Raw genomic sequence first — 57,047 nt, 5'->3', positions numbered from 1 at the left:
TGGCCGCAGAACAGCCTGTGGGACGTCGCCGCCTCCGCGCCCGACGGCGTGTGGATCTCCGGCGCGCAGGGCGCGTACTGCGTCCAGTGGATGCCGATGACGCCGTGCAACCCGTCGAGCTTCGGCAACCCGGTCGTCCGCCGCTGGACCGGCTCGGGCTGGAAGGAGTACCCGATCGACGGCTGGAGCGGCGACAGGGTCATCTACTCGGTGTCCACCGGCGGCGGCGAGACGTGGATCGCGGGCGGCCCGAACGACCGCCGCTACGCCGCCCGGTTCGACGGGACCGCGTTCCGGCGCGTCGCGCTGCCGACGTCCGTCCCGGCCGCGCTGCTGGAGGCCGGGCCCGCCGGGGTCTTCGAGACCGAGCTGACGTACGCGGCGAACCCGCCCATCCACCGGTGGACGGGCTCGGGCTGGACGGCGCAGCCGCTGCCGTCCGGATTTACCTACGCCGCCGACGTCCAGAGCGTCGTGCCTGGCGAGGCGTGGGCGGTCGGGCTCGGGCAGCGGACCGGCGACCGCGACGTCCCCGGCGTCGCGCGGTTCGACGGGAGCGCGTGGCGGACGGTCGCCCTGCCGGACTCGCTCGTCGGCACGCACGAGGCGTTCGTCAAGGTCGCGCCGGTCGGGCCGGGGGAGATCTGGGTCGCGGGCACGTCCGTGCTCGCGCACCTCAAGGACGGCGTGTGGACGGTCGTGCCGCGCCCGGCCGGGACCAGCGGCCCCTTCACCGACGTGGACGTGGACGCGTCCGGAACGCCGTGGGCGCTCGTCGGCCGCACGGACCCGTGGGACGCGGTCCCGTACCGGTACGCGGGCGGCTCGTGGCAGGCGGTGGGCGTCCCGGCCGCGTCGAAGTTCAGCGTGCAGACGGTCGTCCCCGGGACGACCACCGCGTGGGCGGTCGGCGCGGGCGCGCTCGGCATCGCCGCGTTCACGACGCCCTGACGGCGCTCGCGGCGGAGCGGGCCGCGCCCGTCGCACGACGGGCGCGGCCCGGCGGCTACGCGGTGGGCGCTTCCTGCTCCATCGGGCGCAGTTCGTCGGCGTAGCTCACCGACACGCGCCGCATGACGCCCTCCGGGCTGATCGAGTACTGCCCGAGCCGCCACAGCGGCGGCGAGTACGCGTGGATGGACACGCTCGCGTCCGCCGCGCCGACGAGTCGGTGGATGTGGTCCGGCCCGAACGCGAACGAGACGCCCTCGCCGACCTCCGTCCGCAGGTGGTCGCCGCCGATGCGCGGGTTGTTCTCCTCCAGCACGCCCTGCACGACGCGGACCGCGCCCGAGGACACGTCGTGGTCGTGCCAGCCGGTGTCGTTCTGCGGCGTCCAGCACAGCAGCCACACGTCCACGAACTCGTCGCGGTAAAGCGAGGCGTAGTGCCGCTCGTCGTCGGAGAACGCGACGTGCTGCCGCCACAGGCCGGGCTCGTCGGCGAGGCGGTCCACCAGCTCCCGCAGTTCCCGCGCGTCCAGCGCGCGGGCGGGCAGGTCGTCCAGACACGACCCGCCACCGGTCGTGGGGACGGCGTGGTCGAGCAGGTCACGCGACATGGATGCGCTCCTCTCCGGTGAGCAGTCGATGCGGGTTGGACACGCGGAACGCGTGCCGCGCGGCCTCGCCCAGCGCGAGGTCGCGGGGTCCGGCGTACGGCCGGTCGGTGCCGTGGACGAGCACGTCCACGCCGACCGCGCGGACGGCCGCGTCGGCGGCCTTCGGTCCGTACGACGAGGTCTCCAGGAAGGCGTCGGGGTCGACCGCGCCCCGGCCGCCGCCGCGCGCGGTCAGCCGCTCGCCGTGCAGCGGCGCCAGCCCGGCGAGCATCGCGAAGCAGACGCGCAGCCGGGGGTGGCGTGGGCGGCCGAACGCGCGGAACGCGAACCAGGCCGCGTGCATCTGCTGGACGTAGGGGACGAGCGCGGGCCACCAGCCGGGCACCTCGGCGTCGCCGGGCGCGGCCGGGCCGGGGTGGACGAACAGCGGCAGGCCGCGCTCCTCCAGCAGGTCGAGCAGCGGCGCGCAGCGCGCGAACCCGGCCGGTCCGGCGAGTGCGGCGGCCGGGAGCTGGAGTCCGACGAACCCGTGGTCGAGCGCGGCGGCGGCGTCGTCGGCGGACACGGTGTGGACGTTCGCGGCGGCCCAGGCGCCGAACGGCGCGGGCAGCGCGGCGGCGCCCTCGTGGTAGGCGTCCAGCAGCGGCCGGGCCGCGTCGGGCGGCAGCGCCTCGACGCCGAGCGGGGTGGACAGCGAGACGAGCGCGCGGTCGAGGCCGTCGGCGCGGGCCAGCTCGGCGCGGGCGGCGACGTCGTGGTCCTCGGGGATCACGGTGAAGGGGGGCTCACCGTCGAGATAGAGAGTCCAGTCCTTCAGGTAAGGCGGCGACGTCCGCGCGCGCAGCGCGGCGACGAGCGGGGGACTCCACAGGTGCTGGTGGACGTCGACCCCGAGCCGACCGCCGCCGGACATGACCGCACCCCTCTCCTGAAACGCATCAGTGAACCGGTTCAGTGAACCGCTTAAAAAGCCTACCTGTCAAGTTGGAAATCTTCGAACCGTCCGAGGCGGCCCCTAGGGTTGGCTCCGTGGCGGACAGGCGGAAACGGGCGACCATCCGGGAAGTGGCGCAGGCGACCGGGCTCTCGCCGGCGGCCGTGTCGTACGCGCTGCGCGGCATCCAGACCTCGGAGGAGACGCAGGAACGCGTCCGCGCGGCGGCCGAGGAACTGGGCTACGAGGCGCACCCGATCGCGCGCGCCCTGGCCAGCGGCCGCACCGGCATGGTCGGCCTGCTGTGCGGCTCCCTGGAGGACTACTGGCAGCAGTCGCTCGCGGTCGGCATCGGCCGCGCGCTGCTCGCCCGCGACCGGTACGCGCTGCTCGTCGACGCGGGCGGCGACCCCGAGCGCGAGCGCGCCCTCGCCCGCCGCCTGCGCGACCAGCGGGTGGACGGCATCATCGTGCAGCCCCTCGACCCGGCCGCCGACCTGTGGGCCGACCTGTGCGACGCGCTGCCCGTCGTGTCCATCGGCGACGCGCTGCGCGGCGGGCACGCGCAGGGCGAGGTCGTGTTCGACAACCGGCGCGGCGTCACCCTCGCCCTGGAGCACCTGCTCGACCGCGGGCACCGGCACATCGGCGTCCTCACCCCCACGCGCGCGAGCACGCCCGACCGGCCCGCCGACGTCCACGTCCACGCCGAGGCCGAACGGCTCGGGCTGCGCGTGGACGTCGAGGTCGCGCCGCAGTCGCTCGCCGGGGCCACCGCCGCCGCCCGCGCCCTGCTGGACCGCGCCGACCGGCCCTCGGCGGTGTTCTGCTTCTCCGACGTGATCGCCTACGGCGTGTACGCCGCCACGCGCGACCTCGGCCTCGCCGTCCCGGGCGACGTCGCGGTCTGCGGCTACGACGCGCACCCGATGTCGGCGCTGCTGACGCCGCCGCTCACCACCGTCGACTGGGACATCGACGGCATCGTCCACGCGGCGGTCCGGCTCGTCGTGGACGTGATCGACGGCAAGCCGCGCCGCCGCCGGGTCGTCCGCGAGCCGTCCCTGCGCTCCCGGGCGTCCACCGTCGGCTGACCCGCGCGGTCAGGGCAGCAGCCGGGCCAGCCGGGGGAGCAGGTCGGCGGCGACCGCGATGTCGGCGTCCAGCGGGCGGTCGGCGATCCGGTCGTCCAGCACCGCGTCCGCCAGGTCGTAGGCGGCGCGCAGCGGCCCGCCCGCCGGGGCGCGGCCCTGCATCCGCAGCGCCCGCACGGCCGCGTACAGCTCGCAGCCGAGGCCGATCCGGTACGCCCCGGCCGCGTCCGTCGCCGCCCGCGCGGACTGCGTGGAGAACCCGGCGTGCTCCTCGACCCCGCGCGACAGGACGGCGCTGCCGAGCGCGGCGGGCGTCGCGAGCCGCCGGACGTCCGCGAGCGCCGAGTGCGCGACGTATTCGAGGATCATGATCCCGGAGCTGGCCTCGGTCTCGGCCTGGAACGGGTTCAGCCCGGTGAACGACGGCTCCGACAGCGTCCCGAGCCGCGCCGCGGACAGCGCCATCGTCTGGAACAGCGCCGCGCGGACGGCGTCGAGGGCCAGGCCCACGTACGCGGTGTGGAAGTTGCCGTTGTGCCAGACCGTGCGGCCCGCGACGTCCACCAGCGGGTTCTCGGCCGCCGCGTTGATCTCCCGTTCGACGACCCGCTCGGCGTACTCCAGCGCCTCCAGCGCGGGTCCGTGGACCTGCGGGAACGCCCGGTAGCCGTACGGGTCCTGGATGCGGCCGGGCACGGGGTGGTCGAAGGCGAGCAGCGTCCGCATCGCCGTGGCGGTGGCGCGCTGGCCGGGGTGCGGGCAGGCGTCGTGGACGGCGGGCGCGTACGGCTCCTCGGACCCGTGCGCGGCGAGCAGCGACAGCGCCGTCACCACGGTGGACGCGGACAGGAGCGTTCCAAGATCGGCCACGGCGAGCGCGGCCTCGCCGAGCGTGGCGGCGTTGGAGCTGATGAAGGCCAGGGCGTCGGCCGACCCCAGCCGGAAGCCCGGCCCGGGCGCGGGCCCGGCTTCCGGGCCGCCCAGCCAGGACCGCTCCCCGAGCAGGCACAGCGCCGTGGACGCGAGCGCGGTGAGGTCGCCGGTGCCGATCGCGCCGTAGACGGGGACGGGCGGGACGAGCCCGAGGTTGAGCGCGTCCGCGAGCGCGGGCAGCACGCCCGGATCGACGCCGGAGCCGCCCGCGGCGAGCTGGTTGAGCCGGACGGTCAGCATCGCCCGGCCCGTCTCGGCCGCGACGAGCGGTCCGGCCCCGGCGGCGTGGCTGCGCAGCAGCCGCAGGCCGTGCGCGTCGGCGTCCTCCCACTCGACGTCCACGACGCGGTTGGCCCCGACGCCGGTGGTGCGGCCGTAGACGGGCCGTTCGGCGGCGACGGCCCGCGCGGTGGCGTGGGCCGCGCGGGCGCGGGCCAGGCCCGCCTCCGCTATGGCGATCGTCACGTCCGCGCGGGCGGCGCGGGCGACCAGCGCGCAGGTGAGCGCGGTCCCGTCGATCACGATTCGGCTGTTCTCCACGGGCGCTACGGTACATTCTTGTTAATTCAGGTCGAATCACCCAAGATAGGACAGTCCTGGTTGGGGTGAGGTCTCCGGAAGGTCGGGAATGGCTAGGCTTGGCAGGAGTCCGTGCCCGATCGACCCTGGTCCACCATCTGTCCACGAGCGGAACGAAGGCGTTGCGGCGCCCCATGAGGACGTGACTCGTTTGATCACATTTGCGGGCGTGACCAAGCGCTACCCCGACGGCACGGTCGCCGTCGACCACCTCGACCTGGAGATCCCGGCCGGGGAGATCACCGTGCTGGTCGGCCCCTCGGGCTGCGGCAAGACCACCACGCTGCGCATGATCAACCGGATGGTCGAGGCCACCGAGGGCACCGTCACCGTGGACGGCAGGAACGTCCGCGACGTAGACCCGCCCACGCTCCGGCGCGGCATCGGCTACGTCATCCAGCAGGCGGGCCTCTTCCCGCACCGCACCATCCTCGACAACATCGCGACCGTCCCGCTGCTGCTCGGCCGCGACAAGAAGCGGGCCCGCGCGGACGCCCGCGCGCTGATGGAGCGCGTCGGCCTCGACGCCGCCTTCGCCCGCCGCTACCCGGCGCAGCTCTCCGGCGGCCAGCAGCAGCGCGTCGGCGTCGCCCGCGCGCTCGCCGCGGACCCGCCGATCCTGCTCATGGACGAGCCGTTCAGCGCGGTCGACCCGATCGTCCGCGGCGGCCTCCAGGACGAGTTCCTGCGCCTGCAGAGCGAACTGGAGAAGACGATCGTCTTCGTCACCCACGACATCGACGAGGCCGTCAAGCTCGGCCACCGCATCGCCGTCTTCCAGGTCGGCGGGAAGCTCGCCCAGTACACCTCGCCCGACGAGCTGCTGGACGCGCCCGCGAGCGACTTCGTCCGCGACTTCCTCGGCGGCGAGCGCGGCATCCGGCGGCTGCGGTTCGCGCAGGAGCTGGAGGCCGAGGCCGCCGCCGAGAACGCCCCGGGCGCCGTCCCGGCGAAGGCGGACGAGCGGTGATCCCCGCCGCGATCGGGACGGGCGGCGAGCCGCTGCTGCGGTGGAGCTACGTCCGCGACAACTACGACGGCCCGATCTGGGAGGCGCTGCGCGAGCACCTCGTGCTGTCGTTCACGCCCGTCCTGCTCGGACTGCTCATCGCGCTGCCGCTCGGCCTGGCCTGCGCCCGCTGGACACGGCTGTACCCGCCCGTGCTCGCGGTGACGAGCGTCCTCTACGCGATCCCCGCCATCGGGCTGTTCGTCGTGTTCGTCGCCTTCACCGGGCTGACGTACACGACGGTCGTCGTGCCGCTGGCGCTCTACACGCTGTCCGTGCTCGTCCCGAGCGTGGTCGACGGCCTGCGGTCGGTGCCCGAGCACGTCCGGCAGTCGGCCGTCGCGATGGGCTTCGGCCCGCTGCGCCGCCTCGTGCAGGTCGAGCTGCCCATCGCGCTGCCGGTGGTGATGGGCGGCCTGCGGGTCGCGACCGTCGCCAACATCAGCCTCGTCAGCGTCGGCGCCCTCATCGGCATCGGCGGCCTCGGGCAGCTCATGGTCACCGGCATGAAGTGGCCGGGCGGGGCCTACCCGACGCCGATCGTCGTCGCGATCGTCCTCATCGTCGTGCTCGCGCTCGTCGCCGATCTGGTGCTGATGCTCGTCCAGCGGTTCCTGACCCCCTGGGAACGCTCCGGCCGCGTCTCCCGCCGCGCGGCGCGCGCCGCCCGGACCGAGCGGGCCGCGGAGGTGGCCCGGTGAACGCGATCTGGCACGCGCTCGGCTGGTTCGGCGGCGCGGGACGCTGGTCGGGCGCGGACGGCATCCCGCACCGCATGGTCGAGCACCTCTGGTACTCGCTGCTCGCGTTCGCGATCACCGCGCTGATCGCGCTGCCGATCGGCCTGCTGCTCGGCCACCTGCGGCGCGGCCGGCCCGCGGCCCTGTCCGGCTTCCTGGTGGTGTCGTCGGCGAACGCGGCGCGGGCGCTGCCGACGCTCGGCCTGCTCATCCTCGTCGTCGTCCTCACGACGGCGGGCGACATCGTCCCGATCCTCGTGCCGCTGGTGCTGCTCGCGGTGCCGCCGGTGCTCGTCAACACCTACGCCGGGGTGCGGCAGGTCGACCCGGGCCTGCGCGACGCCGCCGAGGGCATGGGAATGCGCGGCCGCCAGGTGCTGCTGAAGGTAGAGCTGCCCGTCGCGCTGCCGCTCATCCTGCTCGGGCTCCGCACCGCGCTCATCCAGATCATCTCGACCGCCACGATCGCCGCCTACGTCGGGCTCGGCGGCCTCGGCCGCTACATCGTCGACGGCTACTCGCGGCAGGAGTACGACAGCATGGCGGGCGGCGCGATCCTGGTGATCGTGCTGGCCGTGCTCACCCAGGCCGTCTTCGCCGGCCTGCACCGTTTCGCCGTCTCCCCGGGCGTCCGCCGCCGGGCGGCCCCGAACTGACGGCGCGCATGGACCCCGAGGGCGCGCCGCCCAGGCGCGCCCCCCGAGGAAGGAACCCCTATGTCCCGGATCACGCGCGGCGCGGCCGTGCTCGTCGCCGCCGTCCTCGCCCTGACGGCCTGCGGCGGAGGTAACGACGACGACCCGCTGGGCGGCGGCGACAAGGGCGGCGGCAAGATCGTCGTCGGCGGCGCCGACTTCCCCGAGAGCGGCCTGATCGGCGAGATCTACGCCCAGGCGCTGGAGGCCAAGGGCGTGCAGGTCGAGCGCAAGTTCGGCATCGGCTCGCGCGAGGTCTACATGAAGCAGGTCGAGAGCGGCGCCATCCAGGTCTTCCCCGAGTACAACGGGGCGCTGCTGGCCTACCTCGACAAGACCGACGCCGCCACCACCAAGGACCAGGTCGACGCCGCGCTCAAGCAGAAGCTGCCCGGCGACCTGACGATCCTCGACCCGGCGCAGGCCGAGGACAAGGACACCCTCGCGGTGACGTCCGAGACCGCGTCCAAGTACAAGCTGACGTCGATCGCGGACCTCAAGCCCGTCGCGGGCCAGCTCGTGCTCGGCGGCCCGCCGGAGTTCAAGACCCGCAAGCAGGGCGTCATCGGGCTCCAGGACGTGTACGGCCTGAAGTTCAAGGAGTTCAAGTCCCTCGACACGGCCGGGCCGATCACCGTGTCCAACCTGAAGAGCGGCAAGATCCAGGTCGCGAACCTGTTCTCCACGGACGCGGCGATCAAGAAGAACTCCTTCGTGGGCCTCACCGACCCGCAGAACGTCTTCGGCGCGCAGAACGTCGTCCCGCTCGTCAACAAGACCAAGGTGGACGCGACCGCGCAGGCCGCGCTCAACGCGGTGTCGGCGAAGCTGACGACCGACGGCCTCCTCGCGATGAACACCGAGATGGCCGACAAGAAGACCGACCCGGCGACCGTCGCCAAGAACTGGCTGAGCCAGAACGGCCTCGGCTGACCCACCTCCCGCGCCGCGGGTCCCGGAAACCTTCGGGACCCGCGGCGTTTCCGCACCTGCCGTAGCGGGTCAGCGGTCGGTGGGCGGGCGGCCGGTGAGGCGGGTGGTGAGGGACGCGGCGGCGGCGCGGACCGGGGCGGCCAGCGCGGGCCACGCGTCCGGCGGCCGGTCCGCGCGGCGGAACGTCACGGTGATCGCCGCCGCCGGATGGCCGGTGTGGTCGAACGCGCACGCCGCGATGCTCGCGAACCCCTCGGTGACCAGGCCGTCCTCGGCGGACCAGCCGCGCGCGGCGTCCCCGGCCAGCTCGCGGCGCAGCGCGCTCAGCGTCGCCGGGCCGCGCCCGGTCCGGGTGACGAGCGGTCCGGGGAACAGCGCGCGGAGCTGCGCGGGCGGCAGCCGCGCCAGCATCGACCGGCCGCTCGCGGTGAGCTGCGCCGGGATGCGCACGCCCACGTCGGTGACGAGCGTCGCGTGCCGGGGCGGCTGCTCCTTCAGCAGGTAGAGCGTCTCCGCTCCGTGCAGCACGCCGAGTTGTGCGATCTCGCCGACGCGGTCCACCAAGCGGCGCAGCAGCGGCCGGGCCAGTCGCTCCAGCGGACCGTGCCGCAGATACGCGGACCCGACCTCGAACGCCGCGACGCCGAGCCCCCACCGCCGCTCCTCGGGGACGTAGGCGACGAAGCCGTCCTCGGCCATCGCCGCGAGCAGGTGGTACGTGCTGGAGCGCGGCAGCCCCAGCTCGCGGGAGATCGCGGAGGCGGGCAGCGGCCCGGCGGACGCCGCCAGCAGCCGCAGCACCGCGAGCGTCCGCCGCGCCGCCGGCACCTGGTCCATGCCCCGATCGTCTCGTATCCGAGACAGGACCGGTCCGACGGGTCTCGTCCCGGTCCATGTCGGGTCGCTCCAATGGTGGGTATGAGTTGCGGCATGGGGGACACGAGCATCGAGGTCGGACCGGAACCGCCGTCGTTCGCCCAGGTGGTGGCGGTCGCGCGGGACGGCGCGCGGGTGGCGCTCAGCGCCGCGGCGGAGCGCGCGATGGCCGCGTCCCGCGACCGGATCGAGGCGCTCGAAGCGCTGCCGACGCCCGTCTACGGCGTGTCGACCGGGTTCGGCGCGCTCGCGACCCGGCACATCGCGCCGGAGCTGCGGGCGCGGCTCCAGCTCAACATCGTCCGGTCGCACGCCGCCGGGTCCGGCCCGGAGGTCGAGCGCGAGGTCGTCCGGGCGATGATGCTGCTGCGGCTGAAGACCCTCGCGACGGGGCACACCGGGGCGCGGCCCGAGACGGCCCGCGCGCTGGCGGGGCTGCTCAACGCCGGGATCACGCCGGTCGTCCACGAGTACGGCAGCCTCGGCTGCTCCGGCGACCTGGCCCCGCTCGCGCACGTCGCGCTCGCGCTGATCGGGGAGGGCGACGTGCGGGACGTCGCCGGGCGGCTCGTCCCGGCCGCGGACGCGCTCGCCGCCGCCGGGCTCGCGCCGGTCGCGCTCGCCGCCAAGGAGGGCCTGGCCCTGCTCAACGGCACGGACGGCATGCTCGGGATGCTCGTCCTCGCGCTGCACGACCTGCGCGGCCTGCTGACGGCGGCCGACGTCGCCGCCGCGATGAGCGTCGAGGCGCTGCTCGGCACCGACCGCGTCTTCGCCGCCGACCTGCAAGAGCTGCGGCCCCATCCCGGCCAGTCCGTGTCGGCCGCGAACCTGCGGCTGCTGCTCGCCGGGTCGCCGATCGTCGAATCGCACCGCGGCCCGGAGGACACGCGCGTCCAGGACGCGTACTCGCTGCGCTGCACGCCGCAGGTCCACGGCGCGTTCCGCGACACCGTCGCGCACGCCGAACTGGTCGCCGGACGCGAGCTGGCGTCCGCCGTCGACAATCCGGTCGTGCTGGACGACGGCCGAGTGGAGTCCAACGGCAACTTCCACGGCGCGCCGATCGGTTACGCGCTCGACTTCCTGGCGATCCCCATCGCGGACGCCGCGTCGATGGCCGAGCGCCGAACCGACCGGATGCTGGACCGTTCCCGCTCGTTCGGGCTGCCGCCGTTCCTGGCCGACGACCCCGGCGTCGACTCCGGCCACATGATCGCCCAGTACACGCAGGCGTCGATCGTGTCGGAGCTGAAGCGGCTCGCCGTGCCCGCCAGCGTCGACTCCATCCCGTCGTCGGCGATGCAGGAGGACCACGTCTCGATGGGCTGGAACGCCGCCCGCAAGCTGCGCCGCGCCGTGGACGGCTACGCCCAGGTCGTCGCCGTCGAACTGCTCACCGCCGCGCGCGCCCTGGATTTGCGGTCCCCGCTGCGGCCCGGCCCCGCGACCGGCGCGGTCGTCGCCGCGCTGCGCGAGCGCGTCCCGCCGCCCGGCCCCGACCGGTACCTGGCGCCCGAGATCGCCGCCGCCACCGCGCTCGTGCGGGACGGTTCCGTGGTCGCCGCCGCCGAGTCCGCCACCGGCCCGCTCGCCTGAGCCCGCCCGCACCAGCCGAAGGAGCCCCCATGTCCGGACCACGACCCGTCCGCGCGCCGCGCGGCACCACGCTGACCGCCGCGAAGGGCTGGCCGCAGGAGGCCGCCCTGCGGATGCTGATGAACAACCTCGACCCGGAGGTCGCCGAGCATCCCGACGACCTCGTCGTCTACGGCGGCACGGGGCGCGCCGCGCGCACCTGGGACGCGTTCGACGGCCTGGTGCGGTCACTGTCGGGGCTTGAGGGCGACGAGACGCTGCTCGTCCAGTCCGGCAAGCCGGTCGGGATATTCCGGACGCACGAGTGGGCGCCGCGCGTCCTCATCGCCAACTCCAACCTCGTCCCGCAGTGGGCGAACTGGGAGGAGTTCCGCCGCCTGGAGGCCGACGGCCTCACGATGTACGGCCAGATGACCGCCGGTTCGTGGATCTACATCGGGACGCAGGGCATCCTCCAGGGCACCTACGAGACGTTCGCGGCCGTCGCCGCGAAGCGGTTCGGCGGCTCCCTCGCCGGGACGATCACGCTCACCGCCGGGCTCGGCGGGATGGGCGGCGCGCAGCCGCTCGCCGTCACGATGAACGGCGGCGTCGCGATCTGCGTCGAGTGCGACCCGTCGCGCATCGACCGGCGCGTCGCGCACCGCTACTGCGACGTGCGCGCCGACTCGCTCGATGAGGCGCTGCGCCTGGCCGAGGAAGCGCGGGACGAGCGCCGCGCGCTGTCGATCGGGCTGCTCGGCAACGCCGCCGACGTCATCCCCGAGCTGCTGCGCCGGGGCGCGCCGATCGACGTCGTCACCGACCAGACCAGCGCCCACGACCCGCTGGCCTACCTGCCGAGCGGCGTCGCGTTCGAGGACTGGGCCGCCGAGCGCGACCGCGACCCGGCCGGGTTCACCGAGCGGGCCCGCGCGTCGATGGCCGCGCACGTCGCGGCGATGGTCGGGTTCCAGGACGCGGGGGCGGAGGTCTTCGACTACGGCAACTCGATCCGGGGCGAGGCGCGGACCGCCGGGTACGAGCGCGCGTTCGACTTCCCCGGCTTCGTCCCCGCCTACATCCGCCCGCTGTTCTGCGAGGGCAAGGGGCCGTTCCGGTGGGCGGCGCTGTCGGGCGACCCGAAGGACATCGCCCGCACGGACCGCGCGATCCTCGAACTGTTCCCCGACAACGAACCGCTCGCCCGGTGGATTCGCATGGCGGGGGAGCGCGTCCACTTCCAGGGGCTGCCCGCGCGGATCTGCTGGCTCGGCTACGGCGAGCGCGACCGGGCCGGGGCCGTGTTCAACGACCTGGTCGCGCGTGGGGAGATCAGCGCGCCGATCGTCCTCGGCCGCGACCACCTCGACTGCGGATCGGTCGCGTCGCCGTACCGGGAGACCGAGGCGATGGCGGACGGCTCCGACGCCATCGCGGACTGGCCGCTGCTGAACGCGCTGCTCAACACCTCGTCCGGCGCGACGTGGGTGTCGATCCACCACGGCGGCGGCGTCGGCATCGGCCGGTCCATCCACGCCGGGCAGGTCTGCGTCGCGGACGGCACCGACCTGGCCGCCGCCAAACTCGAACGCGTCCTCACCAACGACCCCGGCACCGGCGTCATGCGGCACGCGGACGCCGGGTACGACCGCGCCGCCGAGGTCGCCGCCGAGCGCGGCGTGCGCGTCCCGATGCTGGAGGACTGATGTCCTTCGAGGAGATGTGGGACGAGCTGCTGCCGGTCGGGCGCGACTCGGCGTCGGGCGGGTACCGCCGGTTCGCGTTCACCGCGCCCGAACTGGAGTGCCGCGCCTGGTTCGCCGAACACGCGCACCGGCGCGGGCTCGACGTCGAGCGCGACGCCAACGGGAACCTGTTCGCCTGGTGGCTGCCGCCGGACGGCCGCCGCGACGGAGCCGTCCTGACCGGCAGCCACCTGGACTCGGTGCCGGGCGGCGGCGCGTTCGACGGGCCGCTCGGGATCGTGTCGGCGTTCGCGGCGATCGACGCGCTGCGCGAACGCGGCGCGGTCCCGGCCCGCCCGATCGGCGTCGCCGCGTTCGTCGAAGAGGAAGGCGCGCGGTTCGGCGTCGCCTGCCTCGGCTCGCGACTGCTCGCCGGGGCGATCACGCCCGAACGCGCGCGGGCGCTGCGGGACGGCGACGGACGCACGTTCGCCGCCGTCCTCGCCGAACACGGCCTCGACCCGGACCGCATCGGCCCCGACGACGACCTGCTCGCCCGCGTGTCCTGCCTGGTCGAACTGCATATCGAGCAGGGCCGCGCGCTCACCGCCCCGATCGGCGCGGCGAGCGCGATCATCCCGCACGGCCGCTGGCGGATCGACTTCGCCGGGGAGGGAAACCACGCGGGCACCACCGCGCTCGCGGACCGCCGCGACCCGATGCTGCCGTTCGCGCGGACGGTCCTCGCGGCGCGCTCGGCCGCCGAGCGGCACGGCACGGTCGCCACGGTCGGGAAGGTCGCGGTCGAGCCGGGCGGCGTCAACGCGATCCCGTCCGCCGTCACCGCGTGGCTGGACGGGCGCGGGCCGGTGGACGACGCCGTCCGCCGGACCGTCGCCGACGTCGAGGCCGCCGCCCGCGCCGCCGCGTCCGCGCACGGCGTCACCGTCGAGCTGGCCGAGGAGTCCTACACACCGACCGTGCGGTTCGGGACGGAGCTGCGCGACCGCGTCGTGCGGGTGCTCGGCGGCGTTCCCGTCCTGCCGACCGGCGCGGGCCACGACGCGGGGATTCTCGCCGCGTGCCTGCCTGCCGCGATGCTGTTCGTCCGGAACCCGACCGGCGTCTCCCACGCGCCCGCCGAGCACGCCGACACCGCCGACTGCCTGTCGGGCGTCGCCGCGCTCGCGGACGTCCTGGCCGACCTCGCGGCGGCGTGATGCGCTGGTTCGCGGAATTCGCCTGGGTCGGGGACCGGGTCGCCGCCGACGTCCTGCTGGAGTCGGACGGCGACCGCCTCACCCGCGTCACGCCCGGCGCGCCCCCGCCGCCCGAGGCCCGGCGGCTGCCCGGCCTGACGCTGCCGGGCTTCGCCGACGCCCACTCGCACGCGTTCCACCGCGCGCTGCGCGGCCGGGCCCAAGCCGACCGGGGCACCTTCTGGACGTGGCGGGATCAGATGTACCGCGTCGCGGACCGTCTCGACCCGGACTCCTACCGGGCGCTCGCGACGGCCGTCTTCGCCGAGATGGCCTCGGCCGGGATCACCTGCGTCGGCGAGTTCCACTACCTGCACCACCGGCCCGGCGGCGAGCCCTACGCCGACCCGAACGCGATCGGCGACGCGCTGCTCGCGGCGGCGGCCGAGGCCGGAATCCGCATCACGCTGCTGGACGCCTGCTATCTGGAAGGCGGCCCCGGCGTACCGCTCACCGGAACGCAACTCCGATTCGGCGACGGAAGCGCGGCAGCCTGGCGCGAACGCGTCCGAGCGCTGCTGGACCGCGCCGAATCGCCGCACGCGCGGATCGGCGCGGCCCTGCACTCGGTGCGGGCCGTCCCGCGCGACGCCATCGGCGCCGTCGCCGGCTTCGCGCGCGAGCACGGGATGCCGCTGCACGTCCACCTGTCCGAGCAGCCCGCCGAGAACGACGCCTGCCTGCGCGCGTACGGTGTCACCCCGACGCGGCTCCTGGCCGAGTCCGGCGCGCTCGGTCCGCTGACCACCGCCGTCCACGCCACCCACCTCACGCCCGCCGACATCGACCTGCTCGGCTCCACCGGAACCGGCGTCTGCGTGTGCCCGACCACCGAACGCGACCTCGCCGACGGCCTCGGCCCGGTGGGCGACCTCGCCCGCGCCGGGTCGCCGCTGAGCCTCGGCAGCGACCAGCACGCCGTCATCGACCTGCTGGAAGAGGCCCGCGCGTTGGAACTCGACGAACGCCTGCGCACCCGCGTCCGGGGCCACTTCACCGCCGCCGAACTGCTCGCCGCCGCCACCTGGCGCGGCCACGCCGCGCTCGGCTGGGAATCCGCCGGACGGCTGGAACCGGGAGCCTTGGCCGATCTCGTCACCGTCCGCCTGGACTCGCCCCGCACCGCCGGGGCCGTGCCGGAGCACCTGGCCGAGACCGCCGTTTTCGCCGCGACCGCCGCCGACGTCACGAGCGTCGTCGCGGGCGGGCGCGAGATCGTCCGCGACGGCCGCCACCTGCGCGTCGACGTCCCCGCCGCCTACCGGGAGGCCCTGTGAACCCGCCCGCGAGCACGCTCGTCCACGACATCGGCGAACTCGTCACCGCAGACCCCGGCGCGGGCGGCGGGCCGCTCGGCGTCCTGCGCGACGCGGCCGTCGCGTTCGACGGCGGGCGCGTCGTCTGGATCGGCGCGGACGGCTCCCGCGCCCCCGCCTGCGACACCGCCGTGGACGCCGCCGGACGCTGCCTGCTGCCCGGCTTCGTAGACTCCCACGCCCACCTGGTCTTCGCTGGGGACCGCGCCGAGGAGTTCACCGCGCGGATGACCGGCCGCCCCTACGCCGCGGGCGGCATCCGCACGACCGTCGCCGCGACCCGCGCCGCGACCGACGAGGAACTGCGCGCGAACCTCCGGCGGCTGCTCGCCGAGATGACGCGGCAGGGCACCACCACCGTCGAGTGCAAGTCCGGGTACGGGCTGACGCCCGCGCAGGAGGAACGCGCCGTCCGCATCGCCGCCGAGGAGACCGACGAGGTCACCTTCCTCGGCGCGCACGTCGTCCCGCCCGAGTACGACGGCGACGCCGCCGGATACGTCCGCGCCGTCACCGGCGACATGCTCGCCGCGTGCGCCCCGCACGCCCGCTGGATCGACGTGTTCTGCGAGCGCGGCGCGTTCGACGGTGAGCAAACCCGTGCCGTCCTCGAAGCGGGCGCGGCGGCGGGCCTGACGCCGCGCGTCCACGCGGGGCAGCTCGGCGAAGGCCCCGGCGTGCGGCTCGCCGTCGAACTCGGCGCGGCGTCCGCCGACCACTGCACGTTCCTGTCCGACGCGGACGTGGCCGCGCTCGCGTCGTCCGAGACGGTCGCGACGCTGCTGCCCGCCGTCGAGTTCTCCACCCGCCAGCCCTACCCAGACGCCCGCCGCCTCCTGGACGCGGGCGCGGCCGTCGCACTCGCCACCGACTGCAACCCAGGCTCCGGCTACAGCTCCAGCATGGCGTTCTGCGTCGCGCTCGCCGTCCGTGAGATGCGCATGACGCCCGCCGAGGCCGTGCTGGCCGCGACGGCGGGCGGCGCGCGGGCGCTGCGCCGCGCCGACGTCGGCCGCCTGTCCGTCGGCGCGCGCGCCGACGCGCACCTCATCGACGCGCCGAGCCACGTCCACCTGGCCTACCGCCCCGGCGTGCCCCTCACCGCCGCCGTCTGGAAGGCAGGCGTCCGCCGCGTGTGACGTCAGTGCGGATCGGCGTGCAGGTAGCGGTGGTTCAGCCTGATCAGCGGGGCAACGGACCGCGTGAAGTGGTCCACGGCGAGGACTTCCGCGACGAACAGCGTGTGGTCGGCGGCGGGGACGCGGTCGCGGATCTCGCACTCGAAGGACGTGACCGACGCGTCGGGGATGAGCGCGTCCGACACCGCGCCCCGGTGGTGCAGCTCGGCCGCCAGCAGGATGCGCGCGCCCGGTCGGCCCGGCGCGGCGAACCGGCCCGCCAGCGCGCGCTGCCCCGCGCCGAGCACGGTCGCGGCGAACCGGTCGCGGCGCGAAAGCACCTCCGCCAGGTACGACGTGCTGGTGAGGCTCGCCAGGACCGTGGGCGGGTCCGCCGACACCGACAGGAACGCGGTGACCGTCGTCCCGTGGTCGTCGCGGCCGTCCCGGACGGTCAGCACGACGACGCCCGTGGCGAAGCCCGCCATCGCCTCCGTGAAGTCGTCGCGCGGGGCCGCGTTCAGCGGATCTCCCACGAGCCGGGCAGCGTCAGCGGCCCGGCGGCGGGCAGGCCGAGCCGCGCGGCGAGGCCGCCGAGCGCCCCCCACCCGTCGAACGGGCCGAGCCTGACGGCCGCGGCGGTGCGGTCCTCGCTGGATTCGGGCGGACGCAGCCGGTCCAGCGGCGACGAGTGCGGGAACGTGCGGACGGGCGCGTCGGCGCGCAGCCCGGCCTTCTCGCGGGCGAGGACGAGCGCGCGTTCCAGGCCGCCCAGCTCGTCCACCAAGCCGTTCTCGACGGCGTCCGCGCCCGTCCAGACGCGTCCGCGCGCCAGCTCGTGGACGCGTTCGCGCGACAGCCCGCGCCCCTCGGCGGCCTTGGCGGTGAAGTCGCGGTAGATCGCGTCGAGGGAGGCGTTGACGCGCTCCCACTCCGACTCGCTGAAGTCCTTCGTCGCCGAGAACATCCGCGCGTGCTCCCCGGACGCGACGTGCCCCAGCCCGACCCCGACGCGTTCCAGCAGCCCGGTGACGACGGCCTTCCCGACGACCACGCCGATCGAGCCGGTGATCGTGCCCGGCTGCGCGACGATCGTGTCCGCCGCCATCGCGACGTAGTACCCGCCGGACGCGGCGACGTTCCCCATCGACACCACGACCGGCTTGCCCGCCTCGCGGGCGAGCACGACCTCGCGCCAGATCACGTCGGACGCCACCGCCGACCCGCCGGGGCTGTTGACGCGGAACACGATCGCCTTCACGTGCTCGTCGCGGACCGCCGCGCGGAACGCCGCGCCGATCGTGTCCGAGCCCATCGCGGGGCCCTGCGCGGGCAGCGGCCCGCCGCGCCCGCTGCGGCCGAGGCGGATCGCCCCGATCCCGGTGATGAGCGCGACGGAGTCCGGCTTCCCCGGCTGCGGGAGGCGGCGGGTCAGCGCCTGCGCGCGCCGGTAGCGGGTGACGAACCGCAGCAGCGGCTCGCCGCCGACCTTCGCGCGGACGTGCGCGTACACCTCGTCGCGGTAGCCGAGCCGGTCCACCAGGCCCGCCTCCAGCGCCTCGGCGGCCAGCAGCGGCCCCGAGTCCGTCAGCTCCCGGACGCGCTCGGGCGGCTGCCGCCGCGCCTCGGCGATGCCCGCCGTGACCTGCTCGCCGAGCGACTCGACGAGCCGCCGCGAGGACTCCTCGTGCTCGGGCGTGTAGGCGCGCTCCATGAAGGTGTTCGCCATCGTCTTGTACTCGTACCGCTTGGCGAACTCCGGCTTGACGCCGACCTTCTCCAGCGCGCCCGCGAAGAACGGCTCCTCCAGCGCGACGCCGGTCAGCCCCAGCTCGCCGGACGGCTGCAGCCACACCTGCTCGAACGCGCTCGCCAGGTAGTAGGGGACGGTCCCGTGGCCGCCCTCGCCGAACGTCTCCGCCCACGCGATCGTCAGCTTGCCCGCCGCGCGGAACGCCGTGACGGCGTCGCGCAGCTCCTGCGCGAGCGCGAGCGGCGTGCCCGGCGTGATCCGCGCGACCAGCGCCCGCACGCGCTCGTCGGCGCGGGCGCGCCGCAGGCCGTCCAGCACGTCGCGCAGATGGGTGCGGCGCATGGCCAGCAGCGCGGTGATCGCGTCGGGCGGCGGCGTCTCCACGAGCCCGTCGGACAGGTCCAGTTCGAGGATCAGCGGGGCCGTGCGGCGCTCGCGAGCCTGCCGTACGAGAGTGACGACTGAGCCGGGTTCCACCATGACGCCAGCCTATGCGGTGGCCTCGATCAGCGGGCGAACGCCCGGTTCGGGAGCACGCTCGCGGACGCCTGCGCGGCGGGGCGGCCGTCCGGGCCGGTGATGACGGCGGTGGAGAACATGCGGGTCCGGCCGGGGTGGACGCACGTCCCGACGACCGTGTACGCGACGCCCGCCTGGACGCTGCGCAGGTAGTCCACGTTCAGGTTCAGCGTCAGCATCGGCATGAACACCTCGCCGGTGCTCGCGCCCGCGAGGCAGACCGCGTTGTCGAGGATCATCGCGATGTAGCCGCCGTGGACGGTCCCGCCCGGGTTGCACAGCTTCTCGGCGGGCGTCCAGGAGATCTCGACTCGGCCCGGCTCGGCTGCGACGATGACCTGGCCGATGTGGTCGTTGATGTCGGAGATCTGCGGGAAGCGGCCGTCGCCGATGGCCTGGATCAGCTCCGCCCCCGTCAGCGTGTTCCACAGGTCGGCGGTCTCCTTGGCGATGTCCGCGCTCAACTGGTCCTCCTCGGTCCCGGTCTCCTCCGCCGAATCGTATTCGGGACCGGTCCGGCGACGCGACGTGCGGTCGGTCACCGCCCCAGCGATCCCTCGATCGGGACGAGGCTGGTGTTGGAGTAGTCGAGCCGGTCGCCGCGCCTGGTCAGCGTGAGCGAGCCGCCGGCGCAGGCGAGCTGCGTCGTGTGCCCGCCCGGCGGTGCCTCGATCAGCATGAGCCGGTCGTCGACCGACGTCAGGACGGTCAGCGCGCCGCGGCACTTCCACGCCTTGTAGTACGTCGTCCCGCGGCCCTCGCCGGCGCGCAGGGTCAGGGTCACCTCGCTGGTGGACGCGCCCATGCCGAAGCCCGCCGCGCGCCGGACGGTGCCGGTCCACGTCCCGGCGAACGCCGCCGGGAGCGGGCCGGGGCGCGTCGTGCCGTTCTGGTCGGTCGTGACGGTGGTCGAGCTGGTCTGCGAGTGGAACGTCGTGCTCGACACCGAGGGCGACGGCCGCGCCGGGTCGCGTCCCCGGTCGTGCGGGAGCGCGTCGGCCAGGCCCCACGCCGCCGCGCCGACCGCCGCGCAGGCGACCAGCGTCCGCGCCGGGCGGCGGCGGGCGGGGCGGGGGAGCGCTTCGGTCAGCGTCACGTCCAGCGGTTCGCCCGGCTCCACCAGGCGGGTGATCAGGTCGCGCGCTGTCGGACGCCGTGCCGGGTTCTTGCCCAGACACGTCCGGAGCAGGTCGCGCAGTGTTTCGGGGACGCCGGTGAGGTCGGGTTCGGCGTTGGCGACGCGGTGGAGGACGGCGGGCAGAGTCGGTGCGCGTCCGAACGGCGGCTGGCCCGTCGCCGCGTAGACCATCGTTCCGGCCCAGGCGAAAACGTCGGACGCGGCGGTCGGTGGATCGCCCTTCAACCACTCCGGGGCGAAGTACGCGGGCGTCCCGACGAGCTGCGTGCTGTCCTCGGCGTCCATCGCGCGCGCCACACCGAAGTCCACGACGCGCGGTCCGTCCGGACCGAGCAGGACGTTCGCCGGTTTCAGGTCGCGGTGGACGATCCCGGCCGCGTGGATGGCGGCGAGCGCGCTGGCCGTGTTCACCGCCAGCCGGTGCAGCTCGTCCCCGCGCAGCGGCCCCGTGTCGGCGACGTGCTGCTGGAGCGACGGGCCGTCCACGAACTCCGACACCAGGTACGGCAGCTCGTCCTCGGCCGACGAGTCGAGGACGGCCGCGGTGCAGAACGGCGCGACCCGCCGCGCCGCCGCCATCTCCCGCGCGAAGCGGGCTCGCGCGGCGGCCCCCGCGTTCTTCAGGACCTTGACCGCGACGCGGCGGCCGTCCGGCGCCTCACCGAGGTAGACGACGCCCTGCCCGCCCTCCCCGAGCCGGCCGGTCAACCGGTATCCGCCGATCTCGGCTGGATCGTCCTTCGACAGGGGAAGGGCGGCCATCACGGCTCCTTGGATCGGCGGTGCGGGACCGGTCAGCGGTGCAGCGTCCCGGAGACGGCGAGCAGTTCGTGCGACGAGTACTCCAGCGCGTCGCCGCGCTTGGTCAGCGTGACGGTGCCGCCGGTGCAGAGCCCGCCGTTCCCGGCGGTGTTGACGGGCGTCTCGCGCACGACGAGCGTGTCGCCGTCCGCGCTCACGACCGTCACGTGGTCCTTGCAGCCCCACGCGCCGTACGACGACTCGCCGTCCGAACGGCCCTCGCGCAGGGTCAGGGTCACGTCGGAGGACGAGGCGCCCTGGAGGAAACCCGCCTCCTGCTCGACCTTCCCGGTCCACGTCCCGGCGTACGCGGCGGGCACGACCACGCCGCCCGTGCTCGGCGCGTCGGTCGCCGGGGCCTCCGGCGAGCCGGTGTCGTCGGACGGCTGGATGGGTGTGCCCGTCGAAGTCCGGACGTGCGGCTTCCCGCCGTGGTCGGGAAGGAGGACGAACGCGCCGACCACCAGCGCGGCCACCGCGACGCAGGACGCCGCGAGCACGGCCCACCGCGCGCGGTGCCGACGCGGCGCGGGAACCGAGGGGTCTGTGACGTCCGGAACAGCGATCGGACGGTCCAGCGACGTGTCGCGGCGCGGCGGCGGCGCGCCCGGATCGACGAGACGCACCATGAGGTCGCGGGCGGTCGGCCGTCGCGCGGGGTCCTTGTCCAGGCAGGTCCGGAGCAGGTCGCGCAGTGTTTCGGGGACGCCGGTGAGGTCGGGTTCGGCGTTGGCGACGCGGTGGAGGACGGCGGGCAGCGTCGGGGCGCGTCCGAACGGCGGCTGGCCCGTCGCGGCGTAGACCATCGTTCCGGCCCAGGCGAAGACGTCGGACGCGGCGGTCGGCGCCCCGCCGGACAGCCACTCGGGCGCGAAGTAAGCAGGAGTCCCGACGAGCCGGGTGCTGTCGCCGTCGTCCATCGCGCGCGCGACACCGAAGTCCACGACGCGCGGTCCGTCCGGTCCGAGCAGGACGTTCGCGGGCTTCAGGTCGCGGTGGACGATGCCCGCGCCGTGGATGGCGGCGAGCGCGCTGGCCGTGTTCACCGCCAGCCGGTGCAGGTCGCCGCCGCGCAGCGGCCCGTCCGCGACGACGCGCTGCTCCAGCGACGGCCCGTCCACGAACTCCGACACGACGTAGGGGAGCGGCCCGTCGGCGGACGAGTCCAGGACGGCCGCGGTGCAGAACGGCGCGACCTGCCGCGCCGCCGCCATCTCGTTGGCGAAGCGCCCGCGCGCGGCCGCGTCGGCGTTCTTCAGCACCTTGACCGCGACGCGGCGGCCGTCCGGCGCCTCGCCGAGGTAGACGACGCCCTGCCCGCCCTCCCCGAGCCGACCGCGCAGCCGGTGACCGCCGATCTCGGGCGGATCGCCGGGTCCGAGCGGCGAGACGGCCATCGCGCTCCCTCCTTCGCGCTCGACACCGGGCGTAAGTCCACGCTATCGATGGACATCGACCGGCATCGACGGATATTTCAAGGAAGTTAGAGGGCGATCCGGGGTCATCTGTTCGACTGGAACTGGCCCGATCCACCGGCATGCGGAGGCCCCCGGCCGCGGAGCGCGCCGGGGGCCTCCGGGACGCCGCTCAGGCCGCGGCGGGCGTGCTCTCCGGGACGGCCTCGACGACCGCGCCGCGCCGCACGAGAACCCGGTCCAGCGAGATCGGCCCGGGACCGGTGAAGACCAGCAGGAACAGCGTCCAGCAGAACATCGCGGACGGCTCGCCGCCGTTCTGGATCGGCCACAGCGCGCCGGGCTGGTGGACCTTGAAGTAGGCGTAGGCCATCGACCCGGACCCGATGAGCGCGGCGGCCCGGGTGCCGAGCCCGAGCGCGACGAGCGCGCCGCCGACGAGCTGGATCACCGCCGCGTACCAGCCGGGCCACGTCCAGGCCGCGACGGCGCCGCCGCCGTGCGCGCCGCCGAGGACTCCGAACAGCGAGGCCGCCCCGTGGCAGGCGAACAGCAGGCCGACGACGACGCGGAAGAGGACGAGCACGTACGGCTGGGCGCTGGTGAGGCGTCCGTTCATGGTGGGGGGATCTCCTTCGGTTCGAGAAGGTCGTAACCGAGCGAGGCTCCATATTTAGGTAAGGCTTACCTAAGCAGCAAGGGGTCTGGCGCGTGACCCGAATCTCTCCGGCCCGCTGTTGACGAGTCCCGGCGGGCTAGGGTTCGTGGCATGGCGGACGGTGACGGCGACGGCTGGGCGCGGTGCGGGCTCGGCCACACGCATTGGGGTCGGTACGGCGCGTCGGGGCTGATGGCCTTCCACCGCGGCGACGACGGCGTCGTGCGGGTCCTGCTCCAGCAGCGCGCGTGGTGGGGCCTCGGCGGCGGGACGTGGGGCAGTTTCGGCGGAGCGCTCCACAGCCACGAGGACCCGGTCGAGGGCGCGCTGCGCGAGACCGCCGAGGAATGCACGCTCGACGTCGCGGCGGTGCGCGTCCACGGCGCGTCCGCCGAGGACCACGGCGGCTGGGTCTACACGGCCGTGATCGGCTCCGTCGCCGACCTGCCCGAGGTGCGCGCCGCGTCCCGCGAGACGCGCCGCGCCGAATGGGTTCCGGTCGAGGACGTCGAGAAGCGCCGCCTGTTCGCGCCCTTCGCCCGGACCTGGCCCACGCTGCGCGACGGGCTCGTGCGCGTCGAACTCGTCGTGGACGCCGCGAACGTCGTCGGCGCCCGCGCGGACGGCTGGTGGAAGGACCGCGCCGGGGCCAACGCGCGGCTGCGCGACGACCTCGCCGCCCTCACGTCGGGCGTGCGCGGCCTGCCGGACGGGCTCGTCCCCTACACGACCGTCATGCCGGAGATCGTGCTCGTCGTGGAAGGCGCGGCGAAGGGCATCGCGGGCGAGCCGCACCCGGGCGTCAGCGTGCGGGCCGCGCCGGGCAGCGGCGACGACTGCGTCGTCGACCTGGTCTCCGCGCCCGAGCCCGGCGTCCGGCACGTCGTCGTCACCGCCGACCGCGAGCTGCGGGCCCGCTGCGAGGCGGCCGGCGCGCACGTCGTCGGCCCGCGCTGGCTCCTGGCCCGGCTCCCTAAGCGGACTCGATGACGCGATGCCCGACCGCGGCCAGGACGCCCGCGGCGTCCTCCGCGCGGTGCTCGGGCACCAGCACCAGGTCGGCGTGGTAGGTCGACGCGACGAACACGGAGATCCCCGCGTCGGCCAGCGGCCCGACGAGCGCGGCGAGCATCCCCGGCGTGTCCAGGCCGTGCGGGGAGTCGCCGTAGAACCCCGCCCACCGCTCGCCCGCGGCGAACGGCGCGGCCTCCCGGACGACCGTCAGGCCCTCCGGCGCGCGGACGAGCGCGATCCACTCGTCGTCCTCGGGCAGCGTGGCGTGCGGCAGGTGCTCGACGAGGAACCGGCCGGGGACGCGGCGCAGGCGCTGGATCGTCATGGCCGCGAGCCTACGGGGCGGCGGCCGGTCGGAGGCGACCGCACGGACGAACCCGCCTTCCGCCAGGGGTCGCGCCGACGCGGCGCCCGTGCGGTCACGTTCTGCTGGCCCGGGCGGTGACCTCCACCCCGCCGCCCGGGACTCCACTCCTGCGTCACCGGGACGCCAGAAGGCCCTGACGTCCCGGTGCGGTACGGGCGCACCGGTCCGGTCCGCCCCCGAGCGGGGACCGGGCCGGTCGCTCCGCGCGTCCACGGCTCAGCCGTCCCCGCCGGCGCGCCGCCCGGCGAGCCTGGCCCGCAGGCCGTCGGCGTCGTCGGCGGCGACCGTCGCGGCCCCGCCCGCGTGGAGCTGCGCGTCGGTGAGGTCGCCGCCCCGGGTCGCGTACCAGCGGCCCGCGTCGCTGCGCCACACCAGCCAGCCGGGGAAGTCCCGCTCGATGGCCGCCTTCTGATCCTCGAAGTCGCCCATCCAGGTCGTCCTTTCCCCGAGGAGGCTTTTCTGTATACAAATCTCTAACTGGGTTAAAAGAGGTGTCAAGCTGTCCGTAAGCGGACCGTCCCCCTGGGGATAGCGCCCGCGCGTCCGGTGCCCGCCGCCCGGGACGAAGGAGGTGACGCCGGTGCGCCATCGCCCGGCCTACCAACGCATTGCCGACATCCTGCGCGAGGGCATCCGCGGCGGCGTCCATCCGCCGGGCACGCGGCTGCCGACCCTCGCCCGGCTGAGCGCCGAGCACGGCGTCTCGGAGATCGTCGTGCGGCAGGCGGTCGCGATGCTGCGCGGCGAGGGGCTCGTCGAGACGCGGCGCGGCGGCGGGACGGTCGTGCGCGCGGCCCCGCCGGTCCGCCGCGTCGCGATGGACCGGTACCGCCGCTTCGCCGGACCGGCCGAGGCCCCCGCCCCCGAACCCGCGACGACCTTCACGCACGATCAGCGCATCGGCTGGGACGAGTACCGGCTCGACCGCGAGTTCGACCGCACCCGCGCCGCACCGGACCTCGCCGCGCTGTTCGAGCTTCCGCCCGGGACCGAACTGCTGCGCCGCCGCTTCGTCTTCTACTCGCGCGGCAGGCCGCAGCAGATCTCGGTGAACTACCTGCCGTGGTCGCTCGTCGGCGGCACGCCCGTCGCCGACCCCGACCGGGAGCCGTGGCCGGGCGGGACGCTCGCGCAACTCGGGTTCCTCGGCCGTCCCGCGACGCGCGTCGAGGAGTCGGTGGGTGCGCGGATGCCGACGCCGGAGGAGGCCGAGACGCTCGCGATGGCGGCCGGGACGCCGGTCGTCACGATCACCCGGCGGCTGCTGTCGGACGACGCCGTGCTGGAGGTCTGCCGTGACATCGTCATCCCCGCCGACCGGGTTCTGCTGGACTACGCCATCGACCTGTGACCGGCGCGCCGCCGAACGGCGGTTGAACGCGCCCGGAACGGTGTCGGACGCCGACGCCGGGCGTACTGCGTCCCACGGGACTTCGATCGCTCCGGGACGGTGAAAGTTCGGAGAAAACCGGTAACTGGCCGAGTCCGGTCGTTTACGCCCGTTGCGCCGGACCCGCCGCCTAGTCTTTCGGCGTCGGCCGCCCCCGCCGAGAAGCCGAACGAACACCCGCGGTGACCGCACGCGTCACCGCCGGGCGCGTGTGCGCGGGCGTCCGGCGTGAGGGCTTCTCATCACCGGCGAGCGGAGGACCGGGCGCATGCGCACCGCGCGGGGGGAGATCGGGGCCGCGCTGCGGCAGTGGACACGGCCCCCCGAGTTCCGGATCAGGCGGACGCCGTGGCCGGCCGAGGCGCTCGCCGCGCTGGCCGACCTCGCCCGCGCGGCCGAGGCCGAGCGCGCCGCGACCGCCGGGCGGGCCGACGCGGTCGATCCGCCGCCCGCGGCCGAACCGGCCCAGGGGCTCCCGGCGTCCTCGGCGGCCGACCTGGCGACGAGCCTGTGGCGGCTCCGCACCCGGGTCGCCGCCGATCCCGACGCGCCGCGCGCCGTCGTCCGGCACGCCGACACGGCGTGGGACGCGCTCGCCGACGCCGGGGTCGAGGTCAAGGACCACCTGGGCGACCCGTTCGACCCGGGCCTGTCGCTGACCGTCGTCGCCTTCCAGCCCACGCCGGGCCTGGCGCGCGAGCAGGTCATCGAGACGATCCGGCCGAGCGTGTACCTGCACGGGGAGACCCTGCAGACCGCCGAGGTGATCGTGGGAACCCCGGACGAGTCCGAGGAACAGGAAGCCGCAGCGGAGGAAACGCACAACCGATGACCAGGACGACGATCGACTTCGGTATCGACCTCGGTACGACGAACAGCGCCATCGCCGTGATCCAGGGCGTCGGCGCGGAGATCATCAAGAACAACGACGGGTTCGACACGACGCCGTCGGCGGTCATGATCGACCGCCGCGAGCGGCTGTACGTCGGACGCGCCGCCAAGGAGCGCAACGAACTCGACCCGGAGAACACCTGCGTCGAGTTCAAGCTGCGGATGGGCACGACCGGGCAGCCGAAGGTGTTCGGCGCGAGCAACCGGACGATGGAGCCGGAGGAGCTGTCGGCGGAGGTGCTGAAGTCGCTGCGCCGCGACGTCGCGCAGCGCACCGGCGAGGACATCCGCGCCGCCGTCATCACGGTCCCGGCCGCGTTCGAGCTGAGCGCGTGCGACGCGACGCGCCGCGCCGCCGAGCTGGCCGGGCTGTCGTACGCGCCGCTGCTGCAGGAGCCGACCGCCGCCGCGCTCGCGTACGGCTTCCAGTCCGCCGACGACAACGCGTTCTGGCTGGTGTACGACTTCGGCGGCGGCACGTTCGACGCCGCCGTGATCAACGTGCGCGACGGCGAGTTCACCGTCGTCAACCACCGGGGCGACAACTTCCTCGGCGGCAAGCTCCTGGACTGGGCGATCGTGGAGAAGCTGCTGATCCCCGCCGTGACGCAGGAGCACCGCGTCACCGATCTCAGCCGCGGGAACCCGCGCTGGCTCAAGGAGATCAACAAGCTCAAGCTCGCCGCCGAGGACGCCAAGATCCGGGTGTCCCGCGCCGAGTCCGCCGAAATCCTCGTCGAGCTGCAGGACGACTCCGGTCGTACGTTCGAGTTCGAGTACGACCTGCGGCGCGCCGACATGGAGCGGCTGATCGAGCCGTTCGTCGTCCGCTCGGTGAACCTGTGCCGCAAGGCGCTCACCGAGAGCCGCCTCGGCCCGGGCGACATCGAGAAGGTGCTGCTGGTCGGCGGACCGACGCTCTCGCCGTACCTGCGCGAGCGCCTCGCCGACCCGGTCCACGGCCTCGGCATCCCGCTCGACCACAGCCAGGACCCGATCACGGCCGTCGCGCGCGGCGCGGCGATCTTCGCGGCGGGGCAGCGGCTGGAGGCGGCCCCGGACGCGGTGGCGGCGCCGGTCGCGCCCGGCTCGTACGCGATCGAGCTGGAGTACAAGCCGATGGGCCCCGACACCGAGCCGTTCGTCGGCGGCCGGGTGACGGGCGGCCCGACCGAGGGCTGCGCGGTCGAGTTCGTCAACGCCGAGGCCAAGCCCGCCTGGCGCAGCGGCCGCATCCCGCTGACGGCGGACGGCGCGTTCACCGCGACGCTGTGGGCGGAGCGGGGCCGCGCGAACCGCTTCGCGATCGAGGTCACCGACGCGACCGGCACCGTCCGGCCCGTCACCCCCGACTCGCTGACGTACACCGTCGGCGTCGTGGACACCCAGCCGCCGCTGACCCACTCCATCGGCGTCGGGCTCGCGGGCAACGAGGTCGAGTGGCTGATCCGGCGCGGCACGCCGCTGCCGGCGCGCCGCCGCATCCTGCTGCGCACCACCGTGGGCGTCAGCCGGGGCTCCGCGCAGGGCATGATCCGCATCCCGGTGCTGGAGGGCGAGCACCACCGCGCCGACCGCAACCGGCGCATCGGGCGGCTGGAGGTCGATCCCGAGCAGGTCCGCCGGGACGTGCCCGAGGGCAGCGAGGTCGACCTGACGCTCGTCATCGACGAATCGCGGCTGGTGGTCGCGCGCGCCTACGTCCCGATCCTGGACGAGGAGTTCGAGCACGCCATCAACCTGCAGACCGAGACGGTCCCCAGCCACGAGGAGCTGGCACGCGACGCCGAGCAGGAGAAGCAGCGGCTCGCGCGAGTCCGGCGGCAGGCCGACGAGTACCGCGACGAGCGCGCCCGCGAGGTCCTGGCCCGCATCGACGCGGAGAACATCGTCGCCGACATCGAGGCGATGGTAGAGGCCGCCCGCGTCGACCCCGACGCCGCCACGACGTGCGGGAAGCGGCTGCTCGACCTCAAGGCCGCCATCGACGAGGCCGAGGACGAACTGGAGTGGCCGCGCCTCGTGCAGGAGGTCCGCGAGATCACCGAGGCGGTCCGCCAGGTCGTCCGCAACAGCGGCGGCCCGAACCACGTGCGGATGCTGACGTCCGCGGAGGAGGCGGTGCAGGCCGCGATCACCGCGCACGACGCCGACCTGCTCCGGCAGCGGGCCGAGGAGATGCGTCAGGTCGCGCTGCGCGTCATGGACGAGACCGGCGAGCTGGCGCTGCTGGCGTTCGAGGAACTGCAGGCCCTCACCAGTGAGATGAAGGACCGGCAGGAGGCGGCGCAGCTCGTCGAGACCGGCCGCCGCGCCGTCGCCAACCGCGACATCCCGACGCTGCGGCACGTCAACTCGATGCTGAGCCGCCAGCTCCCGACGCCGCCGCCCGCGCCCGACCCGTTCTCGACCGTGCGGCGGGGACGATGAGCGGGCCGCTCGGGAACCCGCTGCGCGGTCCGGTGCTGGGCGCTGGACCGGTCTGGGACGGACCGCTGGAGCCGGAGCCCGCCCGTCCGGGGCCGGAGTCCGGCGGCGCCGGGTCCGAACTGCGCGTCGCCGTCCAGGAGGTCGCCTTCGCGCAGGCCGTCCGGCTGGCCCGCGGCGGCCGGTACACCGAGGCCCGCGACCTGCTCGACCGCGCGTTCGGCGAGGACGAGCGCACCGCGCCCGTCCTGGACCTGCTCGCGCGCGTCCACGCGCAGTGCGGCGACCTGGACGAGGCCGACCGGCTCTGGTCCGCCGCCGAGCGCCTCGCGCCCGGCGACGACCGGTTCGCCGCCGGGCGGCGGCGCGTCGCGCGGCTGCGGCGCGGGCGCGTCCGCGCGTTCCGGCCCGGCTGGCGCACCGTCGCGGCGGGGACCGTCGTGGTCCTGGCGGTCGGCGTGCTCGTCGGCCGGTGGGCCCTCGACTCGTCGCCCAAGCCGATCATCGACTATTACCCGGTCACCGCGACGCCGCGCGCGCCCCGCGCACCCGGCGCTGACGGCGTCCTGGACCGCATCGACCTGCGCGTCCCCGGCGTCCAGGTCGAACGCGACCCCGGCGAGCTGTCGGTGACGTTCCGGCGCGGCCTGTTCCGCGACGGCGGCGCGCTGACGGAACGGGGCCGCGCCGCGCTGAACGCGCTCGGCGTGCGGCTGCGCCCGTACGGCGACCGGATCACCGTCCTGATCATCGGCCACACCGACGGCGACGGCGGCGGCTACGCGGAGAACGCCGACCTCGGCACGGTCCGCGCGGGCGTGGTCCGGGAGGCGCTGCGCCGCGCGTCGCGGATGCCGACCGAGCGGTTCGCCGTGGCCACGCTCGGCGGGGACCGCCGCCCGCACCGGGGCGGCGCCGGGCAGGAGAGGAACCGGACGGTCACGCTGCGGATCACGCCGCGCGACGCCGAGGCGGGAGGATCGTGAGCACGGACGCCGAAGCGGGCGCGTTCTTCGCCGAAGCGGGCCCCGACCTGTACCGGGAGAACGCGTTCCGCGTGACCGGGCTGGCCGTGGACGCCACCGCCCGCGACATCCGCCGCCACTCCGAGCAGCAGCGCGTCAAGGCCAGGCTCGGCACCGCCGCCGAGTCGGGGTCGCCGCTGCTGCCGCTGCCCGAGCCGCCCGACGCCGCCGCCGTCGAGGAGGCCCTGCAGCGGCTGCGCGACCCGGTCCGCCGCCTGGAGGACGAGTTCTTCTGGTTCTGGCCGATGGACCGCAGCGGGCGCGACGAGGCCCTGGACGCGCTGCGCCGCGGCGACCGCGCCGCCGCCGACGAGGTGTGGCGACGCGCGGACGGCGGCCGCGCCCGCGCCGTCGCCGTCCACAACCGGGCCGTCCTCGCGCACGCCCGCGCGCTCGACGCCCGCGACCTCGGCGACGACCACCAGCGCCTGTGGGCGACGGCGTACGAGCGCTGGCGCCAACTGATGTCGGAGGAGACGTTCTGGCCGCTGCTGGACGGGCGCATCCAGGACCTCGGCGATCCCCGTCTGTCGGCCGTCACGGCGGCCGACCTGCGCCGCGCGCTGCCGCCCGCGCTGCTGTCGATCAACGCGCGCCTCGCGGCGGAGAGCGCCCGCGCGGGCAACCGGCGCGCCGCGTCGGTCTACATCGGGTTCGCCCGGCGCAGCGGCTTCGACACGGCGGCCGTGGACGAGGCCGTGCGCACCGCCGTCGCGCCCGACACCGCCCTGGTCCGCAGCCTCGCCGAAGGCGCGCTCCGCGCCGCCCAGGCCGATCCGGCGCGCGGCTCGGCCGAGGCCGAACGCCTGCTCGACCAGGCCGAACCGGTCCTCGGCGGACTCGCGGAACTGCTGCCGGGCGACCATCCGCTGCTGCAGGGCGCCCGCGACGACGTCGCGGGGAGCGCGATGCGGTGCGTCGTCACCCACGTCAACGAGACCAAGGACTACCCGTCGGGCGTGCGGCTGCTTCGCCGCGCCCTGGGCAGCGCCGCGACCGACACGACGCGGACGCGCATCCAGGAGAACCTGGTCACCGTCGAGAACAACCTGATGTACGCCACCTGCTGGTTCTGCAAGCAGAACCCGTTCGACGCGGAGAGCGTCCACAAGCAGGGAATGCATTCCAACGTCCAGCGGACGCGGATCGCGAACGGCACGCGGACGACGTGGCAGAAGAAGTTCCTGGAGGTGCCGCGCTGCGCGGCGTGCCGCGCGCGGCACCAGACGACGCAGCGGACCTCGCTCGGCCTCGGTTGCGGCGGCGCGGTCGTGCTGTTCGCCCTCGCGGTGCTGCTGATCGCGTCGGGCCTGGGCTGGGGCGGCGTCTTCATGATCGCCGCCGGGGTGCTCGCCGGGGTCCTCGGCCTGCACGTCTCGGGGACCAACGGCATCCAGAAGGACGAGTTCACGACGCTGCGGGAGTTCGAGCCGATCCGCGAGCACCTGAACGCGGGCTGGGGGATGGGCGAGAAACCCCCCGGCGTCTGACGACGCCGGGGCGGTTCGGCCTAGCGCGAGCCGCTGTCTGCGTCGTCGTCCGGCGGCGGGTCGGGCATGTTCCAGCCGGCGGCGAGCGCGGGCAGCGCGACCACGGTGGCGAGCAGCGCCACGAACAGCACCGCGACGGCCGCGGCGGGCACCTCGGGCGTCATGGCGTCGTGCGGCAGTGCGAGCTGCACGATCAGCCCGGTGAGGAGGAGCAGCGTCAGCGTCGCCCGGTGCGCGACCGTGCGGGCGCGCAGCAGCTCCGTGCGCTGCCGTTCGTCGAGGAACTCTTCGGGGACGGCCCCGGCCGCGCCGCGCGTCATCGTGACGATCTGCGAGCCGATCGGAATCCAGGCGGCGGCGCACAGCCCGCAGAGGACGAACGTCGTCACCATCGCGGTCGTGCTCGGCGCGAGGAACCAGCAGACGACCGTCGCCGCCCACGGCAGCGCGAGCGCGGCCGCCGCGCCGCCGACGAGGGCGCGGCGCGCCCGCCGGTCGGCCCAGCGCGGGTGGACCTCGGCCTCGGTGATCGCCCGTGCCCGCGCGGCACGGCGCTCGGCCCTCCGGTCGTCGCTCATGACGGCTCCGTTCATGGTCGCTCCGTTCGCGTTGCGCCGAGCCGGGGGAACGGCTCCAGCGCGAAGATGACCTCGACCGGCACCTCGAAGTAGGCGGCGATGTTCAGCGCGAGGTGGAGGCTCGGGCTGTACTCGCCGCGTTCGAGGTAGCCGACGGTCTGGTAGTGGACGCCGAGCGCCTGCGCGAGGTCCCTCCGCGAGACGCCCCGCTCGGCCCGCAGCACCGCGATGCGGTTGTGGACCCGCTCCTTGTCGTTCTCCTTCGGCACTGGGGTCAGTGCCCTCGGCCTGGAACTCTGGTTCGGTCCATCTCATCCCGTCCGTCGCAAGCTTACGTCGATTGATAGTACTTCTACTACATTCGATCGAACAGTTGCAACGTCGATGACCCGGCTGACGCCCGCCCCGCGCGGCCGGGGCATGCTGACGATCATGAAGGTCTTCGTCTCGGTGGACATGGAGGGCGTCTCCGGCCTCACCGATCCGCAGGAGATGCGGGCGGGCGGCCGGGGCTACGAGCGCGGCTGCGAGCTCATGACCGGCGACGCGAACGCCGCCGTCCGCGCCGCGTTCGACGCGGGCGCGGACGAGGTCGTCGTCGCGGACGCGCACGGCCAGGGCCGCAACCTGCGCGCCGACCTCATCGACGAGCGCTGCGTCCTCGTGCGTGGTCCCTACCGGCCGATGCGGATGGCAGACGGCCTCGACGCGTCGTTCGACGCCGCGCTGTACGTCGGCTATCACGCGCGGGCGGGGGTGGAGGACGGCGTGCTCAATCACACGTGGATGGGCCGCGAGATCATCGACGTCCACCTCAACGGCGAGATCGCGGGGGAGATCCGCCTGATGGCGGGCTACGCGGCGTCCCTCGGCGTTCCCGTCGCGCTTGTGGCAGGCGACGCGGCCGCGTGCGTCGAAGCCCGCGGCGTCCTCGGGGACGTGCCCGTCGTCGCCGTCAAGGAGGGCCGCGATCGGTACGCGGCGCGGGTGATCCCGCCCGCCCGAGCCCAGCGGATGATCTACGACACCGCGCTCGCGGCCCTGCGCGACCCGGGTTCGTGGCGTCGCCACGACGTCGCGGCCCCGTACACGCTGGCGATCACGTGGAACTCCACGGCGACGGCCAAGTCCTGCGCGGTCATTCCCGGCGTCCGCCGCACCGGCCCGCGCGCCACCGAGTTCACGACCCCGGACTACGCCGAGATCGTCGGGCTGCTCGGCGTGTGCGCGACGATCGCCGGTGAAGTCGGCTGCACCGGCATGCACTACGGCTGACGGATCAAACGGGCCAGACTGTGCGGCTCACCGGCGAGCCGGTCCCGAGGCGGCTCATTCCGGTTGCTCGGCCGAGGCGGCGAGCGCGTCGTAGGCGGGCGCTAGCACGTCCGTCAGGGCACGGCGGCGGACCTTCACCGGCGGCGGCGTCGCGACGCGCAGCACGAGGTCCGGCGGGGCCGGGGGAGCGGCCGGGCGGTCCCGGAGCGCCGCGAGCCCGAGCGGGGCCGTCCAGAACGCGCCGGGGTCCAACGGGGCGCCGTCTCCGTCCGCGTCGTCCGCCGGGACGTCCGGCGGCGGCAGCCGGCGCAGGACGGCCAGCAACTCGTCCCGCCCGCGCCCGTTCCACTCCAGGACAAGGAACGGATCGTCGTCGAACGCCGCCCCGAGCGCGTCCAGCGCCGCCGCCGCGTGCTCGCACGGCTCGCCCCAGTCCGCGCAGTCGCAGAAGAACCGCAGATCGTCCGCCGTCATCGGGAACAGCGGACGGCCGGCCTCGGCGAACACCAGCTCGATCTCCGGCGGTACGTCCCCCGCCAGCAGACGCGCGCGCGGCACGGGCCGGGACGCGAGCAGCGCCGTGATCCGCGCCCAGGTGTCGTCATCGACGGCGTCGATCCCGAGGGCTACCTGGTGCTCGTCCTCCGCGCCGCGCACCCGCGCCGTCACCTCGTACGGCGTCACGCGCAGGTCCCGCACGCGGCCCTCGCGCGCGCACGCCGCGCCGCGCTCCAGCCGCCCGGCGTCCGCGAACGCCCCGACGAGCCGGACGAGCCGCCGCGACCACCACCGCTCCCCGACCCCGACCGTCATCAGCCGCTCACCGCCTCGGGCGACAGCCGCAGCACGTCGCGCAGTTCGGCGACGGACAGGTCCGCCAGCCAGTCCTCGCCGCTCCCGACGATGGATTCGGCGAGCGACTTCTTGCGTTCGATCATGTCGTCGATGCGCTCTTCGAGCGTCCCCACGCACACGAACTTGCGCACCTGCACGTTGCGGGTCTGCCCGATGCGGAACGCGCGATCCGTCGCCTGGTCCTCCACGGCCGGGTTCCACCAGCGGTCCACGTGGACGACGTGGTTCGCGGCGGTCAGCGTCAGACCCGTTCCGGCCGCCTTCAGCGACAGCAGGAACACGGCGGGCTCGGTGTCCTCCTGGAACCGCCGGACGAGGTCGTCGCGGTCCTCACGCGACGTCCCGCCGTGCAGCCACAGCACGGGACGCTCCAGCCGCGCCGCCAGATAGGGCCGCAGCATCGACCCGAACTCGGCGTACTGGGTGAAGACCAGCGCCTTCTCGCCCTGTTCCAGGACCTCGGAGCAGATCTCCTCCAGCCGCTCCAGCTTCCCGGACCGGCCGGGCAGCCGCGAGCCGTCCTTGAGCAGGTGGGCCGGGTGGTTGCACACCTGCTTGAGCTTCGCCATCGTCGCCAGGACGAGCCCGCGCCGCCGCTTCTCGTCGCTCTCGGCGATCTGCGCCAGCATGTCGTCCAGCGTGGCCCGGTACAACGACGCCTGCTCGGCCGTGAGGTTGCAGTAGACCTTGATCTCCTGCTTGTCCGGCAGGTCCGAGATGATCGAGGCGTCGGTCTTGAGGCGCCGCAGGATGAACGGCTGCGTGGCGCGCCGCAGCGCGGCCGCCGCCCGCTCGTCGCCGTCGCGCTCGACCGGCACCGCGAACCGCTGCCGGAACACGGCGCGCGGCCCGAGCAGCCCGGGGTTCGCGAACTCCATGATCGACCAGAGTTCGGTCAGGTGGTTCTCGACGGGCGTCCCGGTCAGCGCCAGCCGAGTCCGCGCGGGAATGCCCCGCACAGCCCGCGCCTGCCGCGTCCCGCCGTTCTTCAACGCCTGCGCCTCGTCGCACACGACGCGGTGCCACTCGACGGCGGCGAGCGCGTCGGCGTCGCGGGCCGCCGTGCCGTAGGTCGTGAGGACCAGGTCCGCCGCGCCCGCCGTCTCGACCAGGTCCGCGCCGCGCCGCCGCCCGGTGCCGTGGTGGACGTACACACGGAGCTTCGGCGTGAACTTCGCGGCCTCCCGCTGCCAGTTCCCGACGAGCGACATCGGGCCGACGAGCAGCGTCGGCGGCGGCCGCCGTCCGTCCGCGCGCTCGGCCGCCAGCAGCGCCAGGGTCTGCGCGGTCTTCCCCAGGCCCATCGAGTCGGCGAGGATGCCGCCGATCCCGATGTTCGTCAGGAACGTCAGCCAGGCCAGGCCGCGCTCCTGGAACGGCCGGAGCACGCCGTTGAAGCCCGGCGGCGTCGCCATCGGTTCGAGCCTGCGGTCGGCCGCGCCCGACAGCAGGTCGCCGAACGCGCCGTCCGCGTCGACGTCGGCCAGCGGCAGCGCGTCGTCGCCCGCGTGGACGACCGCGCGCATCGCCTCGGCCGCCGTCATACGCCCGGTGCGCGGGCGGCGCAGGAAGTCCAGCGCCGCTTCGAGCTGTTCCTCGTCGAGTTCGACCCACTGGCCGCGCAACCGGACGAGCGGGGCCTTGAGGCGCGCCAGCTCGGCCAGTTCGTCCTCGTCCACCGTGTCGTCCCCGACGGCGAGGTCCCAGCGGAAGTCGACCATGCCCGCCAGATCGAAGCCGGAGGACGCGGCCGCGCCCGGCTCGTCCTGCTCGGTGCGGGCGGTGAGCTTCAGGCCGAGCCTGGCCCGTCCCGCCCACGTCGGAAGCAGGACGCCGAACCCGGCCGCGCGCAGCACCGGCGCGGTCCGGCGCAGGAACCGGAACGCACCCGCCGTGTCCAGCGGCAGTCCTTCCGGCTCGGGATCGTCCAGGGCCGGGGCCAGCTCGGGGAACAGCCGCAGTGCCCGGCCGAGCCCTGTCGTCAGCGCTTCCGCCGCTCCCGCGACCGACGCGGCCTCACCCGCCCACACCAGCGCGGCGGGCACGTACAGGCTCGGGTCCGCGGCGCTGCGCAGCGCGAACTCCACGCGCCAGGCTTTCGCGGGCTGCTCGCCCTCGGTGTACTCCTCCGCGCCGGGCTCGACCAGCCGGAAGCAGACGCCGAGCGGGCCGGACGGGCGGCGCGCCGCGACCGCCCACGCGTCCAGCTCGGCGGCCAGATCGTCGGCGTCGTCGCCGGGCTCACGGGCGACCGACGAGTCCGGGCCGGTGAGCGCGGCGACCCAGCGTTCGGGGAGCGGCAGCCGGTCGGGGGCGCGGCCGGTCCGCTCCGGGAGCAGCGGATGCGGGACCGTGCCGCGCACCGCCGTGTCGGTCAGCCCGTCCAGCGCCTCGCGCAGCACGTCCGCGGCGGGGCGTCCGCCATCCGCCGCGCGGCACGCGTCCGGCATCGCGCGGACCAGGCCGCGCAGCCGCGCCGCGTCGTCCAGCACGGGCCGCCAGCGGGCCGCGAGGTCGCCGTCCTCGCGGACGAGAGCGGGCAGCACGCGGCCCCGCGCCGCGAGCCACCGCGCCTCCTCGGCGAGGACGCACAGGTACCGCAGGTCCGAGCCCGGCACGACATCGCCCGCGTCCTCGGCGGCCGACAGCAGTGCCATCGCCGCGAACGGGTCGAGGACGAGCGCGGGCACCCGCCACGCGGTGAGTTCCGGCGCGCCGTCGTGCGGGCGCGGGCCCAACTCGGGCGACGGCAGCGGCAGCCCGTCGAGCGTCGGGAGCGCCAGCGCGAGCGTGACGCGCGGCGCACCGCCGACGAGCGGTTCGTAGGACGTCCCCCGGAAGTTCCGCGAGGCGAACGGATGGACGTCGCCGTCCGCCGGATCGGGCGGGCCGGTGCGTTCCGCCCACAGGCACAGCGCGCCGCCGTGCCAGGCGGCGTGGGCGACGAGCATGGCGTTCTTCCCCGGGACGACGGCGTGGGACGGGCGGCTCGAAACGTTAGCAGCGGCTGCGGACGGTTCAGGCGACGTCCAACGCGTACCGGACGCGGTCGAACCGCCCGGGCCGCGAGATCGTCATCGGGATCGTGAACAGCAGGTCGGTCCGTCTTGCGCGACACCGTGCCGCCCTCAGCCGCGACGCTGCAGTAGCGGGAGCAAGGTCGACGGCGGCGGCCCGCTCAGCCGTTCCGGTTCCCCGGCCGCCGCACCGGCCGGCGATGACGGACATGCGGCGATCCTGCCCGGGGTGGCCGGCGGGTCGCTCGTTAGGCTCGGCGCGTAGCCGCCGCATCAAGGGGAGGACGCTCGTGGGCGAGTTCGTGCGTGTCGAGATCGAGGACGGAATCGCGACGATCCGGCTGGACCGGCCGAAGATGAACGCGCTCAACGCGCAGGTCCAGCGCGAGCTGGCCGAGGCCGCGGTGCTGGTCGGCGAGGACGACGCCGTGGCGGCCGTCGTCCTGTACGGCGGCGAGCGGGTGTTCGCGGCGGGCGCGGACATCAAGGAGATGGCCGTGCTCGGCGCCGCCGACATGGCGGGCGCGGCGTCGCGCCGCCTCCAGGACTTCACCAAGGCGCTGGCCGCGATCCCCAAGCCGGTCATCGCGGCGATCACCGGCTACGCGCTCGGCGGCGGGCTGGAGGTCGCGCTGACCGCCGACTTCCGCGTCGCGGGCGAGGGTGCGAAGGTCGGGCAGCCGGAGATCCAGCTCGGGATCATCCCGGGTGCGGGCGGGACGCAGCGCCTCGCGCGGCTCGTCGGCCCGTCCCGCGCCAAGGACCTCGTCTTCTCCGGGCGGCACGTGAAGGCCGCCGAGGCGCTGGCGATCGGGCTGGTGGACCGCGTCGTCCCCGACGACCAGGTCTACGCGGCGGCGCTGGAGTGGGCCCGAACGTTCGTCGGCGGCCCGGCCGCCGCCCTGCGGGCCGCCAAGCAGGCGATCGACGCGGGCCTGGAGACCGACCTGGCGACCGGCCTGGAGATCGAGCGCGTCCAGTTCGCGGCGCTGTTCGCGACCGAGGACCGGACGATCGGCATGACGAGCTTCGTCGAGGAAGGACCGGGCAAGGCGAAGTTCACCGGCCGCTGACGGACGTCCGACCGCCTCACCCGATGTTCGCGCGATCGGCGGCGGGCCGGACCCGGCGGGAGGCGAAAAGAAGCCGGGGCCGTCCGGGATGTACCGCAACATCCCGGACGGCCCCGGCGTCCAGAGCCCTCAACCCTCGCGATGGGTGTTACCCGGACGTCCTCCGACTAAAACCTGAAACCGGGCTAAAACTGGCTGGCGGTCGGTAGCATCAGCCGCCATGCGACAGGCGTACCGAACGGCGCTCGTAACGGGCGCGTCCAGCGGAATCGGCGAGAGCTTCGCGCGTCTCCTGGCCCGGCGCGGCACCGGACTCGTCATCGTCGCGCGCCGCGCGGACCTGCTGGACGGGCTGGCGCGCGACCTGGTCGAGCGGTACCGCGTCGCCGTCGAGGTGCTGGCGGCCGACCTCACCGACCCGGCGCAGCGCGCGACCGTCGAGGACCGGCTGCGCGCCGACCCGGTGGACCTGCTCGTCAACAACGCGGGCTACGGCGCGTTCGGCGCGTTCGCCGACCTCGGTCTCGACGACCAGCTCAAGGAGATCGAACTGAACGTCACCGCCCTGGTCCGCCTCACCCACGCCGCGCTCCCGCCGATGCTGGAACGCGGCAGAGGCGGCGTGCTGAACGTCGCGTCGATGGCCGGCTACACCCCGTCGCCGGGCAGTGCCACCTACGGCGCGACGAAGGCGTACGTCACCGCGTTCTCCGAGAGCCTGCACGCGGAGGTCGCCTCGCGCGGCGTCCACGTCACGGCGCTGTGCCCCGGTTTCACCCGCACCGACGACGACAGCCCGACCAACCTGCTGTGGATGCGCCGCGGGGACGTCGCGCGGGCGGGTCTGGACGCCGTCGAGGCGGGCCGGGCCGTGTGCGTCCCGGGCGCGCAGTACAAGGCGGCGCTGCCCGCGCTCAAGGTCATGCCCCGGCCCCTCCTGCGCGCCGCCGCGAACCGGATGTGGCGGCAGGCCGCCGAGACCCAGACCCCCTGACGGAAACGTCGCGACGCGCACTCGGTGAGGGTCGCGCCCGCGCCGTTTTGCGGACGGGCTACAAGAAAAGCTCGTGCCGATTGTCGCCGGGGAGCTTGACGGGAATCGCCCCACCTCGCGACCATCGAACCTACGCTTCGGTAAGTTGCGTGACCGGTCCCCCGGACCGGCCCGTGCCAGCCGAGCCCCCCGGCGGCCGAGCCCCCGGGCCACGGCGAGCCGTCCGGCCCGCAGTCGTCCACCCAGTGAAGGAACAGCATGTCCGTCACCCCCGAGGAGAAGTTCCAGACCGGCCTGATGCTCGAACTGGAGCAGGTGGCAGAGAAGGAGCTGAACCGGCACCTGTCCACCGCGGACGAGTGGTTCCCCCACCAGTACGTCCCGTGGGCGCAGGGCCGCGACTTCGACGGCCCGCTCGGCGGCGACGGGTGGACCCCGGAGGACTCGACCCTCAGCGAGGTGGCCCGCGAGTCGCTGATCGTCAACCTGCTCACCGAGGACAACCTCCCCGGCTACCACCGCGCCATCGCCAACGTGTTCGGCAACGAGGGCGCGTGGGGCACCTGGGTGAACCGGTGGACGGCCGAGGAGAACCGGCACGGCATCGTCATCCGCGACTACCTGACGGTCACCCGCGCCGTCGACCCGATCGCCCTGGAACGCGCCCGGATGAAGCACATGCAGCTCGGCTACGAGGCCGCGCACGGCACCGCGTTCCTGCACGGCAACGCGTACGTCTCGTTCCAGGAGCTGGCCACGCGCGTCGCGCACCGCAACACGGGCAAGGCGTCCGGCGACCCGGTCTGCGAGCAGATGCTCACGCGCGTCGCCAAGGACGAGAACCTGCACATGATCTTCTACCGGAACCTCATGGGCGCGGCGCTGGAGGTCGCGCCGAACGAGACCATGCGCGCGATCACCGAGGTCGTCAAGGCGTTCCAGATGCCCGGTTACGGCATCGAGGGCTTCCTGCGCAAGTCCGTGATCATCGCGAACGCGGGCATCTACGACCTGCGTCTGCACCACGACGACGTCCTCACCCCCTGCCTGCGCAAGTGGGGCGTGTTCGAGCGGACGTTCACCGGCGACGGCGCCAAGGCCCGCGACGAGCTGGCCGAGTTCATGGAGCAGCTCGACGCCGCCGCGACGAAGTTCGAGACGCGCCGCGAGGAGCGCCGCGCCCGCGTCGCCGCCCGCAAGGGCTGATCCGCCGACACCGCCGCACCGCCGCCCGGCCCGCGCCGGGCGGCGGCTCCCGCGCGTGTCCGGAACGCATCCATCGCATTCGGCGTCGAACAGGACATGGGGAACGCTGAGACGCGTCGCCGCCGCCCTCGGGGGAGGGCGCGCGGCCGGGCGGTCGCCCGGCGCCCGGGGGCGCCGAGTGGAAACCGCCGCGCCGGATGCGCGAGGCTAGGGGTGCGGAACCGATGAAGGGGGCAGTCACGTCCGGCGAGATGATCGGCGAATACCGCGTCCTGCGGACCCTCGGCGAGGGCGGCATGGGCGTGGTCCACCTGGGCGCCGACCCGGTCGGGCGCAACGTCGCGATCAAGGTCCTGCGGCCCGCCGTGGCCGGGGACGCGACGGCGCGGCGGCGCCTGGCCCGCGAGGTGGACTCGATGCGGCGCGTCCACAGCCCGCACGTCGCCGAGATCCTCGACGCCGACGTCACCGCCGAGCGGCCGTACATCGTCACCCAGTACGTGCCGGGCCGCACGCTGGAGGAGATCGTCGAGGACGCCGGGCCGATCGACCCGGCCGGGCTCCAGCGGCTCGCGCTCGGCCTCGCGTCGGCGCTGTCGGCGATCCACGGCGCGGGCATCGTCCACCGCGACATGAAGCCCGGCAACGTCATGCTCGTGGACGGCGAGCCCGTCGTCATCGACTTCGGCATCGCGCAGGGCGCGGACGCGACGCGGCTCACCGCGACCGGCATGGTCATCGGCACGCCCGGCTACCTCGCACCCGAGATCATCGAGGGCGAGGACGCGGGGCCGCCGTCCGACGTCCACGCGTGGGCGGCGACGGTGGCCTACGCCGCGACCGGGCGGCCGCCGTTCGGCTCCGGCACGTTCGAGTCCATCTTCTACAAGATCATGTCCGGGACGCCCGACCTCGCGGGCGTGCCCGACGCCCTGCTGCCCGTCCTGCGCTCCGCGATGGCGCGCCACCCCGCCGAGCGGCCCACCGCCGTCGACCTCGCGCAGATCACGCGGCGCATCCACATCGACTCGACCATCACCGACGGCACCCGTGTGGACGACCACTACCGGGCCGCCTCGCCCGCCGTCCCGGCCGCCGCGCCCGAGACGATCGTGGAGACCGTCCCGGACCGCACCACCAAGGAGCCGCCGCCCCCGCCGCCGACGCTCCAGCCCAAGGACTTCCGCGGCCTGCTGCCGCCCGCCCCGCCGCCGCTGCCGCCCCCCGGCCCGCCGCCTGGCTACGAGCCGGCTCCCGGTTACGGCCCGTACGGGACGAACCCGTACGGCCGTCCGGGGTACGGGCCGTCGGCCCTGCCGCCGCCCGGCCCGCCGCCCGAACCGGAGGACTACGCGCCGCCCCAGCCCGTCCCGTACCAGGGACCGCCGCAGCCGGGCCAGCCCGCGCCGCAGGACCCGCGTCGGGGCGCGCCCGCCGACCCGCAGGGGTCCACGACGCCCGACCGCGCGCAGGACCGCGAGCGGCGCAAACCCTACTTCCTGTACCGCGTGATGAGCGCGCTGGTGCTCGTCGCGCTGCTCGGCTTCGCCCGGATGACGCCGGTCCTGGCCGTGCTCGTGACGATCGTCGGCGTCCTCGTCCTGCGCGCCGCCGACAAGGCCGCCAAGGGCATGGAGGACCGCCGGACCCGGCGCGGCCCCCGGTCGGGGGACGCGGTCGGCGCGGCGTTCCGCTCGCCGCTGCACCTGCCCGGCGCGCTGCTCGCGACGGCCCTGTTCTCGGGCCTCTCGCTGTTCGCCGGATTCGTCCTGCTGATCGTCCTCATGGTCGCGCAGCCGGACATGACGGCCTCGACGGCCGTCGCGTACTCGTCGATGGCCGTGATCGCGCTGCTGTCCCTCGCCCCGGGCAGCGGCGCGCCGCGCCGCCAGCTCGCCCGCGTCTGGGGGGCGCTGCTGCCGCGCTCGGAGATCGCGTTCGGCGGCGTCCTCGCGCTCGGTGTCTTCGCCGTCGTGCTCGTCGTGCTCGCCCAGGGCCGCCCGGCGGACACGACCCCGGTCGACGGGATGAGCAACAGCCTGGAGCACGTGTTCGACCGGGCGAAAGATCTCGTCGGCGGCGGGATTCCATTCGTCTGACCGATCGGTAAGGTTGCGAACCCTATGAGCGGCGAGACACGGGAACGAGTCGGCGGCTACCGGCTCCTGCGGCCCCTTGCGGACGGTCCGGACGGCGGTTACCGCGCGGCCGACGCCGCGGGACGCGACGTCGCGATCCGCTTCCTTCCCGAGGCCGCGCCGCCGCCGGACGTCGAACGGCTCCGGAACGTGCGCAGCCCGTACGCCGCCGACGTCCTCGACGGCGGCGACGACGGTGACGACGGTGACGCCCGCTACCTGGTCTTCCGGTTCGTCCCGGGCCGCACGCTCGCCGCCGAGGTCGCCGGGAGCGGACCGTACCGGGGCGCCGGGCTCCGCGCGCTGGCCCTCGGCATGGCCAAGGCGCTCGCCGCCGTCCACCGCGAAGGGCTGGCGCACGGGTCGCTCGGCCCGGAGGCGGTCGTCGTCGTGGACGACGCCCCCGTCGTGACCGACATCGGGCTCGTGCCGGGCGACCCGGCCGACGACATCGCGGACTGGGCGGCGACGGTCACCGCCGCCGCGACCGGGCCGGATCAGTCGGGGGCCGTGCCGCAGATACTCGTGCCGCTGCTGCGCGCCGCGACCGCGGCCGATCCCGCCGACCGCCCGTCCGCGGCCGACCTCGCCGATCGCGTCGCCGCGCTGGACTTCGGGCCCGCCGAGAAGCGCGTGCCCTTCGCGGCCGATGAGTCCGAGAGGGATCGGGCGGCCGTTCCCGCGCCGCGCGCGGCGGGTCCGGCACGCCGCTTCACGCCGCCGGGCGGCGACGGCCGGTCTCCGCACGAACTGGCCGTCGCGCAGGGCTGGGCGCGGCTCCTCTCGGTGCTCGTCGTGGTGGTCGCCGCCGGGGTGAGCGTGCTCGCGCCCGCGCCGGGACTGGTGCTGACGCTGCTCGCCGCACTGGCGCTGCGTGCGCTGGCCATTCGCCCGCCGGCGTGGGCGGTGCTGTCGTCGCTCGGCCGGACGATCCTGTCGGCGGTGTACGCGGGCGCGGTCGCCGCCGCCGTCACGTACGCGCTGATCGGCCTCGCCGCCGTCGACGTCCTGCTGAACCCGCTGGACGCCGCCGCGTTCGGCGCGGGCGCGGCCGCCATCGCGCTGTGGACGGCGCCGGGCGCCTCTCTGCCGCGCCAGAGCCTGGAGCGGGTGTTCTTCCTCGCGGCGCGGGTTCCGCACCGCATCGCGATAGCGGGGGTCGTGCTCGGCCTCGCCGCGTTCGCGGTGGTCGCGGCGGCGATGTCGCTGACGCCGAGCTTCGCTCCGCTGTACGGGCTGCAGAGTTCTCTCGACGCGTCGCTGACGCGGTTGCAGAGCTCGCTGCAGTGACCTGACCTCGGAGTCACCCCTTCTGGACAGTTCCATGTGAGGTGCGTCACGCTGAGGGCGGCGACCTGGGGCGCGTCGGGACGAGACGGGGCGTGGGCAATGTCTCTCACGCTGGGATTTGCCACCAGGCTACCGATCGGTAACATCGGAGTCGCACGGTCGAAACGGGGGCCCGCGTCCGAAGAGCGTTCGGGTCTTTGGCAGGCTGTGATGCGATACCGCGTCAACTCACGCGTCGACCCACCACGGGCGGCGCACCTCTGTCCGCTCATTAGGGCGGCCAACTGAGTGCAGGGAGGTCGGCCACCGGCCATGAACATCGTCGTCCTGGTGAAGCAGGTTCCCGATACGGAGAGCCCGCGCAAGCTGAAGTCCGATGACAGCACGCTCGACCGCGCTGCCGCGGACGGTGTGATCAACGAGCTCGATGAGTACGCCATCGAGGAGGCGCTGCGCATCAAGGAGGCCCAGGGCGGAGAGGTGACCGTCCTCACCATGGGCCCCGACAAGGCCACCGACTCGATCCGCAAGGCCCTCGCGATGGGCGCGGACAAGGCCGTCCACCTGGTGGACGACGCGCTCGCGGGTTCGGACGCGCTCCAGACCTCCTACGCCATCACCCAGGTCCTCGGCCGCACCGGCTTCGACCTGGTGATCCTCGGCTCGGAGTCCACCGACGCGCGCACCGGCGTGCTCGCCGCGATGCTCGCCGAGCGCCTGGGCGTGCCGCAGCTCTCGCTGGCCAACAAGGTCGAGATCGACGGTTCCGCCATCAAGGTGCAGCGGATCACCGACTACGGATTCGACCGCGTCGAGGCGTCCCTGCCCGCCGTGGTGAGCGTCGTCGAGAAGATCAACGAGCCGCGCTACCCCTCCTTCAAGGGGATCATGGCGGCCAAGAAGAAGCCCGTGGAGACGCTCGGCGCCGCTGACGCCGGCCTCGACGCCGGCCAGATCGGCCTGGCCAACGCGGCCACCGCGGTGGTCGACTTCGCCGAGGCCCCGCCGCGCGCGCAGGGCCAGATCGTCACCGACGAGGGCGACGGCGGCGCGAAGATCGCCGAGTTCCTCGCCTCGAAGAAGTTCGTCTGAGCGGGGAAGGGGATTCAACGAACATGGCAGAGATTCTCGTCCTCGTCGATCACGTCGACGGCGACGTCAAGAAGGTCACGCTCGAACTGCTCACGCTGGCCAACCGGCTCGGCGAGGCGTCGGCCGTATGGGTCGGCGGCGGTTACGACGGGGCCAAGGACAAGCTCGCCGAGTACGGCGCGCAGAAGGTCTACGTCGGCAGCGACGAGGAGCTGACCTCCTACGTCGTCGCGCCGAAGGCCGCGCTGCTCGCCCAGCTCGTGCAGGACAAGGCCCCGGCCGCGGTGCTCGTCGGCGCCACCGCCGAGGGCAAGGAGATCGCCGGGCGGCTCGCCGTCAAGATCGGCTCCGGTGTGCTGACCGACGTGGTGGACGTCGCCGACGGCTTCGTCGCCGAGCACTCGATCTTCGGCGGCGGCGTCATCGCCCACGCCAAGGTCAACACCGGCACCCCGGTCATCGCGGTGCGCCCGAACTCCGTCCCCGCCGAGGCCGCCCCCGCGTCCCCGGCCGAGGAGCAGGTCTCGGTGGCCCTGTCGGACGCCGACAAGGCCGCCAAGATCGTGGAGAAGGTCGTCGAGGAGAAGGGCGAGCGCCCGGACCTCACCGAGGCCGCGATCGTCGTCTCCGGCGGCCGCGGTGTCGGCAAGGACGGCTTCTCGATCATCGAGGGCCTGGCCGACTCGCTCGGCGCGGCCGTCGGCGCGTCCCGCGCCGCGACGGACGCGGGCTGGTACCCGCACCAGTTCCAGGTCGGTCAGACCGGCAAGACGGTGTCGCCGCAGCTCTACGTCGCGGTCGGCATCTCCGGCGCCATCCAGCACCGGGCCGGCATGCAGACCTCGAAGACGATCATCGCGATCAACAAGGACCCCGAGGCCCCCATCTTCGAGCTGGTGGACTTCGGCGTCGTGGGCGACCTGTTCCAGGTGGCCCCGCAGCTCACCGAGGAGATCATCAAGCGCAAGTGACGCGCTTCGGCCTCCCGGACCGCGCCCCGGCGACGACTCGTTCGTCGCCGGGGCGCGGTTTTTTGGGCGGTTGATCCGCACTTCGGGCGCTCTGGCTCGTAGTTATCCACAGCCTCGATCCGCGTGTGCGATCACCGATCGCCGTCGGCTGTCATGGGTTCCGGCCATCTTCGGCGACAAGAGGAGGAGAACCCATGCTTGGGGACAGCGTCGAGATCCTGATGGATCAGGGCGGCGGAGTGGAACGGCACGTCGTTGCCGCGACCTGCGTCGGCAGGAGCGTCGAGATCGACATCTCGGATGGGATGGTGAAGGTCCGCGAGATCGCCCGCGGCGGCCGCGTCATGACGGAGGAGTGGTTCCCCGTCACGCGGGTCGTCCACATCGTGAAGCGCAACGGCAACCGCCGCCCCACCGCCGCGCCGACCCCCGCCCAACCGGCGGACACGGCGACGACCTCACAGCCGGACGCAGAGTCTGCCCCGCCGGCCCCGAACCAGCCGACCACCACAGAGCCGCAGGACCGGACCCCGCCCGCCGCGTCACCCGACGCGACACCGCTGCACGGCCTCCCCGACAGCACGCCGCCTGACGCAGGACCGACCCCTTCGCCTCCGCGCCCCGACGAGACCGTAAGCAAGCTCAAGCACGCGAAACAAGGCAAGTCCAAGCGCCCGAAGCGCAGCGGCAAACGCAGAGCCTCATGACCACGCGAAGACGGTATGCGCCACCGATGTCCCGCCGACCCGGGTGCGCCTCACATGCACCCGGGCGGGCTTGCCGCATGAGAAGCGATTGGCGGTCGGTCCGGCGGGGGTGACCGCTGGACCGACCGCTTTCGCTTAGGCTTCGGCGCCGCTGACGGGGTTCAGGTCGCGGATGGCGTGTTCGGGAGTTGCCGTGCGGCCGCGTGAGCGGCTGAAGAGGCAGAAGCCGACCGTTACCGCGCTGACGATTGCGAGGAACAGCCAGGCGGCGGTGTAGCCGGGGCCGTCGGTGATCAGACCGAACGCCCAGGGGAGGACGAAGCCGCCGATCGCCGAGATCGTCAGCATGAGGCCGATGGCCGTGCCGATGTTCTCCGGTGCGATGCTGCGCATGTTGCCCGGCACCGTCTGCCAGACGGCGAACACGAAGTTGAACATGAAGCCGATGCCGAGTGCGGGGAGCCAGAACGTGTGTTCGCCGGCCAGCGGGACGCATGCGAGCGAGACGGCCTCCAGGATCGCGCCGACCGCGAACAGCGTGCGCGGGCTGACGTAGCGGTCCGCCAGCCATCCGGCGGCGATGCTGCCGGGGACGCCCGCGATGCCGATCAGGAACGCCGCCGCGCCGACCTGGCCGCCGGGCAGGCCCCGGTCCTCGCCGTATCCGGAGATGAGCTGGGAGGCGCCGAGGTACGCGCCGTACGCGCCGAAGAAGGCGAGCCCATACAGCCAGATGTCCTTGTTGAAGAACGTCTGCTTCAGGCCCTCGCGGGTGATCTCGACGCCCGCGAGGGATCCCACGCCGCGCGGCACGCGGAAGAACAACAGGCTCACGGCCGCGACCGCGAGGCAGACGAGGCCGCCGATGACGATCGAGGTCCGCCACGACGTGGCCGCGGTGATGTCGCCGAACGTGTAGAGGCCGAGGGCGGTGCCGACGCTGAACGCCGCCGAGGAGATCCCGAGGGCGAGTGCGTGCTGGTGCTCGCGGAACCAGATGCTGACGGCCGCGACGCCGACCGCCGCGAAGACCGACGCGCCCACGCCCGCGAGAGCGCGCCACAGGACGAGCTGCGCGAACGACGTCGAGGTCGCCGACAGCAGCGCCCCGGCGGCCTCGACGGCGAGGCCGAGCGCGAGCGTCCGGCGCAGCCCCCACTTGGTGGCGAGCAGACCGCCGGGGATGTGCAGGACGCCGTAGGCCGCGACGAAGATCGAGATGAGGAACGCGACGTCCGGGATGGCCTTGTGGTACTCCGCGCCGATGTCGTCGAAGCCGGTGGAGATGTCGAACCAGTTGATCGTCATGACGATGAAACCGGCCGAGACGATGGCGAGCATGAGCCACTTGGTCGCCGGTGGGTCGGCGGTGGGCGTGCTGGGGCGTTCGTTGCGCATGGGGAACTCCTTGCGGGGATGGAGGAGAGGGGCGAGCGGGTCGGACGCGGCCGGGAACGGCGGCGTCCGACCTGCCCGATGTCGGCGAAACCCAGGTACGTGTCGGCGCGGTCCCGGTCGGGTACCGCCCTCTGCTCACTGGTGGGTGGCGTCCGCCATGCGGTGTCGGGGGTGGGGGCCGGACGCGGTCGGCGGCGTCCGGCGCGTTCGGGTCAGGCGAGGTAGTCGCGGATCTCGGCCGCGACCTTCTCGGGCGAGTCGAGCGTCGGGAAGTGGGTGGGGCCGCCGAGCGTGCGGTAGTCGAACCACGGGTGGTCGGCGCGGAAGTCGATCTGCGCCTGCTCGTAGGCGGGATCGGTCGGCTGGGAGAACAGGTGCTTGACGGGGCGCGGCTCGGTGAGCCCGGCCATCCGCTGCAGCGGCGAGCCGAACTCCGCGTAGGCGGCGGCGATGACCCGGCACGACCGCGCCCACATCTCGAAGTCGAAGCCGGACATCTCCTCGTCGAGGTGGCGCTTCACCCGCTCGTGGTCCTGTCCGTTCAGCCAGACGTCGTAGAGGCCCTGGCGGCCCTCGATCCACGTCGCGGGGTCCTGGATGGCGGCGAGTCCGGCGGCGAAGTCGGGCGCGGGCGGCGTCATCAGCCAGTCCACGACGATCAGCCGGGGGGCGCGGGCGGTGCCGACCCGCTCCGCGATCTCCAGGTTGGCCCAGCCGCCGTGCGAATGGGAGACCGGCAGGAAACGGTCCACGCCCAGCTCGTCCAGGACGGCGATCACGTCGGACGCCTGCTCGCGGTAGCCGAAGTCCGCGACGGGGGAGCGGTCCTCGCCGTGGCCGCGCCAGTCGATGCAAAGCACGCGCAGGTCGTCGCTCAGATGCGGCACGAGCTGGTCGAACAGGCGGTGGTCGTGGCACCAGCCGCTCATCAGGACGACGACCGGCGCGTCGCGCGGTCCCTCGTCCTGGTAGGAGATCGGGTTCCCGCCGATGCGCAGCGTCTTCAGTTCGGTGGACGTCATGGGTTTCCTCTCAGCGGATCGTGGGGGCGGACCCGTCGAACCGGTCCGCGCCCGTCGGGATCGTGCGGGCGGCGCGCATCCGCGACGCGCCGAGGCTCGCCAGGAACCTGCTCCCGCGCAGCAGCGAGCTGCGCGCGGAGTCGGGGAGGTAGTTGAGCTGGCCGAGCCGGTACGACCAGCGCTGCGTGTGCTCGACGGTGGGCCGCTCGGCGTACTCCCAGTCGCGCAGGCGCTGCTCGACCGACGCGTCCGACGAGCAGAGCGCGTCCGCCAGGCCGAGGGCGCTCATCATCGCGCAGCCGCCGCCCTGGCCGAGGTAGGGCGGCTGCGGGTGCGCGGCGTCGCCGAGGAAGGCGAGGCGGCCCATCGACCAACGGGTCAGCGTGTGGAACTGGAAGGTGTCCCAGCGCGCGGGGGCGTCGGCGCACGCGCTGAGCAGCGTCGACAGGTGCGGGAACGACCTGATCCACGACGCGACGTCCACGGGGATGCGGCTCGCGGCGCGGTCGTCCTCGTCGGCGACGAGCGCGACGTACAGGCTCGTCTCGCTGCTCGGCGTGTAGAGGACGCGGCGGCGGCCGCTGAAGTACTCGATGTACTTGCCCTGGTCCTCGGCCGGGACGAAGTCGGGCGAGCGGGGGACGGTGAGCCGCGTCGCACCCTGCCGCATCACCGAGCGGTGGGCGATGACGTCGTAGTGGCGGCGGATGCGGGAGTTCACGCCGTCCGCGGCGAGGACGACGTCGGCGCGCAGCGTGTCGCCGGAGCGCAGCAGGACCCGGCCGTCCGGGGTCGCCTCGACCGCCTCGGAGCCGGTGACGATCTCGACCCCGGCCTTCTCCGCCCCGCCGACGAGTGTGGCGATCAGGTGGTCCCGCATGATCGTCAGGACGCGGGCCTGGCCGGGCCCGTTGATCGGGATCTCCTCGACGGTCCGGTCGCGGTGGTCGCGCGTCTCCAGCACCGGCCCGACGTGCGCGCCGATCGCGGCCTGCCCGTAGAGGCCGAGCGCCTCCAGCGTCGCGAGGCCGTTGCCCCACACGTAGATGCCCGCGCCGATCGCGCGGATCTCGGTGTCGCGCTCGTGCAGGCGGACCGACCAGCCGCGCTGGGCCAGGGCGGTGGCGGCGGTGAGCCCCGCGAGGCCCGCTCCGATCACTTCCGCGGTTCTGCTCGGGGCCACGGCTGCTCCTTCCGCTGGCGACACGTAGTAGGGACCGTGCGAAGACGGTGGTGTACGTCACCCATCTTGTGACCTGCGGTCATACCTGGCTAATACTCATTTCGCCATCTGTGATACCAGGATCGGCATAGCACTGAGGCGGCCCGGATCTCGAATGAACCGCCTACGCGCGCCGCCGGGCGGCTACGAGACGACGAAATGGGGTGTGGTCGGGCCTCAGTACAGGAACAGTCGAAGGCAAGCGCCAGCTTCCCGTCTGGGAAGGCGACTGTGGACGGCGGTACGGGATTCCGGCGGCGGCTTAGGGCCGGGGCGAGGCCGTCGTCGCGGCGGCCTGGACGACCGCCGGATTCAGCAGGCCCGACAACTCCGAGTAGGGGATCTCCACATCGGCCTGCCCGCAGGCGGTGATGCCACCGAGCGCGACGAGGTCCAGCAGGACGTACAGGCGGTCGCGTTCCAACGCCAGTGCGACGGCACCGTCGGCGCCCTCCATCTGGGCCTTCGAGATGGTGGGCGGTTGGTCTTTCAGGCACGAGAAGTTCGATGACACGTCGGCGCGGGCGCGTTCCACGAACTGCCGCAGGCCGGACGCGGTGAGCCCGGTGGGCAGGAAGACATCGGTGACCGGGACCGGCCGGCCGGTCCGCAGATCCACCGTGACGGTCCGCGCGCGGGTCCACGTCGGGTGCGTGAGCCGCTCGCCCTGCTGGGTGATCTCGTAGCGGACCGACAGGTAGCGCGGTCCTTTCAGCAGGTAGGACGGCTTCACCAGCATGGTGGTCGGGCTCGGCCCGAAGGTTTCGAGGCCCTTGCGGTACTCGGCGGCGCGCGTGTCGACGGGACCGCGCAGCGCGGCGTTGACCTTCTGGGCGAGGCCCGGCGCACCGCCCGTGACGCGGGGGAGCGTCCCGCTGATCGTCAGAGGGTTCCCCGGTTCCTCCAGCGCGGCCGTCGTGTAGGCGAGCGCCGGCGGCCGCTTCGCGCCCTGGTGCGTCGCGACGTACGCGCCGCCGCCCGCCGCCGCGACGGCGACGACGGCCCCGGCTGCGATGGCCGCGCCCTTCGCGCCGCCGAGCCCGGCCAGCATCGCGCCCTTGCCCGCCGCCGCGCCGCCGGACACCGCGCCGCCCGCCCCGGTCCCGCCTGCCGCGCCGGACGCGGCCGCGCCTCCGGCCGCGGTGCCGCCCGCCGCGCCTCCTGCGGCCGCACCGCCGCCCGAGCCGAGGCCGAGTGCCGCGAGCGGGAACAGCGTCGCCAGTGCCGCCGCAGCGCCCGCCAGCGCCCGGACGCCGCGCTGCTCCCAGTCCGCCCCGTACGCGCTGCCCGCCACACGCTCCAGCTCCGCGACGAAGGCGCCCGCCCCCGCCGGACGCGCCCACGGGTCCTTGGCGAGCCCCGAGGCGATGAGCGGCCGGACGGCCTCGGGCACGCCGTCGAGTGGAACGGGCGCGGTGAGGTGCGCGTTCATCAGCACGGCGGCGTTCGCGCCCTCATAGGGCCGGTGGCCCGTCACGCACTCGTGGAACACGGCGGTCGCGGCGTACACGTCGGCGGCGGGGGAGGCGGGCTCGCCGCGCCACTGCTCGGGCGCCATGTACGCTGGCGTTCCCGACCGGTCGGCGGCCCCCGCGTCCGCGGCGATTCCGAAGTCGATGAGCTTGCTGACCCCGTCGCCCCGGACGACGACGTTCGCGGGCTTGTAGTCGCGGTGGACGATCCCGAGCCCGTGCGCCGCCGCGAGGCCGAGCAGCGAGCCCTTCAGGACGGCCAGCGCGGCCTCGGGCGCGAGCGGTGCGCGTTCGGCGAGCAGCGCCTTCAGCGACACGCCGTCCACGGCCTCCATGACGATCGCCGTGCCCTCGGGCCGCTCGACGAGCCCGTACAGCCGCGTGACGTTGGGGTGGTCGAGGCGGGCCAGCAACCGCGCCTCGTCGCGGAACCGGTCGCGGAACGTCGCGTCTTCAGCGAGCGATCCCGCCAGGTACTTGATGGCGGCGGTGCGGCCGGTGCCGTCGTGGCGTGCGAGGACGACGCGGCCCTGCCCGCCCTCGCCGAGGACGGTCAGCTCGCTGTACTCCGGGACACGCCACTCGACCATTCCGCCCCCTGGATCACACGACCGGCATCCGTCTTATATCGGATGCCGGTCGGGGGCGGGCGGTTCAGGCGGCGACGGTCGCCGGTTCCCCGGCGTCCGCGCCGACGGCCGCGGCGGGCTCCGGCGCGGCCTCGGCGACGTCCAGGCGGCCGCCGAGCGGGACGAACCGCGCCCCGACGCCCACGATCAGCGCGAGCAGCACGGCCACGCCGACGCCGATCCGCAGCGTCGTCGCCTGGGACAGGAACCCGATCACGACGGGGCCGAGCAGCAGCCCGCCGTAGCCCATCGCGCCGACCTGCGCGACGGCCGCCGCCGGGGCGCCCGGCGCGACCGACCCGGCCAGCGAGATCGTCGTCGGGACGATCGTGCAGACCACGAGGCCGGTGAGGAAGAAGCCGCCGATCGCGACGCTCGCGGACGGGGCCGTCACCACGACCGTCATCGCGGCGGCGGTGCCGAACCCGGCCCACGCCAGCAGCCGCCGGGTGCCGAGCCGCATCCGCAGCCGGTCCCCGACGAGCCGCCCGAACAGCATGGCCAGCTCGAACATCGGGTACCCCAGCGCCGCGACGGCCTGCGTCGTGCCGAGTTCGCCGTGCAGGAACAGCCCGCTCCAGTCCGCGATGGACCCCTCGGTCATGAACGCGATGAACGCCAGCGCGCCGATCAGGTAGACGGCCAGCGGCAGCCGGGCGCGGCGGCCCCCCGCCGTCCGCGCGGCGGTGGCGGGGTCGGCCAGGTAGGTCGGGCCGAGCGCGAGCCCGGCGGGCAGCCCGACGAGCGCGGCGATGACGACCGTCGTGGTGAAACCGAGCCCCGCGGCGGCCGTGGCGACGCCGATCAGGCCGCCGCTCATCGCGCCGACGCACCAGCCCGCGTGCATGCTGCTCATGATCGACCGGCGGTACGCCTGCTCCACGACGCTGCCCTGCGCGTTCATCGCGATGTCGGTGATCCCGAACGCCATGCCGAACGCCGCGACGGCCACGAGCAGCAGCGCGTAGTCCGGCGCGAACGCGACGCCGAGGTAGGTCAGCGCTGTCAGCGGCAGCGACACGCGCAGCACCGCGCGGCTGCCGAACCGGCTCATCACCGCGCGCAGGCCCTGCATGGCGGCCAGCGCTCCGAGGCCCCAGACGAGCACGACGACGCCGATCGCGCCCTCGTCCGCGTCGAACTTCGCCGCGAGCGCGGGCATCCGGGCCGTCCAGACCCCGCAGAGCAGTCCCGCCAGCAGGAAGGTCAGGAACGTCCCGACGCGGGCGCGGAGCAGCATGGCTCACCTCTTTCTCCAGATCGGCCGGGAGACGTCCCGGGGCGTGCAGCGGTCCCGGGCGCCTACCCGGCGTCAGGGAAAGGGTCGGAACATGGGGGGTACGGCGGTGTTCAGCGTTCGAGGAGCTTGAGCATCCGCGCTTCGAGCGCGGCGAACTGCTTTTCCTCGTAGAGGCCGGGCGCGTGGCTGACCACTTCCCACAGCCCCTCGGCCGCCAGCCGGACGAGCGCCGTCCCCTCGGGGTCGGGATCGGTCGGGTCGACGTGCCCGTGCCAGCGGCGCATCGCCGCGTTGAGCGGCGCGGCCAGCTCCGGGTCGGTCGCCGCGGCCATGATCGCCGACCATCGTCGGTACGCGCGGGCTTCGCCGGTGAGGATCTCGAACGTGGCCCGCACGTAGGCGCGCGTGTACGAGCCGGGGCTGTCGTCGATGAACGACCCGATGAGGTCGTCGAAGTCCTCGATGACCCGGCTGACCAGCGCCTGGACCAGTGCTTCCTTGGTCGGGAAGTGGTAGAGCAGCCCGCCCTTGCTGACGCCCGCGCGGTCGGCGACGGCGGCGAGCGTGAGCGCCTGGGTGCCCTGCTCGGAGAGCAGGGACTCGGCGGCGTCGAGTAGGACGTTCTTCCTCATGGCGGACTCCACTGTACCGACCGGACGGTACAGTAGGCAACCGGCGTTTCGGTCAGGGCATTCCCCGGTATTCATGGCGTTCCGGACCCGCGAGGGGGAAGGGTCCGCACACGGATAATGTTGACGGCGTGGTGACCTACCTGGACCATGCCGCGACCACCCCGATGCACCCCGCGGCCGTCTCCGCGATGACCGCGGAACTGGGGGAACCGGGCAACCCGTCGTCACTGCACGCCGTGGGCCGCCGCGCCCGCCGCGTCGTCGAGGAGTCCCGCGAGATCATCGCCGAGGCGTTCGACGCACGGCCGAGCGAGATCGTCTTCACCTCCGGCGGGACCGAGGCCGACAACCTCGCCGTCAAGGGCCTCTACTGGTCGCGCCGGGCCGCCGACCCGCGCCGCCGCCGGGTGCTGGCGAGCGCGGTCGAGCACCACGCCGTCCTGGACGCCGTCCAGTGGCTCGCCGACCACGAGGGCGCGGACGTGCGGTGGCTCGCGTGCGACGAGCACGGCCGCGTCGCGCCCGAGACGCTGCGCGCGGCCATCGGCACCGGCGAGGACGTCGCGCTGGTCACGGTCATGTGGGCCAACAACGAGGTCGGCACCGTTCAGCCCGTCGCGGCGCTCGCCGCCGTCGCGGCCGAGTTCGGCGTCCCGTTCCACACGGACGCCGTGCAGGCCGCCGCGCATCTCCCCGTCTCGTTCGAGGCGTCCGGCGCGGCCGCGCTGACGCTCAGCGGCCACAAGCTCGGCGGCCCGCTCGGCGTCGGCGCGCTGGCGCTGGCCAAGCCGGGCAAGCGGCTCGCCGCGGACCCGGTGCCCGTCCTGCACGGCGGCGGCCAGGAGCGGGACGTCCGTTCGGGGACGCTCGACACCCCCGCCATCGCCGGGTTCGCCGCCGCCGTCCAGCACACGCTCGCGACCCGCGAGGCCGAAGTGCGGCGGCTCGGGGCGCTGCGGGACGCACTGATCGCCGGCGTCCGCTCCGCGGTGCCCGACGCGGTCCTCAACGGCGATCCGGTCGACCGGCTGCCCGGCAACGCGCACTTCTCGTTCCCCGGCTGCGAGGGCGACGCGCTGCTCATGCTGCTCGACGCGCGCGGCATCGCCTGCTCCACGGGCTCGGCGTGCTCGGCGGGCGTGTCCGAGCCCAGCCACGTCCTGCTCGCGATGGGCGCGGACGCCGCCCGCGCGCGCGGCTCCTTGCGCTTCACCCTCGGGCACACCAGCACGGAGGCCGACATCGCCGCGCTGACCGCCGCCATCGGCCCCGTCGTCGAGCGCGCCCGCCGCGCCGGCCTCGCCTGACCGGCGGGCCCGCGACGGGCTGGTCTCGTTTGGGCTGTTTTGTTGCGGGCAGTCTCGCGTCCGACGTTGGGTGACGACGGGAGACGGACATGACGGCGGGCGCGGTGGGAACGGCCGAGAGCGGTGCGCGGACGGCCGGGCGGCATGGCCGCCGCGTGGCCGGGAACCGCTGGTTCCATCGGCTGTCGCGGGCGGGACTCGTCGCGCGCGGGATCATCTACCTGCTGATCGGCTGGCTGGCCGTGCAGATCGGGCTGGGCGACGGCGGCGAGCAGGCCGACAAGAAGGGCGCGCTCCAGGAGATCGGCGAGAAGCCCGGCGGCACGATCATGCTGTGGCTGCTGACCCTCGGCTTCCTCGGGCTGGCGCTGTGGCGGTTCTCCGAGGCCGCGTTCGGGCAGCCGGTCGCGGACGGCGACAAGCCCGTCAAACGGCTCGCGTCTTTCGGCCGGGGCGTGTTCTACACGGCCGGTTTCGCGGGGATGCTGAGCTTCGTCCTCGGGCAGGGCGGCTCGTCCAGCGACCAGCAGTCGCACTCGTACACGGCCCGCGCGATGGAGCACCAGGGCGGGCGCTGGCTCGTCCTGGCGGTCGGCGTCGGGTTCGTCGCGTGGGGCGTCGGCAACATCGTCAGCGCAGTGCGCCGCAAGTTCCTGAAGAAGCTGAACGTCGGCGAGATGAGCCCCCGCGTCGCGCCGGTCGTCAAGGCGCTCGGCGTCGTCGGCCGCAGCACGCGCGGCCTGGTGTTCGGCGGCGTCGGCGTCTTCCTGATCCGCGCCGCCGCCACCTTCGACCCGGACGAGGCCAAGGGCCTGGACGGCACGCTCCGCGAGTTCGCCGGGACGCCCGCCGGGCCGTGGCTGCTCGTCGCCGTCGCGCTCGGCCTCGTCGTGTTCGGCGCGTACTCGCTGTGCGAGGCCCGCTGGCGGAAGGTCGAGGCCGCGCGCGGCGGTCAGGGCCGGTAGGGCGCGAGCGCGCTCCACGACGGGTCCGACGCGGCCGAGACCTTGGCCTTGCCCTCGCTCCAACCCGCCGCGAGCTGGTCGAGGTCGGCCAGCACCGACGACGCCGGGTCCGCGTAGAGGTGGAACACCCGCAGCCCGTCGCCCGTCTCCACGGCCGCCAGCACCGCCCGGTCGCCCAGCGCCGTCAGCCGCCGCTCGAACTTGCGCAGCGCCCCCGCCGACGGGTCCACCGGGAGCCGGTCGGGGTTGGCGTGCCGGTAGGGGACCGCGACGCTGACGTGCAGGTCGCACAGCGGGTGGTCCTGCCGGTGCAGCGGGAAGCGCACCATGACGCGGGACGGGTGCCCGCGCGGCGTCCGCCCCTCGCCGGTCAGCCACTCGGGGGCGGCGAACGGCTCGGCGACCTGCTCGACCACCACCGCGAGCATCGACGGCGGCAGCGAGTCGATCGGGGCCTCTTCGGCGGTCGTGACGCGGCCGACCCAGCGCGCCGCGTCGTCCTCGCCGAGCGCCCAGTCCAGCAGGTGCCGCGCGACCTGCAGCCGCTGCTCTTCCGCGACGAACAGGAAGTCGGGGTGGTAGGCGGTGATGTCCACGCGGGCGCGGCCCTGGTCGGCGCGCATGCCGAACCGGGCGTACTCGAGATCGAACTCGTGGTCGCCGAGGACCAGGTTCTGCGTCAGCATCTCCGGGTCGGGCTGGCGGGCCGGGTAGTACCGCCAGTGCGCGCCCGCCGACCGGGGCACCGCCCGGTGCCAGCGCT

50 protein-coding genes and 1 pseudogene (2 of these 51 only partly in view) are annotated in these 57,047 nt (G+C 74.3%); 28 read left to right on the top strand and 23 right to left on the bottom strand.

Annotated elements, in window-relative coordinates; translation table 11 throughout:
* Positions 1 to 951, top strand: partial view of a hypothetical protein gene (locus G339_RS0121560; protein WP_019633139.1) — the 3' portion only. The gene continues 117 nt to the left of window position 1, outside the view; 951 of the gene's 1,068 nt are visible here — the last part of the coding sequence; its start codon lies beyond the left edge, outside the window; the stop codon is at positions 949 to 951.
* 55 nt (positions 952 to 1,006) lie between these two features.
* Here G339_RS0121560 and G339_RS0121555 read toward each other — a convergent pair whose 3' ends face one another.
* Both G339_RS0121555 and G339_RS0121550 read right to left on the bottom strand, forming a co-directional pair.
* Positions 1,007 to 1,561 carry a cysteine dioxygenase gene (locus G339_RS0121555; RefSeq protein ID WP_019633138.1) on the bottom strand — a complete coding sequence of 185 codons (555 nt, stop codon included), beginning with the start codon at positions 1,559 to 1,561 and terminating at the stop codon, positions 1,007 to 1,009.
* Entirely contained in the window at positions 1,551 to 2,474 is a 924-nt protein-coding gene (locus G339_RS0121550) for an amidohydrolase family protein (RefSeq protein WP_019633137.1), read from the bottom strand. Before G339_RS0121550 ends, G339_RS0121555 begins: the two co-directional genes overlap by 11 nt.
* 152 nt (positions 2,475 to 2,626) lie before the next feature.
* Between G339_RS0121550 and G339_RS0121545 the strand changes: the two genes are divergently transcribed.
* Positions 2,627 to 3,589, top strand: coding sequence for a LacI family DNA-binding transcriptional regulator (locus G339_RS0121545; RefSeq protein ID WP_019633136.1), 963 nt, complete (start codon positions 2,627 to 2,629; stop codon positions 3,587 to 3,589).
* Positions 3,590 to 3,598: 9 nt separating this feature from the next.
* Here G339_RS0121545 and G339_RS0121540 read toward each other — a convergent pair whose 3' ends face one another.
* The gene (locus G339_RS0121540; RefSeq protein ID WP_019633135.1) at positions 3,599 to 5,062 is read right to left on the bottom strand and encodes an aromatic amino acid ammonia-lyase; all 1,464 of its coding nucleotides are present in this window, start codon (positions 5,060 to 5,062) and stop codon (positions 3,599 to 3,601) included.
* 190 nt (positions 5,063 to 5,252) lie between these two features.
* On the opposite strand from G339_RS0121540, the pseudogene G339_RS0121535 reads away from it, so the two are divergent.
* From G339_RS0121535 to G339_RS0121520, 4 genes and pseudogenes are all read left to right on the top strand, one after another.
* Positions 5,253 to 5,996 (top strand): annotated as a pseudogene (locus G339_RS0121535) (ABC transporter ATP-binding protein); the annotation flags it as partial.
* A 71-nt stretch (positions 5,997 to 6,067) separates the two neighbouring features.
* Entirely contained in the window at positions 6,068 to 6,811 is a 744-nt protein-coding gene (locus tag G339_RS0121530) for an ABC transporter permease (protein ID WP_019633133.1), read from the top strand.
* Positions 6,808 to 7,506, top strand: coding sequence for an ABC transporter permease (locus G339_RS0121525; RefSeq protein WP_019633132.1), 699 nt, complete (start codon positions 6,808 to 6,810; stop codon positions 7,504 to 7,506). Before G339_RS0121530 ends, G339_RS0121525 begins: the two co-directional genes overlap by 4 nt.
* Before the next feature lie 60 nt (positions 7,507 to 7,566).
* The gene (locus tag G339_RS0121520; RefSeq protein ID WP_019633131.1) at positions 7,567 to 8,478 is read left to right on the top strand and encodes an ABC transporter substrate-binding protein; all 912 of its coding nucleotides are present in this window, start codon (positions 7,567 to 7,569) and stop codon (positions 8,476 to 8,478) included.
* A gap of 69 nt (positions 8,479 to 8,547) precedes the next feature.
* On the opposite strand, the gene G339_RS0121515 is transcribed toward G339_RS0121520, so the two are convergent.
* Positions 8,548 to 9,315, bottom strand: a complete 768-nt coding sequence (locus G339_RS0121515) for an IclR family transcriptional regulator (RefSeq protein ID WP_019633130.1) — start codon at positions 9,313 to 9,315, stop codon at positions 8,548 to 8,550.
* A 93-nt stretch (positions 9,316 to 9,408) separates the two neighbouring features.
* Between G339_RS0121515 and hutH the strand changes: the two genes are divergently transcribed.
* The 5 genes from hutH to hutI are packed head-to-tail and all read left to right on the top strand — an operon-like array spanning position 9,409 to position 16,334.
* The gene (gene hutH / locus G339_RS0121510) at positions 9,409 to 10,953 is read left to right on the top strand and encodes a histidine ammonia-lyase (protein ID WP_019633129.1); all 1,545 of its coding nucleotides are present in this window, start codon (positions 9,409 to 9,411) and stop codon (positions 10,951 to 10,953) included.
* 29 nt (positions 10,954 to 10,982) lie between these two features.
* Positions 10,983 to 12,641, top strand: a complete 1,659-nt coding sequence (gene hutU, locus G339_RS0121505) for a urocanate hydratase (protein ID WP_019633128.1) — start codon at positions 10,983 to 10,985, stop codon at positions 12,639 to 12,641.
* Entirely contained in the window at positions 12,641 to 13,840 is a 1,200-nt protein-coding gene (locus G339_RS0121500; RefSeq protein WP_019633127.1) for an allantoate amidohydrolase, read from the top strand. The genes hutU and G339_RS0121500 overlap by 1 nt, the downstream gene beginning before the upstream one ends.
* Positions 13,840 to 15,156, top strand: coding sequence for a formimidoylglutamate deiminase (locus tag G339_RS0121495; protein WP_019633126.1), 1,317 nt, complete (start codon positions 13,840 to 13,842; stop codon positions 15,154 to 15,156). The genes G339_RS0121500 and G339_RS0121495 overlap by 1 nt, the downstream gene beginning before the upstream one ends.
* Complete coding sequence (gene hutI / locus G339_RS0121490) at positions 15,153 to 16,334, top strand: imidazolonepropionase (RefSeq protein ID WP_019633125.1); 1,182 nt, start codon at positions 15,153 to 15,155, stop codon at positions 16,332 to 16,334. Before G339_RS0121495 ends, hutI begins: the two co-directional genes overlap by 4 nt.
* A gap of 2 nt (positions 16,335 to 16,336) precedes the next feature.
* Here the strand turns inward: hutI and G339_RS0121485 are convergent, their stop codons facing one another.
* From G339_RS0121485 to G339_RS0121460, 6 genes are all read right to left on the bottom strand, one after another.
* On the bottom strand, positions 16,337 to 16,849 hold the full coding sequence (locus tag G339_RS0121485; RefSeq protein WP_019633124.1) for a flavin reductase family protein: 513 nt from the start codon (positions 16,847 to 16,849) through the stop codon (positions 16,337 to 16,339).
* Positions 16,834 to 18,546 (bottom strand): signal peptide peptidase SppA, encoded by a 1,713-nt coding sequence (gene sppA, locus G339_RS0121480; RefSeq protein WP_019633123.1) that lies wholly within the window; start codon positions 18,544 to 18,546, stop codon positions 16,834 to 16,836. The genes G339_RS0121485 and sppA overlap by 16 nt, the downstream gene beginning before the upstream one ends.
* A 26-nt stretch (positions 18,547 to 18,572) precedes the next feature.
* Entirely contained in the window at positions 18,573 to 19,049 is a 477-nt protein-coding gene (locus G339_RS0121475) for a PaaI family thioesterase (RefSeq protein ID WP_033323938.1), read from the bottom strand.
* A 74-nt stretch (positions 19,050 to 19,123) separates the two neighbouring features.
* Positions 19,124 to 20,485, bottom strand: coding sequence for a serine/threonine-protein kinase (locus tag G339_RS37020; protein ID WP_051107917.1), 1,362 nt, complete (start codon positions 20,483 to 20,485; stop codon positions 19,124 to 19,126).
* A 32-nt stretch (positions 20,486 to 20,517) separates the two neighbouring features.
* Positions 20,518 to 21,921 (bottom strand): serine/threonine-protein kinase, encoded by a 1,404-nt coding sequence (locus G339_RS37015; protein WP_051107916.1) that lies wholly within the window; start codon positions 21,919 to 21,921, stop codon positions 20,518 to 20,520.
* Between the two features lie 190 nt (positions 21,922 to 22,111).
* Entirely contained in the window at positions 22,112 to 22,558 is a 447-nt protein-coding gene (locus G339_RS0121460; RefSeq protein ID WP_019633121.1) for a DoxX family protein, read from the bottom strand.
* 150 nt (positions 22,559 to 22,708) lie between these two features.
* On the opposite strand from G339_RS0121460, the gene G339_RS0121455 reads away from it, so the two are divergent.
* Positions 22,709 to 23,587, top strand: a complete 879-nt coding sequence (locus G339_RS0121455; protein WP_019633120.1) for an NUDIX domain-containing protein — start codon at positions 22,709 to 22,711, stop codon at positions 23,585 to 23,587.
* Here G339_RS0121455 and G339_RS0121450 read toward each other — a convergent pair.
* Both G339_RS0121450 and G339_RS0121445 read right to left on the bottom strand, forming a co-directional pair.
* Positions 23,571 to 23,936: an ACT domain-containing protein gene (locus G339_RS0121450; protein WP_019633119.1), complete on the bottom strand. Its 366-nt coding sequence runs from the start codon at positions 23,934 to 23,936 to the stop codon at positions 23,571 to 23,573. The genes G339_RS0121455 and G339_RS0121450 overlap by 17 nt on opposite strands.
* A gap of 258 nt (positions 23,937 to 24,194) precedes the next feature.
* Complete coding sequence (locus tag G339_RS0121445) at positions 24,195 to 24,407, bottom strand: hypothetical protein (protein ID WP_019633118.1); 213 nt, start codon at positions 24,405 to 24,407, stop codon at positions 24,195 to 24,197.
* A 151-nt stretch (positions 24,408 to 24,558) separates the two neighbouring features.
* Between G339_RS0121445 and G339_RS0121440 the strand changes: the two genes are divergently transcribed.
* The 5 genes from G339_RS0121440 to G339_RS0121420 all read left to right on the top strand — a co-directional run bounded on the left by G339_RS0121440 (position 24,559) and on the right by G339_RS0121420 (position 31,201).
* A complete protein-coding gene (locus G339_RS0121440) occupies positions 24,559 to 25,329 on the top strand; it encodes a GntR family transcriptional regulator (protein WP_026341655.1) in 771 nt (256 codons plus the stop codon).
* A gap of 307 nt (positions 25,330 to 25,636) precedes the next feature.
* Positions 25,637 to 26,200 (top strand): nucleotide exchange factor GrpE, encoded by a 564-nt coding sequence (locus G339_RS34795; RefSeq protein ID WP_019633116.1) that lies wholly within the window; start codon positions 25,637 to 25,639, stop codon positions 26,198 to 26,200.
* Entirely contained in the window at positions 26,197 to 28,689 is a 2,493-nt protein-coding gene (locus tag G339_RS0121430; RefSeq protein ID WP_019633115.1) for an Hsp70 family protein, read from the top strand. The genes G339_RS34795 and G339_RS0121430 overlap by 4 nt, the downstream gene beginning before the upstream one ends.
* A complete protein-coding gene (locus tag G339_RS0121425; RefSeq protein ID WP_019633114.1) occupies positions 28,686 to 29,672 on the top strand; it encodes an OmpA family protein in 987 nt (328 codons plus the stop codon). Before G339_RS0121430 ends, G339_RS0121425 begins: the two co-directional genes overlap by 4 nt.
* Entirely contained in the window at positions 29,669 to 31,201 is a 1,533-nt protein-coding gene (locus tag G339_RS0121420; RefSeq protein WP_019633113.1) for a serine/threonine-protein kinase, read from the top strand. Before G339_RS0121425 ends, G339_RS0121420 begins: the two co-directional genes overlap by 4 nt.
* 20 nt (positions 31,202 to 31,221) lie before the next feature.
* Here the strand turns inward: G339_RS0121420 and G339_RS37010 are convergent, their stop codons facing one another.
* Positions 31,222 to 31,779 carry a hypothetical protein gene (locus G339_RS37010; protein WP_157407938.1) on the bottom strand — a complete coding sequence of 186 codons (558 nt, stop codon included), beginning with the start codon at positions 31,777 to 31,779 and terminating at the stop codon, positions 31,222 to 31,224.
* Between the two features lie 11 nt (positions 31,780 to 31,790).
* Positions 31,791 to 32,048, bottom strand: coding sequence for a helix-turn-helix transcriptional regulator (locus G339_RS0121410; RefSeq protein WP_019633111.1), 258 nt, complete (start codon positions 32,046 to 32,048; stop codon positions 31,791 to 31,793).
* Positions 32,049 to 32,163: 115 nt separating this feature from the next.
* On the opposite strand from G339_RS0121410, the gene G339_RS0121405 reads away from it, so the two are divergent.
* On the top strand, positions 32,164 to 33,054 hold the full coding sequence (locus G339_RS0121405; protein ID WP_019633110.1) for a M55 family metallopeptidase: 891 nt from the start codon (positions 32,164 to 32,166) through the stop codon (positions 33,052 to 33,054).
* A 54-nt stretch (positions 33,055 to 33,108) separates the two neighbouring features.
* Here G339_RS0121405 and G339_RS34785 read toward each other — a convergent pair whose 3' ends face one another.
* Entirely contained in the window at positions 33,109 to 33,867 is a 759-nt protein-coding gene (locus G339_RS34785; RefSeq protein WP_019633109.1) for an SWIM zinc finger family protein, read from the bottom strand.
* Entirely contained in the window at positions 33,867 to 36,860 is a 2,994-nt protein-coding gene (locus G339_RS0121395; RefSeq protein ID WP_019633108.1) for a DEAD/DEAH box helicase, read from the bottom strand. Before G339_RS0121395 ends, G339_RS34785 begins: the two co-directional genes overlap by 1 nt.
* A 356-nt stretch (positions 36,861 to 37,216) precedes the next feature.
* Between G339_RS0121395 and G339_RS0121385 the strand changes: the two genes are divergently transcribed.
* From G339_RS0121385 to G339_RS34775, 8 genes are all read left to right on the top strand, one after another.
* Positions 37,217 to 37,999 carry an enoyl-CoA hydratase/isomerase family protein gene (locus G339_RS0121385; RefSeq protein WP_019633106.1) on the top strand — a complete coding sequence of 261 codons (783 nt, stop codon included), beginning with the start codon at positions 37,217 to 37,219 and terminating at the stop codon, positions 37,997 to 37,999.
* Positions 38,000 to 38,219: 220 nt separating this feature from the next.
* Positions 38,220 to 38,993, top strand: coding sequence for an SDR family NAD(P)-dependent oxidoreductase (locus G339_RS0121380; protein ID WP_019633105.1), 774 nt, complete (start codon positions 38,220 to 38,222; stop codon positions 38,991 to 38,993).
* A gap of 258 nt (positions 38,994 to 39,251) precedes the next feature.
* Positions 39,252 to 40,199 (top strand): acyl-ACP desaturase, encoded by a 948-nt coding sequence (locus G339_RS0121375; protein WP_019633104.1) that lies wholly within the window; start codon positions 39,252 to 39,254, stop codon positions 40,197 to 40,199.
* Between the two features lie 224 nt (positions 40,200 to 40,423).
* Entirely contained in the window at positions 40,424 to 42,298 is a 1,875-nt protein-coding gene (locus G339_RS39960; RefSeq protein ID WP_205625608.1) for a serine/threonine-protein kinase, read from the top strand.
* 24 nt (positions 42,299 to 42,322) lie between these two features.
* Entirely contained in the window at positions 42,323 to 43,627 is a 1,305-nt protein-coding gene (locus tag G339_RS0121365; protein ID WP_019633103.1) for a hypothetical protein, read from the top strand.
* Between the two features lie 312 nt (positions 43,628 to 43,939).
* On the top strand, positions 43,940 to 44,719 hold the full coding sequence (locus G339_RS0121360) for an electron transfer flavoprotein subunit beta/FixA family protein (protein WP_019633102.1): 780 nt from the start codon (positions 43,940 to 43,942) through the stop codon (positions 44,717 to 44,719).
* Positions 44,720 to 44,742: 23 nt separating this feature from the next.
* Positions 44,743 to 45,690 carry an electron transfer flavoprotein subunit alpha/FixB family protein gene (locus G339_RS0121355; RefSeq protein WP_019633101.1) on the top strand — a complete coding sequence of 316 codons (948 nt, stop codon included), beginning with the start codon at positions 44,743 to 44,745 and terminating at the stop codon, positions 45,688 to 45,690.
* 194 nt (positions 45,691 to 45,884) lie between these two features.
* Complete coding sequence (locus G339_RS34775; RefSeq protein WP_019633100.1) at positions 45,885 to 46,397, top strand: hypothetical protein; 513 nt, start codon at positions 45,885 to 45,887, stop codon at positions 46,395 to 46,397.
* Between the two features lie 135 nt (positions 46,398 to 46,532).
* On the opposite strand, the gene G339_RS0121345 is transcribed toward G339_RS34775, so the two are convergent.
* The 6 genes from G339_RS0121345 to G339_RS0121320 form a co-directional block, all read right to left on the bottom strand.
* The gene (locus tag G339_RS0121345) at positions 46,533 to 47,795 is read right to left on the bottom strand and encodes an MFS transporter (RefSeq protein WP_019633099.1); all 1,263 of its coding nucleotides are present in this window, start codon (positions 47,793 to 47,795) and stop codon (positions 46,533 to 46,535) included.
* Positions 47,796 to 48,007: 212 nt separating this feature from the next.
* The gene (locus G339_RS0121340; protein WP_019633098.1) at positions 48,008 to 48,817 is read right to left on the bottom strand and encodes an alpha/beta fold hydrolase; all 810 of its coding nucleotides are present in this window, start codon (positions 48,815 to 48,817) and stop codon (positions 48,008 to 48,010) included.
* Between the two features lie 10 nt (positions 48,818 to 48,827).
* Positions 48,828 to 50,000: an FAD-dependent oxidoreductase gene (locus G339_RS0121335; RefSeq protein ID WP_033323866.1), complete on the bottom strand. Its 1,173-nt coding sequence runs from the start codon at positions 49,998 to 50,000 to the stop codon at positions 48,828 to 48,830.
* 301 nt (positions 50,001 to 50,301) lie between these two features.
* Positions 50,302 to 52,101, bottom strand: a complete 1,800-nt coding sequence (locus G339_RS34770; RefSeq protein ID WP_051107914.1) for a serine/threonine-protein kinase — start codon at positions 52,099 to 52,101, stop codon at positions 50,302 to 50,304.
* A 64-nt stretch (positions 52,102 to 52,165) separates the two neighbouring features.
* Complete coding sequence (locus tag G339_RS0121325) at positions 52,166 to 53,380, bottom strand: MFS transporter (protein ID WP_019633096.1); 1,215 nt, start codon at positions 53,378 to 53,380, stop codon at positions 52,166 to 52,168.
* Between the two features lie 110 nt (positions 53,381 to 53,490).
* A complete protein-coding gene (locus tag G339_RS0121320; RefSeq protein WP_033323864.1) occupies positions 53,491 to 54,012 on the bottom strand; it encodes a TetR/AcrR family transcriptional regulator in 522 nt (173 codons plus the stop codon).
* 131 nt (positions 54,013 to 54,143) lie between these two features.
* Between G339_RS0121320 and G339_RS0121315 the strand changes: the two genes are divergently transcribed.
* Both G339_RS0121315 and G339_RS0121310 read left to right on the top strand, forming a co-directional pair.
* Positions 54,144 to 55,319, top strand: coding sequence for a cysteine desulfurase family protein (locus G339_RS0121315; protein WP_026341652.1), 1,176 nt, complete (start codon positions 54,144 to 54,146; stop codon positions 55,317 to 55,319).
* Between the two features lie 89 nt (positions 55,320 to 55,408).
* Positions 55,409 to 56,284 carry a DUF1206 domain-containing protein gene (locus G339_RS0121310; RefSeq protein ID WP_019633093.1) on the top strand — a complete coding sequence of 292 codons (876 nt, stop codon included), beginning with the start codon at positions 55,409 to 55,411 and terminating at the stop codon, positions 56,282 to 56,284.
* Here the strand turns inward: G339_RS0121310 and G339_RS0121305 are convergent.
* On the bottom strand, positions 56,272 to 57,047 hold the 3' portion of the coding sequence (locus G339_RS0121305) for a DUF695 domain-containing protein (RefSeq protein ID WP_026341651.1). Its footprint extends 286 nt past the window's final position; 776 of the gene's 1,062 nt are visible here — the last part of the coding sequence; its start codon lies off the right edge, out of view — the gene reads right to left on this strand; its stop codon occupies positions 56,272 to 56,274. The genes G339_RS0121310 and G339_RS0121305 overlap by 13 nt on opposite strands.

It is taken from the genome of Actinomadura atramentaria DSM 43919, from assembly GCF_000381885.1.
GTDB classification, from domain to species: Bacteria; Actinomycetota; Actinomycetes; order Streptosporangiales; family Streptosporangiaceae; genus Spirillospora; species Spirillospora atramentaria.
This window is presented reverse-complemented; position numbering and strand designations above follow the sequence as displayed.

Bases quoted from the DNA above. Each gene is read 5' to 3' on its own strand.
- G339_RS0121555 (WP_019633138.1), bottom strand. From the start codon at position 1,561: ATGTCGCGTGACCTGCTCGACCACGCCGTCCCCACGACCGGTGGCGGG.
- G339_RS0121550 (WP_019633137.1), bottom strand. From the start codon at position 2,474: ATGTCCGGCGGCGGTCGGCTCGGGGTCGACGTCCACCAGCACCTGTGG.
- G339_RS0121520 (WP_019633131.1), top strand. From the start codon at position 7,567: ATGTCCCGGATCACGCGCGGCGCGGCCGTGCTCGTCGCCGCCGTCCTC.
- G339_RS0121515 (WP_019633130.1), bottom strand. From the start codon at position 9,315: ATGGACCAGGTGCCGGCGGCGCGGCGGACGCTCGCGGTGCTGCGGCTG.
- hutH (WP_019633129.1), top strand. From the start codon at position 9,409: ATGGGGGACACGAGCATCGAGGTCGGACCGGAACCGCCGTCGTTCGCC.
- hutU (WP_019633128.1), top strand. From the start codon at position 10,983: ATGTCCGGACCACGACCCGTCCGCGCGCCGCGCGGCACCACGCTGACC.
- G339_RS0121500 (WP_019633127.1), top strand. From the start codon at position 12,641: ATGTCCTTCGAGGAGATGTGGGACGAGCTGCTGCCGGTCGGGCGCGAC.
- G339_RS0121495 (WP_019633126.1), top strand. From the start codon at position 13,840: ATGCGCTGGTTCGCGGAATTCGCCTGGGTCGGGGACCGGGTCGCCGCC.
- sppA (WP_019633123.1), bottom strand. From the start codon at position 18,546: ATGGTGGAACCCGGCTCAGTCGTCACTCTCGTACGGCAGGCTCGCGAG.
- G339_RS37020 (WP_051107917.1), bottom strand. From the start codon at position 20,485: ATGGCCGCCCTTCCCCTGTCGAAGGACGATCCAGCCGAGATCGGCGGA.
- G339_RS37015 (WP_051107916.1), bottom strand. From the start codon at position 21,921: ATGGCCGTCTCGCCGCTCGGACCCGGCGATCCGCCCGAGATCGGCGGT.
- G339_RS0121460 (WP_019633121.1), bottom strand. From the start codon at position 22,558: ATGAACGGACGCCTCACCAGCGCCCAGCCGTACGTGCTCGTCCTCTTC.
- G339_RS0121455 (WP_019633120.1), top strand. From the start codon at position 22,709: ATGGCGGACGGTGACGGCGACGGCTGGGCGCGGTGCGGGCTCGGCCAC.
- G339_RS0121450 (WP_019633119.1), bottom strand. From the start codon at position 23,936: ATGACGATCCAGCGCCTGCGCCGCGTCCCCGGCCGGTTCCTCGTCGAG.
- G339_RS0121445 (WP_019633118.1), bottom strand. From the start codon at position 24,407: ATGGGCGACTTCGAGGATCAGAAGGCGGCCATCGAGCGGGACTTCCCC.
- G339_RS34795 (WP_019633116.1), top strand. From the start codon at position 25,637: ATGCGCACCGCGCGGGGGGAGATCGGGGCCGCGCTGCGGCAGTGGACA.
- G339_RS0121430 (WP_019633115.1), top strand. From the start codon at position 26,197: ATGACCAGGACGACGATCGACTTCGGTATCGACCTCGGTACGACGAAC.
- G339_RS0121425 (WP_019633114.1), top strand. From the start codon at position 28,686: ATGAGCGGGCCGCTCGGGAACCCGCTGCGCGGTCCGGTGCTGGGCGCT.
- G339_RS37010 (WP_157407938.1), bottom strand. From the start codon at position 31,779: ATGAGCGACGACCGGAGGGCCGAGCGCCGTGCCGCGCGGGCACGGGCG.
- G339_RS0121405 (WP_019633110.1), top strand. From the start codon at position 32,164: ATGACCCGGCTGACGCCCGCCCCGCGCGGCCGGGGCATGCTGACGATC.
- G339_RS34785 (WP_019633109.1), bottom strand. From the start codon at position 33,867: ATGACGGTCGGGGTCGGGGAGCGGTGGTGGTCGCGGCGGCTCGTCCGG.
- G339_RS0121395 (WP_019633108.1), bottom strand. From the start codon at position 36,860: ATGCTCGTCGCCCACGCCGCCTGGCACGGCGGCGCGCTGTGCCTGTGG.
- G339_RS0121380 (WP_019633105.1), top strand. From the start codon at position 38,220: ATGCGACAGGCGTACCGAACGGCGCTCGTAACGGGCGCGTCCAGCGGA.
- G339_RS0121375 (WP_019633104.1), top strand. From the start codon at position 39,252: ATGTCCGTCACCCCCGAGGAGAAGTTCCAGACCGGCCTGATGCTCGAA.
- G339_RS39960 (WP_205625608.1), top strand. From the start codon at position 40,424: ATGAAGGGGGCAGTCACGTCCGGCGAGATGATCGGCGAATACCGCGTC.
- G339_RS0121365 (WP_019633103.1), top strand. From the start codon at position 42,323: ATGAGCGGCGAGACACGGGAACGAGTCGGCGGCTACCGGCTCCTGCGG.
- G339_RS0121360 (WP_019633102.1), top strand. From the start codon at position 43,940: ATGAACATCGTCGTCCTGGTGAAGCAGGTTCCCGATACGGAGAGCCCG.
- G339_RS0121355 (WP_019633101.1), top strand. From the start codon at position 44,743: ATGGCAGAGATTCTCGTCCTCGTCGATCACGTCGACGGCGACGTCAAG.
- G339_RS34775 (WP_019633100.1), top strand. From the start codon at position 45,885: ATGCTTGGGGACAGCGTCGAGATCCTGATGGATCAGGGCGGCGGAGTG.
- G339_RS0121345 (WP_019633099.1), bottom strand. From the start codon at position 47,795: ATGCGCAACGAACGCCCCAGCACGCCCACCGCCGACCCACCGGCGACC.
- G339_RS0121340 (WP_019633098.1), bottom strand. From the start codon at position 48,817: ATGACGTCCACCGAACTGAAGACGCTGCGCATCGGCGGGAACCCGATC.
- G339_RS34770 (WP_051107914.1), bottom strand. From the start codon at position 52,101: ATGGTCGAGTGGCGTGTCCCGGAGTACAGCGAGCTGACCGTCCTCGGC.
- G339_RS0121325 (WP_019633096.1), bottom strand. From the start codon at position 53,380: ATGCTGCTCCGCGCCCGCGTCGGGACGTTCCTGACCTTCCTGCTGGCG.
- G339_RS0121320 (WP_033323864.1), bottom strand. From the start codon at position 54,012: ATGAGGAAGAACGTCCTACTCGACGCCGCCGAGTCCCTGCTCTCCGAG.
- G339_RS0121310 (WP_019633093.1), top strand. From the start codon at position 55,409: ATGACGGCGGGCGCGGTGGGAACGGCCGAGAGCGGTGCGCGGACGGCC.